This window comes from Pseudomonas sp. NPDC090592 (genome assembly GCF_044769185.1).
GTDB lineage: Bacteria > Pseudomonadota > Gammaproteobacteria > Pseudomonadales > Pseudomonadaceae > Aquipseudomonas.
Map to the genome: position 1 here is coordinate 52346 of NZ_JBIVXJ010000009.1, position 46008 is coordinate 98353.

General features: G+C 61.8%; 60 protein-coding genes and 1 tRNA gene. 39 read left to right on the top strand and 22 right to left on the bottom strand.

The annotated features are described in order from the left end of the window. Nucleotides 1–10: 10 nt before the first annotated feature. Nucleotides 11–187: a hypothetical protein gene (locus ACIQUI_RS10000; protein WP_403197713.1), complete on the bottom strand. Its 177-nt coding sequence runs from the start codon at nucleotides 185–187 to the stop codon at nucleotides 11–13. Between the two features lie 42 nt (nucleotides 188–229). Here ACIQUI_RS10000 and ACIQUI_RS10005 point away from each other — a divergent pair, with 42 nt between their 5' ends. The 10 genes from ACIQUI_RS10005 (at nucleotide 230) to ACIQUI_RS10050 (ending at nucleotide 6091) form a co-directional block, all read left to right on the top strand. Then, complete coding sequence (locus ACIQUI_RS10005; protein WP_403197715.1) at nucleotides 230–469, top strand: hypothetical protein; 240 nt, start codon at nucleotides 230–232, stop codon at nucleotides 467–469. Beyond that, nucleotides 466–699: a DUF551 domain-containing protein gene (locus ACIQUI_RS10010; RefSeq protein WP_403197718.1), complete on the top strand. Its 234-nt coding sequence runs from the start codon at nucleotides 466–468 to the stop codon at nucleotides 697–699. The genes ACIQUI_RS10005 and ACIQUI_RS10010 overlap by 4 nt, the downstream gene beginning before the upstream one ends. A 20-nt stretch (nucleotides 700–719) precedes the next feature. Beyond that, complete coding sequence (locus tag ACIQUI_RS10015) at nucleotides 720–1139, top strand: hypothetical protein (RefSeq protein ID WP_403197721.1); 420 nt, start codon at nucleotides 720–722, stop codon at nucleotides 1137–1139. Continuing rightward, nucleotides 1136–1327 (top strand): hypothetical protein, encoded by a 192-nt coding sequence (locus ACIQUI_RS10020; RefSeq protein ID WP_403197725.1) that lies wholly within the window; start codon nucleotides 1136–1138, stop codon nucleotides 1325–1327. Before ACIQUI_RS10015 ends, ACIQUI_RS10020 begins: the two co-directional genes overlap by 4 nt. Nucleotides 1328–1658: 331 nt before the next feature. Then, the gene (locus tag ACIQUI_RS10025) at nucleotides 1659–2789 is read left to right on the top strand and encodes a hypothetical protein (protein WP_403197727.1); all 1131 of its coding nucleotides are present in this window, start codon (nucleotides 1659–1661) and stop codon (nucleotides 2787–2789) included. Between the two features lie 10 nt (nucleotides 2790–2799). Continuing rightward, complete coding sequence (locus ACIQUI_RS10030; protein WP_403197729.1) at nucleotides 2800–3561, top strand: ERF family protein; 762 nt, start codon at nucleotides 2800–2802, stop codon at nucleotides 3559–3561. Next, nucleotides 3558–4325 carry a lambda exonuclease family protein gene (locus ACIQUI_RS10035; protein WP_403197731.1) on the top strand — a complete coding sequence of 256 codons (768 nt, stop codon included), beginning with the start codon at nucleotides 3558–3560 and terminating at the stop codon, nucleotides 4323–4325. Before ACIQUI_RS10030 ends, ACIQUI_RS10035 begins: the two co-directional genes overlap by 4 nt. Further along, complete coding sequence (locus tag ACIQUI_RS10040; protein ID WP_403197733.1) at nucleotides 4322–4834, top strand: hypothetical protein; 513 nt, start codon at nucleotides 4322–4324, stop codon at nucleotides 4832–4834. Before ACIQUI_RS10035 ends, ACIQUI_RS10040 begins: the two co-directional genes overlap by 4 nt. Nucleotides 4835–5083: 249 nt before the next feature. Beyond that, nucleotides 5084–5446 carry a hypothetical protein gene (locus tag ACIQUI_RS10045; RefSeq protein ID WP_403197735.1) on the top strand — a complete coding sequence of 121 codons (363 nt, stop codon included), beginning with the start codon at nucleotides 5084–5086 and terminating at the stop codon, nucleotides 5444–5446. Nucleotides 5447–5506: 60 nt separating this feature from the next. Then, nucleotides 5507–6091, top strand: a complete 585-nt coding sequence (locus ACIQUI_RS10050; protein ID WP_403197738.1) for a hypothetical protein — start codon at nucleotides 5507–5509, stop codon at nucleotides 6089–6091. Between the two features lie 25 nt (nucleotides 6092–6116). On the opposite strand, the gene ACIQUI_RS10055 is transcribed toward ACIQUI_RS10050, so the two are convergent. Next, nucleotides 6117–6377 carry a hypothetical protein gene (locus tag ACIQUI_RS10055; protein WP_403197741.1) on the bottom strand — a complete coding sequence of 87 codons (261 nt, stop codon included), beginning with the start codon at nucleotides 6375–6377 and terminating at the stop codon, nucleotides 6117–6119. A 132-nt stretch (nucleotides 6378–6509) separates the two neighbouring features. Here ACIQUI_RS10055 and ACIQUI_RS10060 point away from each other — a divergent pair, with 132 nt between their 5' ends. Genes ACIQUI_RS10060 through ACIQUI_RS10080 form a run of 5 tightly spaced genes read left to right on the top strand, consistent with a single transcriptional unit; the run spans nucleotide 6510 to nucleotide 9678 of the window. Further along, nucleotides 6510–7271 (top strand): GIY-YIG nuclease family protein, encoded by a 762-nt coding sequence (locus ACIQUI_RS10060; RefSeq protein WP_403197744.1) that lies wholly within the window; start codon nucleotides 6510–6512, stop codon nucleotides 7269–7271. A gap of 53 nt (nucleotides 7272–7324) precedes the next feature. Next, complete coding sequence (locus ACIQUI_RS10065; protein WP_403197747.1) at nucleotides 7325–7591, top strand: hypothetical protein; 267 nt, start codon at nucleotides 7325–7327, stop codon at nucleotides 7589–7591. Beyond that, nucleotides 7588–8313 carry a hypothetical protein gene (locus ACIQUI_RS10070; protein WP_403197750.1) on the top strand — a complete coding sequence of 242 codons (726 nt, stop codon included), beginning with the start codon at nucleotides 7588–7590 and terminating at the stop codon, nucleotides 8311–8313. The genes ACIQUI_RS10065 and ACIQUI_RS10070 overlap by 4 nt, the downstream gene beginning before the upstream one ends. A 17-nt stretch (nucleotides 8314–8330) precedes the next feature. Next, nucleotides 8331–9149 (top strand): hypothetical protein, encoded by an 819-nt coding sequence (locus tag ACIQUI_RS10075; RefSeq protein WP_403197752.1) that lies wholly within the window; start codon nucleotides 8331–8333, stop codon nucleotides 9147–9149. Continuing rightward, nucleotides 9142–9678 (top strand): NUMOD4 motif-containing HNH endonuclease, encoded by a 537-nt coding sequence (locus tag ACIQUI_RS10080; protein WP_403197754.1) that lies wholly within the window; start codon nucleotides 9142–9144, stop codon nucleotides 9676–9678. The genes ACIQUI_RS10075 and ACIQUI_RS10080 overlap by 8 nt, the downstream gene beginning before the upstream one ends. 20 nt (nucleotides 9679–9698) lie before the next feature. On the opposite strand, the gene ACIQUI_RS10085 is transcribed toward ACIQUI_RS10080, so the two are convergent. Beyond that, nucleotides 9699–9980: a hypothetical protein gene (locus tag ACIQUI_RS10085; RefSeq protein WP_403197756.1), complete on the bottom strand. Its 282-nt coding sequence runs from the start codon at nucleotides 9978–9980 to the stop codon at nucleotides 9699–9701. A gap of 118 nt (nucleotides 9981–10098) precedes the next feature. Here ACIQUI_RS10085 and ACIQUI_RS10090 point away from each other — a divergent pair, with 118 nt between their 5' ends. Genes ACIQUI_RS10090 through ACIQUI_RS10140 form a run of 11 tightly spaced genes read left to right on the top strand, consistent with a single transcriptional unit; the run spans nucleotide 10099 to nucleotide 15038 of the window. Further along, the gene (locus ACIQUI_RS10090; RefSeq protein WP_403197757.1) at nucleotides 10099–10392 is read left to right on the top strand and encodes a hypothetical protein; all 294 of its coding nucleotides are present in this window, start codon (nucleotides 10099–10101) and stop codon (nucleotides 10390–10392) included. Beyond that, complete coding sequence (locus ACIQUI_RS10095; RefSeq protein WP_403197759.1) at nucleotides 10389–10658, top strand: hypothetical protein; 270 nt, start codon at nucleotides 10389–10391, stop codon at nucleotides 10656–10658. The genes ACIQUI_RS10090 and ACIQUI_RS10095 overlap by 4 nt, the downstream gene beginning before the upstream one ends. After that, a complete protein-coding gene (locus ACIQUI_RS10100; RefSeq protein WP_403197761.1) occupies nucleotides 10655–11035 on the top strand; it encodes a hypothetical protein in 381 nt (126 codons plus the stop codon). Before ACIQUI_RS10095 ends, ACIQUI_RS10100 begins: the two co-directional genes overlap by 4 nt. Then, a complete protein-coding gene (locus tag ACIQUI_RS10105) occupies nucleotides 11032–11334 on the top strand; it encodes a hypothetical protein (protein ID WP_403197763.1) in 303 nt (100 codons plus the stop codon). Before ACIQUI_RS10100 ends, ACIQUI_RS10105 begins: the two co-directional genes overlap by 4 nt. Beyond that, nucleotides 11331–11729 (top strand): DUF2591 domain-containing protein, encoded by a 399-nt coding sequence (locus tag ACIQUI_RS10110; protein ID WP_403197766.1) that lies wholly within the window; start codon nucleotides 11331–11333, stop codon nucleotides 11727–11729. Before ACIQUI_RS10105 ends, ACIQUI_RS10110 begins: the two co-directional genes overlap by 4 nt. Then, nucleotides 11726–12100 (top strand): hypothetical protein, encoded by a 375-nt coding sequence (locus ACIQUI_RS10115; protein WP_403197768.1) that lies wholly within the window; start codon nucleotides 11726–11728, stop codon nucleotides 12098–12100. The genes ACIQUI_RS10110 and ACIQUI_RS10115 overlap by 4 nt, the downstream gene beginning before the upstream one ends. 43 nt (nucleotides 12101–12143) lie before the next feature. Beyond that, nucleotides 12144–12917 (top strand): DNA-methyltransferase, encoded by a 774-nt coding sequence (locus ACIQUI_RS10120; RefSeq protein ID WP_403197771.1) that lies wholly within the window; start codon nucleotides 12144–12146, stop codon nucleotides 12915–12917. A gap of 55 nt (nucleotides 12918–12972) precedes the next feature. Next, complete coding sequence (locus ACIQUI_RS10125; protein ID WP_403197774.1) at nucleotides 12973–13350, top strand: hypothetical protein; 378 nt, start codon at nucleotides 12973–12975, stop codon at nucleotides 13348–13350. A 37-nt stretch (nucleotides 13351–13387) separates the two neighbouring features. Further along, nucleotides 13388–13564 (top strand): hypothetical protein, encoded by a 177-nt coding sequence (locus ACIQUI_RS10130; RefSeq protein ID WP_403197776.1) that lies wholly within the window; start codon nucleotides 13388–13390, stop codon nucleotides 13562–13564. A 20-nt stretch (nucleotides 13565–13584) separates the two neighbouring features. Next, nucleotides 13585–13989 carry a helix-turn-helix transcriptional regulator gene (locus ACIQUI_RS10135; protein ID WP_403197778.1) on the top strand — a complete coding sequence of 135 codons (405 nt, stop codon included), beginning with the start codon at nucleotides 13585–13587 and terminating at the stop codon, nucleotides 13987–13989. Continuing rightward, nucleotides 13875–15038, top strand: a complete 1164-nt coding sequence (locus ACIQUI_RS10140; protein ID WP_403198093.1) for a tyrosine-type recombinase/integrase — start codon at nucleotides 13875–13877, stop codon at nucleotides 15036–15038. Before ACIQUI_RS10135 ends, ACIQUI_RS10140 begins: the two co-directional genes overlap by 115 nt. 79 nt (nucleotides 15039–15117) lie before the next feature. Here ACIQUI_RS10140 and ACIQUI_RS10145 read toward each other — a convergent pair. The 9 genes from ACIQUI_RS10145 to thrS all read right to left on the bottom strand — a co-directional run bounded on the left by ACIQUI_RS10145 (nucleotide 15118) and on the right by thrS (nucleotide 22596). Further along, nucleotides 15118–15194 (bottom strand) — tRNA-Pro (locus tag ACIQUI_RS10145). Nucleotides 15195–15299: 105 nt separating this feature from the next. Next, nucleotides 15300–15656, bottom strand: a complete 357-nt coding sequence (locus ACIQUI_RS10150) for a MerR family transcriptional regulator (RefSeq protein WP_003250681.1) — start codon at nucleotides 15654–15656, stop codon at nucleotides 15300–15302. After that, nucleotides 15637–15939 carry an integration host factor subunit alpha gene (gene ihfA, locus ACIQUI_RS10155; protein ID WP_003250679.1) on the bottom strand — a complete coding sequence of 101 codons (303 nt, stop codon included), beginning with the start codon at nucleotides 15937–15939 and terminating at the stop codon, nucleotides 15637–15639. The genes ACIQUI_RS10150 and ihfA overlap by 20 nt, the downstream gene beginning before the upstream one ends. Nucleotides 15940–15943: 4 nt before the next feature. Next, a complete protein-coding gene (gene pheT / locus ACIQUI_RS10160) occupies nucleotides 15944–18325 on the bottom strand; it encodes a phenylalanine--tRNA ligase subunit beta (protein WP_403197780.1) in 2382 nt (793 codons plus the stop codon). Nucleotides 18326–18356: 31 nt separating this feature from the next. Beyond that, on the bottom strand, nucleotides 18357–19373 hold the full coding sequence (gene pheS / locus ACIQUI_RS10165) for a phenylalanine--tRNA ligase subunit alpha (protein ID WP_016487883.1): 1017 nt from the start codon (nucleotides 19371–19373) through the stop codon (nucleotides 18357–18359). A gap of 109 nt (nucleotides 19374–19482) precedes the next feature. Continuing rightward, a complete protein-coding gene (gene rplT, locus ACIQUI_RS10170) occupies nucleotides 19483–19839 on the bottom strand; it encodes a 50S ribosomal protein L20 (protein ID WP_003250671.1) in 357 nt (118 codons plus the stop codon). A 27-nt stretch (nucleotides 19840–19866) separates the two neighbouring features. After that, nucleotides 19867–20061, bottom strand: coding sequence for a 50S ribosomal protein L35 (gene rpmI / locus ACIQUI_RS10175; protein ID WP_003250667.1), 195 nt, complete (start codon nucleotides 20059–20061; stop codon nucleotides 19867–19869). A 61-nt stretch (nucleotides 20062–20122) separates the two neighbouring features. Beyond that, the gene (gene infC, locus ACIQUI_RS10180) at nucleotides 20123–20674 is read right to left on the bottom strand and encodes a translation initiation factor IF-3 (protein ID WP_012052879.1); all 552 of its coding nucleotides are present in this window, start codon (nucleotides 20672–20674) and stop codon (nucleotides 20123–20125) included. Next, nucleotides 20674–22596 (bottom strand): threonine--tRNA ligase, encoded by a 1923-nt coding sequence (thrS, locus tag ACIQUI_RS10185; protein ID WP_403197783.1) that lies wholly within the window; start codon nucleotides 22594–22596, stop codon nucleotides 20674–20676. Before thrS ends, infC begins: the two co-directional genes overlap by 1 nt. 339 nt (nucleotides 22597–22935) lie before the next feature. Between thrS and ACIQUI_RS10190 the strand changes: the two genes are divergently transcribed. Together ACIQUI_RS10190 and ACIQUI_RS10195 are read left to right on the top strand one after the other, a co-directional pair. Next, a complete protein-coding gene (locus ACIQUI_RS10190) occupies nucleotides 22936–23241 on the top strand; it encodes a hypothetical protein (RefSeq protein ID WP_085619064.1) in 306 nt (101 codons plus the stop codon). Nucleotides 23242–23403: 162 nt separating this feature from the next. Beyond that, nucleotides 23404–23616: a cold-shock protein gene (locus ACIQUI_RS10195; protein WP_012273095.1), complete on the top strand. Its 213-nt coding sequence runs from the start codon at nucleotides 23404–23406 to the stop codon at nucleotides 23614–23616. Nucleotides 23617–23807: 191 nt separating this feature from the next. On the opposite strand, the gene ACIQUI_RS10200 is transcribed toward ACIQUI_RS10195, so the two are convergent. Continuing rightward, the gene (locus ACIQUI_RS10200; RefSeq protein ID WP_403197786.1) at nucleotides 23808–24128 is read right to left on the bottom strand and encodes an I78 family peptidase inhibitor; all 321 of its coding nucleotides are present in this window, start codon (nucleotides 24126–24128) and stop codon (nucleotides 23808–23810) included. A gap of 260 nt (nucleotides 24129–24388) precedes the next feature. Here ACIQUI_RS10200 and ACIQUI_RS10205 point away from each other — a divergent pair, with 260 nt between their 5' ends. Then, on the top strand, nucleotides 24389–24601 hold the full coding sequence (locus tag ACIQUI_RS10205; RefSeq protein ID WP_391129070.1) for a hypothetical protein: 213 nt from the start codon (nucleotides 24389–24391) through the stop codon (nucleotides 24599–24601). Here ACIQUI_RS10205 and ACIQUI_RS10210 read toward each other — a convergent pair. The 7 genes from ACIQUI_RS10210 to ACIQUI_RS10240 all read right to left on the bottom strand — a co-directional run bounded on the left by ACIQUI_RS10210 (nucleotide 24573) and on the right by ACIQUI_RS10240 (nucleotide 31632). Further along, a complete protein-coding gene (locus tag ACIQUI_RS10210; protein ID WP_403197788.1) occupies nucleotides 24573–25574 on the bottom strand; it encodes a nucleoside hydrolase in 1002 nt (333 codons plus the stop codon). The genes ACIQUI_RS10205 and ACIQUI_RS10210 overlap by 29 nt on opposite strands. Before the next feature lie 188 nt (nucleotides 25575–25762). Further along, on the bottom strand, nucleotides 25763–26161 hold the full coding sequence (gene rbsD, locus ACIQUI_RS10215; RefSeq protein WP_403197790.1) for a D-ribose pyranase: 399 nt from the start codon (nucleotides 26159–26161) through the stop codon (nucleotides 25763–25765). Next, complete coding sequence (gene rbsK / locus ACIQUI_RS10220) at nucleotides 26158–27066, bottom strand: ribokinase (RefSeq protein ID WP_403197793.1); 909 nt, start codon at nucleotides 27064–27066, stop codon at nucleotides 26158–26160. The genes rbsD and rbsK overlap by 4 nt, the downstream gene beginning before the upstream one ends. Before the next feature lie 15 nt (nucleotides 27067–27081). Further along, nucleotides 27082–28104: a LacI family DNA-binding transcriptional regulator gene (locus tag ACIQUI_RS10225; RefSeq protein ID WP_403197795.1), complete on the bottom strand. Its 1023-nt coding sequence runs from the start codon at nucleotides 28102–28104 to the stop codon at nucleotides 27082–27084. A gap of 4 nt (nucleotides 28105–28108) precedes the next feature. Further along, nucleotides 28109–29104 carry an ABC transporter permease gene (locus ACIQUI_RS10230; protein ID WP_403197797.1) on the bottom strand — a complete coding sequence of 332 codons (996 nt, stop codon included), beginning with the start codon at nucleotides 29102–29104 and terminating at the stop codon, nucleotides 28109–28111. Further along, a complete protein-coding gene (locus tag ACIQUI_RS10235) occupies nucleotides 29101–30654 on the bottom strand; it encodes a sugar ABC transporter ATP-binding protein (RefSeq protein WP_403197799.1) in 1554 nt (517 codons plus the stop codon). The genes ACIQUI_RS10230 and ACIQUI_RS10235 overlap by 4 nt, the downstream gene beginning before the upstream one ends. A 21-nt stretch (nucleotides 30655–30675) precedes the next feature. Beyond that, nucleotides 30676–31632 (bottom strand): sugar ABC transporter substrate-binding protein, encoded by a 957-nt coding sequence (locus ACIQUI_RS10240; RefSeq protein ID WP_403197801.1) that lies wholly within the window; start codon nucleotides 31630–31632, stop codon nucleotides 30676–30678. A 403-nt stretch (nucleotides 31633–32035) separates the two neighbouring features. On the opposite strand from ACIQUI_RS10240, the gene ACIQUI_RS10245 reads away from it, so the two are divergent. Continuing rightward, complete coding sequence (locus ACIQUI_RS10245; protein WP_403197803.1) at nucleotides 32036–33124, top strand: asparaginase; 1089 nt, start codon at nucleotides 32036–32038, stop codon at nucleotides 33122–33124. 179 nt (nucleotides 33125–33303) lie between these two features. Here the strand turns inward: ACIQUI_RS10245 and ACIQUI_RS10250 are convergent, their stop codons facing one another. Further along, nucleotides 33304–33900 carry a TetR/AcrR family transcriptional regulator gene (locus tag ACIQUI_RS10250; protein ID WP_403197805.1) on the bottom strand — a complete coding sequence of 199 codons (597 nt, stop codon included), beginning with the start codon at nucleotides 33898–33900 and terminating at the stop codon, nucleotides 33304–33306. A gap of 240 nt (nucleotides 33901–34140) precedes the next feature. On the opposite strand from ACIQUI_RS10250, the gene ACIQUI_RS10255 reads away from it, so the two are divergent. Then, nucleotides 34141–35358, top strand: a complete 1218-nt coding sequence (locus ACIQUI_RS10255; RefSeq protein ID WP_403197807.1) for a multidrug effflux MFS transporter — start codon at nucleotides 34141–34143, stop codon at nucleotides 35356–35358. A 30-nt stretch (nucleotides 35359–35388) separates the two neighbouring features. On the opposite strand, the gene ACIQUI_RS10260 is transcribed toward ACIQUI_RS10255, so the two are convergent. After that, nucleotides 35389–35691, bottom strand: a complete 303-nt coding sequence (locus ACIQUI_RS10260; protein WP_403197809.1) for a DUF1330 domain-containing protein — start codon at nucleotides 35689–35691, stop codon at nucleotides 35389–35391. Nucleotides 35692–35769: 78 nt separating this feature from the next. On the opposite strand from ACIQUI_RS10260, the gene ribBA reads away from it, so the two are divergent. From ribBA to ACIQUI_RS10300, 8 genes are all read left to right on the top strand, one after another. Then, nucleotides 35770–36891 (top strand): bifunctional 3,4-dihydroxy-2-butanone-4-phosphate synthase/GTP cyclohydrolase II, encoded by a 1122-nt coding sequence (gene ribBA / locus ACIQUI_RS10265; protein ID WP_403197811.1) that lies wholly within the window; start codon nucleotides 35770–35772, stop codon nucleotides 36889–36891. Between the two features lie 355 nt (nucleotides 36892–37246). Next, a complete protein-coding gene (locus ACIQUI_RS10270; RefSeq protein WP_403197814.1) occupies nucleotides 37247–38272 on the top strand; it encodes an ABC transporter substrate-binding protein in 1026 nt (341 codons plus the stop codon). Next, nucleotides 38269–39186 (top strand): ABC transporter permease, encoded by a 918-nt coding sequence (locus ACIQUI_RS10275; protein WP_400719358.1) that lies wholly within the window; start codon nucleotides 38269–38271, stop codon nucleotides 39184–39186. The genes ACIQUI_RS10270 and ACIQUI_RS10275 overlap by 4 nt, the downstream gene beginning before the upstream one ends. Nucleotides 39187–39192: 6 nt before the next feature. Beyond that, nucleotides 39193–40002: an ABC transporter permease gene (locus ACIQUI_RS10280; protein ID WP_132841412.1), complete on the top strand. Its 810-nt coding sequence runs from the start codon at nucleotides 39193–39195 to the stop codon at nucleotides 40000–40002. A 17-nt stretch (nucleotides 40003–40019) separates the two neighbouring features. Then, complete coding sequence (locus tag ACIQUI_RS10285; RefSeq protein WP_403197819.1) at nucleotides 40020–41168, top strand: ABC transporter ATP-binding protein; 1149 nt, start codon at nucleotides 40020–40022, stop codon at nucleotides 41166–41168. A gap of 227 nt (nucleotides 41169–41395) precedes the next feature. Continuing rightward, entirely contained in the window at nucleotides 41396–42703 is a 1308-nt protein-coding gene (locus ACIQUI_RS10290) for a substrate-binding domain-containing protein (protein ID WP_403197822.1), read from the top strand. Nucleotides 42704–43028: 325 nt separating this feature from the next. After that, nucleotides 43029–44090 (top strand): TerC family protein, encoded by a 1062-nt coding sequence (locus ACIQUI_RS10295; protein ID WP_403197824.1) that lies wholly within the window; start codon nucleotides 43029–43031, stop codon nucleotides 44088–44090. Nucleotides 44091–44231: 141 nt separating this feature from the next. Beyond that, entirely contained in the window at nucleotides 44232–45584 is a 1353-nt protein-coding gene (locus ACIQUI_RS10300; protein WP_403197827.1) for an SPFH domain-containing protein, read from the top strand. Nucleotides 45585–46008 lie beyond the last annotated feature (424 nt).

The following is a 46008-nucleotide window of genomic DNA, read 5'->3' on the forward strand; positions in this document are numbered from 1 at the left end:
TGCAGTGAGCCTAAAGCAGGCCCGATGTTCCTTTATTGGGGTTCATCGGAAAGCGCTTGGAATCGTCCGGATCAAATGTCGTTACCGGCCATGCGCTTCCCGATGCATCCCGCATCCCGCATCCCCTTCCCTTCACTTCGACCGCATTGGCAGGCGCCAGGCCACCTTTCACGGTGGGTTTGGTCACCCGCGCCTGGCTCCTGGCCAATGCGGTCCCGAGGATTTACCCATGTGCGATTGCAGGCAGAAATTCGAGCAGGCAGCAGTTGAGCGGTACCCGGAAATCACCGGTGCCAAAGCGACCTTGCAGGGCTACATGCTCATCCCAGCCGGGCGCCAGTATGCGGAGTGCGAGGTTGTCGGAACCCGCACTACTGCCAAGGGCAAAGAGGTCAAGGCCAAGGCCACCATCAACGTGCTTGGCAGCTACTGCATGTTCTGCGGCGAGAAGCATCCGGAGGCAGCATGAGCGGCTGGATCAAGTGCAGCGACAGGCTGCCAGAAGTCGGCACCCGGGTTCTTGCTTGGAATGAACAGTACGGAGCCCGTGAGTCGCTGTACCGCGAGCACGGCAAAGGTTCAATTGCCCAAATCCATGGCTATCCACCGTATTTCTCGTGGGAAGAGCCACAAAGCAGCTGGGCTTCGAGCTGGAAGCCAACGCACTGGCAGCCCCTCCCTTCCCCACCCACCGAGTAACCCACCACCTGGAGGCGACCATGGGCGCACTTCGAGCAGCACAATGGCGGCACGACAACGCTGAGCCAGCCGATGAGTCGGCCTATCAGGAAGCGGCGCAGCACTGGATCGAGAGCAACGCAGAAAGCCTGGTCGGCGGCTGCGACGTTCTGATCCCGCAGCGCTTCGGTGGTCCGATCGGCGTCCGCCAAGACCAGTTCATGGCCAAGCTGGCAGAGCACCTTCGCGCCCTGCAGGAGGCTGAGCAGGACGACATCAACGCCCTGGCCCTTCTCCTTCTCCAGGCGCAGGCCGGCGGACCAGTGAAAAGCATGGTCCCCGACATCCTCGGCCCAAGCGATCACGTCGGCGGCAAGCTTTTCGAGATCGCCGAGTCGATGCTTGAAGAGTACGCCGAGCAAGGCGTTCGGTACGACTCTGACATGGCGAATGAGCCATGAGCCCACACGTCCTGATCGACCAGCAGCTGGATGCTATGGCCCACCCCGGCACTCCTACCAGCTACTCGATGATCATCTCTCGTCAACTGACGGAAATGCTGGGCGACGGGCGCATCACCATCGAAGAGTTCAACCACTACTGCGGGCGCCTCAACAAGATCGTTGATGGGCGCAAGGAGGTCGCGTGACCACGCCAATCGTGAAGACGCTCATTGACGAGCAGGTCGAGGAAGTTCAGGCCGCCCAGGTGCGCGGCACTCTCCGTTTTCCCGTGGGCATGCGCGTCGCGGACCTTCCATACCCGATCAAGGCGGACTGGCTGAAGCGTCGGCCTATTGTTCGGCCGAGACCGTGCCCATGACCAGCTACCGGCGCGCCCGGCGTTTCGCCACCTGGCGTGGCAGATTCATCGCCCTCACCTTCTGCACCGGCTGGCTCCTCCTGAGCGCTCTTGCAGGCAGCATCACCCAGTAACCACCAATGTCAGCGCCCACCGCATGGATGGCGCGGGAGAATCGCATGTCCGTAGAAAAAGAACTGATCGTTGCTCCGCCGCAGGAAACAGCCCTGGCGGTGTACAGCGCAGAAAAGGGTCTTGAGCCTTGGCTGCAGCAGATCCGCGTGAAGATCGACGAGTTCCTGGCCGTGGTGCCGGACCTGAAAACGGTCAAAGGCCGCAAGGAAATCGCTTCCATGGCATACGAGGTTGCGCGCACCAAAACGGCAATCGAAAACAAGGGCAAGGAGCTCTCAGCCGAACAGAAGAAGGTTCCGGGTCGCATCGACGCAGAGCGCAAGCGTGTTTGGGACATTCTTGAGTCGTGGCAGAAGGAGGTGCGCAAACCTCTGGATGACTGGCAGGCCGCCGAAGACGCCCGGGTAGACCGGCACAACGACGCGATTGCCCACATGAAGGCCCTCGCCACCGAGCTTGGCGCGCTTGATGCCGAGCAGCTGCAGACTCGCATCACCGAGCTATCCGCCTTCGTTCTGGGCGAGGCCTGGGAGGAATTCGAGGCTGAGGCCGCCCGAGCCAAAGAGTCTTCGATGAGCGCCATCCAGGCAGCGATCACAGCCCGCCAGAAGTACGACGCCGAGCAAGCCGAACTTGCCCGCCTGCGCCGAGAGGCAGATGAGCGCGCCGAGCAGGATCGTATCCGGGCCGCACAGGAAGCTGCCGTGGAGCTTGAGCGCCAGCGTATAGCTCAGGCGCAGCAGGCCGAGCGTGAAGCCGCCGCCAAGCGAGAGCAGGACCTGAAGGACCAGGCCGCCGCCCAAGAGCGCGAAGCCGAGAACCAGCGCCTGCAGCTCAAATTGCAGGCCGAGCAAGCTGAGCGAGCCAGGCAGCAAGCCGAGGCCGACCGCATTGCCACCGAGCAGCGAATGGCGCGGGAGCGCCAGGACGCCGAGCGCCGGCAAGAGGAAGCGGCCGAGCAGGCACGCCAAGACGAGCGCCGCCGTGCTGAAGCCGCTGCCGCCGAGATCCTGCGCCAGCAAGAGGCTCGCGAGGCAGACAAGGCGTACCGGGCCAGCATCAACCGAGCCGCCCTGGAAGCCTTCATTGCCGAGGGCATGCCTGAGGCCTGCGCCAAGCAAGCGGTCACCCTGATCGCTCAGCGCAAGATCCCCAACATCGCTATCACCTACTGAGGCACAGACCATGACCAGCGCAATCATTGTGCCGGAACAGCGCCGCCAGGCAGTGGCTGCGCCCGCCCCCGTCGACAATAGCATCATGGCGGTCATCAGCCGGGCTGCCGCTGATCCAACCTGCGACATCGAGAAGATGGAGCGCCTCCTGGCCATGCACGAACGCATGCAGGCCAAGACAGCTGAGGCAGCATTCAACGCCGGCATGGCCCAGATGCAGTGCGAGATCCCTACCGTGTTCGAGGCCGCGGTAAACCTGCACACCGGTAATGCTTACGCAACCCTCGACGACATCACCCGGGTGGTCAAGCCGATCATGCAGCGGCACGGGTTCGCGATCACCTTCAAGGTGGAGAACCAGGACAAGTCGATCAGCGTCACCGGCATCCTGATGCACCGCGACGGCCACCGCGAGCAGACAACCATGACACTTCCGGCCGACATCGGCAAAGGCCGGAACGATGTTCAGGCGGTGGGTTCGTCCACCACTTACGGCAAGCGCTACGTGATGTGCGCCTTGCTGAATATCACCACCGGCGACGTCCGGGACGATGACGCGCAGTCGTCGGATGGCTCCGATACGGCGGAAATGCGGGCCCAGGCGCTAGACGACATCCTCGCCCAGGTTGAAGCGGCCGCCACGCCCGAAGAGCTCAAGGATGTATGGCAGGCATCCGTTAAGGTCATGCAGGCGAGCGGTGACAAAGCCGGATACGACACAGTGAAGATCGCCGTGACCAAGCGAAAAACAGTACTGGAGACCACCCCATGATTATCGTCAATTGCACCCAGGGCTCGCCAGAGTGGCTGCAGGCCCGCGCCGGCGTAATCACCGCCAGCATGTTCAGCACCGCCCGCTCCAAGGTGAACGGATTGACCGCTCAGCAGCGCACCTACGTCGAGGCCATCCGGGCTGGTCACAGTGAGGCCAAGGCACGCGATTTGGCAGCCTACAAAGCTCCGCCCAAGGCTGAGGTTGTGCAGCGAGCACTGGATGGAGAAAAGGTTGGCGAGCCATCGAATGCCGCCCTCACCTACGCCTTCGAGCTGGCCGTCGAGCGCATCGGCGGCGCCCCGCTCGATGGCGGGTTCGAGACTTGGCAGATGCGCCGCGGCCACGAGCTGGAGCCGGAAGCCCGGATGGAGCATGAAATCCAGACCGGCCTGATCGTCACGCAGGTCGGCTTGGTCAAAACCGACGACGGCTCCTTCGGCGCCAGCGCGGATGGCTTCATCGGCGAAGACGGCGGTAGCGAGTACAAGTGCTTCCTGGCCCCGGACAAGCTCCGCGCGTTCCACATCGACAACGACGCCAGCGACGTCATCGATCAGGTGCAGGGCTGCATGTGGATCACCGGCCGCAAGTGGTGGCACATCGGGATGTACTGCCCTCTCCTCAAGCCGGTAGGCCGCCAGCTCTGGTGGCGTGAGTTCAAGCGCGATGACGACTACATCGAACAGCTTGAGCAGGACCTGTGGGAATTCAAGCTGCTGGCCGACGGCTTCGAAAAGCAGCTGAGGAGCAAAGCCGCATGAACCCATCAATCGACCTAGAGGCCGCAAAAGCGGCCTTCCTTGCCTCTGGGGGTCAGATCGTCGTGCTGGAAGGCTTCCAATATGTTCCCTTCCGGCAGCGCCATCACCCTGAGCCGAAGCCAAAGCGAGTCAAGCCAGCTTCACCCGCAAAGGAACACCCTCAGCAAACCCGCGCCAAGGCTCGCACCGCGCAAGTCTCCGAACTTGCCAAGACCATGACCTGTGGTGAGGTGGCGGAACTCCTGGGTGAAACCAAGACCGCTCTGTGGGGCGTAGCAGCGAGGGGAGGATTCAAATTTTTCTCCCCACCAAAGCCGCCTGAGCCAGTGAAGATGAAGGCCGAACCATCACAAGAGGATCGCGATATGGCGGCCAAGATCATCGCTCTGCGAGACTCAGGAATGTCCCGTTGGGGTGTGACTCTGGAGTTGGGAATCGGTAACTGCAGGTTCGCGCGCATCCTTGCCGCGTTCGACATTAACTTCCCGCTCCAGCGGAATCGAGGGTAGGCCATGATCGCCACCATCTCCCAGCCCGCGCCCGCCGTTAAGTACGCGGCGGCCATGGCCAAATCCACTGGTCAGCCTTGGGGTGTATACCGAGGAAACAATCGCCTACTCGTGGTCATGCCGTCCGGCTCGACGAAGAAAACGCCCATTGAGGTGTGCCATCCATGAGGCGCATCCAGAAACTCACGCAGCAGCGTCGCCGCCAGCTGCATTTACACATCCCGCCCAGCGGATTGAAGGAGGTGCCGTATGGCGATGTCTCAGCAGGCGCGCGACGAGAAGCGCCGCACCAAAGCCGCCAGACTGCAGGAAGAAGACCTGCGCTTGAAGGTTCGACCAGGGACTAAGCAGGCCCTGACCGAGATCAAGGCCTGGGCTGATGTCGAGGAAAACGGCGAGGCCATGACCCTGCTGATCCACCGCATCCATGAATTAGGGCCTGAAGCGGCCCGGCACTTCCTGAGTGCGCCGCGCCACGAAATCAAACTTTCCAGTTCTGTGGTGCGCAAGCTCGACCAGTTCAGGCTGAGCCGCGAGCTGCGCGCGCCGGGCTTGGAACTCGGCGACGACCCGGACGATACCGGCCTGATCCTGCTCGCAGAACGGGCCTAACCCAACTATTCCACCATGCCGCATCCGGCCACGGAGGGCGGCGCATGTACGGAGAAAGCCATGATCGAAGCCACCGAGAAGCAGCTCAACCTGCTCTGGCACACCCTGGGCCTAAATCCAGGCTGCCGAACTGGCGGCAGAAACCACTTCCTCACCAGCCCAGGCTATGACGACGCCAACAACCTGGATGTACTGGTAGAGGCAGGCCTGATGACGCGCGGCAAGGCGCCAGCGTTCTGTGATGCTAATGACGTGGTGTACCGGGCAACGCCTGAAGGGAAGCAGTTTGCGCTGGCCAAGCTTCCCCCGCCGCCGCCTCCGCGAAAGTACACCAAGTTCGATGCCTATCTCGACGAGTGCGAATGCTATGACGGCTTCGCCCACTTCCTCGGGATCAACCAGCCCCAGATCCAGCAGCGCGGCACCTGGGGCGAATACGAATACCGGATGGTCCGCTACCCACGCGGAAGTGCCTACTGCGAGCATCGCCGGCCTACCCGCTTCGCGCACTGGTCTCCGTACGAGACTGTTGAGGTCGCAGGCGAGTGGGCTCGTACCATGAAAGCGGCCAAGGCCAGCTACAAGGAAGCGCTTCGACTCAAGCTGGCTGAGCGCCGCGCTGAAAAGATTAGACGTGCGGCCTGACCCGCGCTGCCCGCCAGCGCCTCCTCTAAGACAGTTTGACCATCACCTGCAACGAAACTGCAATCGCGGCGGAAGCTGCTGCAAGGCTGTTCCATCTGGCTTGAAGACGCATTGTTTTGATGAGATCAGCACCGTCGACGACTATTCCATCCCAGTAGCTATCGTCCGGTTTTCCTTTAAGGCTCTCGGGCGGATCGACTTTCACGACAGCAGCAACCAGCCAACAGACCGCCGAAACGGCCCCAGTTGCGATCGATCCGTAATCCGCAAGCATCCCCCAATTCATAGCGATCTCCATTGTCGAGACGCCAGCAATACCCCAGTTCACCGAATCACGCCACCCCGCGCTGCCCGCCAGCGCCTTCCCCGCCTGAATAAAGCGCCTCTCCAGCAGAGGCGGAACCTGTAAGGAGCTCCCATGCTCAAGTTCTACTACCAGATCAAAGGGCGCCGTCCGGCCACAAGCGCATGCGGAGAGTCGGAGTGGGCCTGGCCACCAGTGTTCAGTGGAATGGTCGAGGCAATCGACCGAAAGGCAGCGAAAGTCGCGGTCGAAGATCAATACGAACGCAAGTTCCCCTCGCGAGTGCTGCGCAAGGACATGGACGCGCACGAGTATCTACTGCATATCCAGCCTATCGACGACCGCGACACCTATCTGCTCGGTCGCTTCGAAAACAGGCCATGCAAAGAGTGCGGCACCGTCTTCAAATTGATCGACAAATACAACGACCCGCACACGGAAACCAAAAGCCACGACTACTGCACCGAGACGTGCCAGGCGGCGGCCAAGTTCCGCGACCTTTCGGAGTTCCGTCTGGCTAGCGAGGGTCGGTCGCCGCCCGTGATCTACCAGGTACGACAAAAGTCCACCGGCCGCGTCTACGTAGGCCAGACCACGCAGCCGTTCACACTGCGATGGTGGCAACACCTCAGCAACCCAACCAGCTGCAAGTTCCACGCAGCACTTGGCGGCTCTGATATCACCGACTGGGAATTCTCAGTAATCGAAGTGATCGCCTACCCGGCAGATTGCGCCAATCGAGCAGCCTACATAACCCAGCGGGAAAGCCACTGGATAGAGACGCTGTCGGCGGTCGAGACGGGGTTCAACACCGTTCGCCCGACCGGCGCATCCGATCACAACCAAGTACTGCTGCCTCTCGCTGATCTGGCCTGAGCGCCAGCGCCTTCCCCTATTCAACGATAACGCCTCCCCGGCGAGGATCGCCCATGCCTGCACAATACCGATCGATCAACATCTACAGGCACACCTTCGCCGCCAAATGCCCAAGCGACGGCGAGATGATCGTCTACAGCCTTGAGATACGAAGCCCGAAGATGATCCTCGTAGAGCACATCAAAACGGCGACTGCCTTGATCAAAGAAGGCTTTCAGGAGCAGATTGCCGACGCTCTCATCGATCGGTTCTGCTGTGAGGTGGAGGTCAAGGCGGTGCACCAAGGGGTATCAATTGAATCCCTGAGGCTTATCGAATGATCCATTACCACGGCACTCCAATCGGCGGCAGTCGGCAGGATGCAGCACGACTGCTGGCCGGCCGGCATGCCTTGGTGCCATTCCCGCGGCAGGACGACATGGGCATCGTTGCCGAGGCCTGCCAGTCCTTCGTCTTCGACAACGGCGCATTCACCGTGTGGAAGAACGGCGGTCAGGTCGACGTGGAAGGCTATACCCGCTGGGTGGATAACTGGCACCGGCACCCTGGCTTCGACTGGGCGCTGATCCCTGACGTGATCGACGGGGACGAAGACGCCAACGACCGACTGCTCGAACAATGGCCTGGCCACCTTCCCGGCGTGCCGGTCTGGCACATGCACGAGTCGATCGAGCGGCTGCAACGACTGGCCAACTGCTGGCGAATGGTCGCCCTGGGCAGTTCAGGACAGTGGCGCTCGCCGGGCACCGCCGCTTGGTGGAAGCGCATGGGCGCCGCAATGGACGCCATATGCGATGACCAGGGCCGGCCAGTTTGCCGCCTGCATGGCCTGCGGATGCTTGACCCGGCGATCTTCCAAAGCCTACCGCTGGCATCGGCTGACAGCACGAATGCCGCGGTGAACGGCGGCAGCATCAGCCGCTTCGGCATGTACACCCCGCCGTCGGCCGGCCAGCGCGCTAGCGTGATCGCCGACCGAATTGAAGCACACACCAGCTCCCCTATTTGGCAGCGCGAGAGTCAGACAGAACTGGCCTTGTGACCGACAGAGGTATCCCCATGCCCACAGAAAACCGATCCAGTAACACCGAGATGGTCAGCGTGCCCTTCCAGCGCGAAGACAGGTATGTCGTCGTCAAGCGCAGCGACCTCGCGCTACTCTCGCCAGTCGATTCCGACCTCGCGCACTCGTATCTGGAAGGCGTGCAGTCGCTCATGGCTGACTGGAACTGCCCGGCGCGGGAGTGCCTGGTGATTGAAAGCGACTGGCCGGAGTTCGCGCCAGCTTGGGCATCTATCGAAGCGCGCGTAGCAGGCCAGCCAGCACCGAAGCACCACCCCGAGCCAATAGCGTGGATGGTTGGTACTGCCATCTGGTGGACCAAAGAAGAGGCAGAGCGGGATTCAGCGGCGACTGGGCTGCCGATTGTTGGCCTGGGGCCGATTACCGGCGTAGCGTCCGATCAGCGCCAGGGCGAACCGGTAGCGTGGCGAGGGATCAATGACCTGGACGAAGTCGTCACCGAATGGATTGACGGGGTTCCCCCGGAGAGCATGGTCGACCTCTGTGGGAACCGGGCCAGTTTCGCGAAGATTGAGAGGGCCTACACCCACGCCGATCCTGGCGAGGTTGAGAGGCTGCGTAAGTTGTCACGAAAGCTGGCTCAAGGATCTAAAGATCAGCTCAGCATCATTGAATCCCTGCGCGCGCAGCTGGCCGAGCGGGATGCGCTACTGCGCGAGGTGCTCGAGTTCATCGACGACGGCGTGGGCCGCAGTGATGCCGAGTGGGCGGTGATCCAGAAGGCGAGGACTGCCCTATCCGCCAGCGCAGAGCCGAGCGCGCCGGCTCCACGGCCTGGAGGCTCCCATGGCTGAATTGGAGAAATGGCTTCCAATACCCGGGCACGACAACTTCGAAGTCAGCAGTCTTGGTCGTTTTCGGACCATTCCTCGGCATGACGCCCGCGGCCAGTGGAGGCCTCAGCGATATTTGACTCAGAAACCGGACAAGGACGGATATCTGATCGTGGCAATTGATAGCGGCGGTCATCGCGCTCATCGACTGGTCGCATTAGCTTTTCTCGGCCCATCTGATCTGCCGCTTGTTAACCATATCAACGGCATCAAAGATGACAATCGTCCGGAAAATCTCGAGTGGTGCACCATTGCAGAGAATGTTAGGCATGCCATCGATACCGGCCTGATTGTTTATGGCGTTGGCCTGCAAAGCCGAACTAACAAGGGCTGGGTCCAGGCGGAGCGCTGTGGTTTCGGCCTCATGCTGCGCGGGCAGCGAGACCTGATTGCCATTGGCATGAACCCTTCGGTTGTCACTTCCTGCTTGAAGGGCCGCCGGAGAACCCACAAGGGTTTCACCTTCTCCCGCGTAAACACCCAGCTGTAACCCCTCTCCCCTCTATTCACTCAGGGAGAGCCCAGGCGCTGACCCGCTACCCAGTCGTTGGCACGTTGGAGCGCCCAGGCCATAGCGACGGTCATCGTCTGCCCTGTGCAGTCCGGGTAGTTTTCTTCAAGAAGCATCAGCCCCTTCTGGCCATAAATGCCGAAGAAGAGCTGGGTGACGTTCTCTTTGGAGGTGCGCACCTGAATGTTGATGAGGGTGCCGCAGGACAGGCGCTCATCGTAGTTGCGAAAGTGCAACTCCGGATTGGCCCAATCCCAGTAAACCTTACCGCGATTACGCATGGCTGGGCCTAGTAGTGATGAATTGTCATCTCAGACTACAGCAACCCAGCGCAATTGCTATCTATTTCCTGACTACTGAATCAATTCACTGCCGCGATATGGCGGCCAAGGAACCTGCATGCCTGCAAAACAGCATCCGCTCGATGTGCAGAGCGTTGGCGAAGACACCTACATCGTGATGAGCAAAGGGCATCACGACCTCGATGAATTCATGGCCGCAGCCATCAAGCGCTATCCGGGATGGGCACTTGGCGGCCCTGTCCATGTGTGGATCAAGACAACACCGGGGCATGGCACCTACGACCGCATGTACAACATGGTGCCCGAAGGCACTCGGGGATGCTGGCCGGCGACCTATTGCCATGAATACGGCGAAGGCTTCGAGCGCTACAGCGGCGAGGTGCAGCCATGACCCGCCTCGCCCTCTGCCTCCTGCTGCTGGCCACCGGCGCCAGCGCAGATCCACGCGAAACCCGGCCACTGCCTTACAGCGCAGATGTCTACCACGACGACCAACGTGGAGTGACCTGCTGGAAGATCTCGAACGGACTGAGCTGCATCCCCGACAGCCAGCTGCAGGCCGGCAACGAGCGCCAGCTCTCCCCGCACGAAACTCAACCCGAACCTACACCCGCACTGGCGCCTGGGCGCTGGGCTGAAGAGAGGTATTCGATGTGAGCGAAATTGTTGAAGTCAGAGCCAGGGAATTGACCGGGCACGCGCTCGACTACTGCACCCTGGTGGCGAACGGTAAGCAGGCTCGGATGACTGAATCCGGGGTTCGACTGGCAATTGGCGGAAGCGTTTTCAAGCGCTTTAGCCCCTCATCGGACAGCCGATTGGCCAGCGAGCAAGTACTCACCCATAGGGTGCGCTTCGATGAGCTGCTTCCCGGATATGCGTTCTCGGCAAGAGTCGGTGACGTGGTCTGCGGAGGCGAAACAATCGACATAGCCGCCTGCCGCGCAATCGTTGTTGCATCGCTTGGTGAGGCATTCGCTTTGCCTCGCCATGTGGCGCCTGGGCGCTGGATTGATGAGAGGTATCAGCTGTGACAGACAAGATGCGCGAGCAGTTCGAGGCTGCGTATGTCGAGGAAATGGCTTTGCGTTGTGGCGAGGACATTCGCCAGCGCGCCAAAGCCAATCTCGAATGGCGACAGGAGAACGGAGATTACCGCGATCCTATGGTGCGCCTTGCCTATTGGGCCTGGCAGGCCAGCCGTGAGGCTGTGGTGGTGGCCCTGCCAAAGACTGATGAGATCGAGTCACGTGATGGTTATCGCGAGGCAGTGCTATGGCCTGGCGAGGTTGTCGAGGCCATCGAGGCTCAGGGCCTGAAGGTGGCGCCGTGACCGACCTGATCGAAGTGAAGACGGCCGACCTGGCCGGCGAGGCGCTGGGCTGGGCGGTTGGCAAAGCAGAAGGCCTGGACCTGTTCATGGCCCCGCCGGAATACGGCAACCCGTGGCGGGTGTTCGCCCGGTATCAGGGCCAGGCCACCGAGCACACCAAGCGCTACAGCCCGTGGGAGGACTGGGCGGTGGGCGGGCCACTGATTGAAAAGCACGAACTGACTGTCGAACCCAGCGCATGGGACTGGCAGCACCGGTGTGTGCTCTGGCGCGTCCAGCAGGAAGATGAAACCCGATACTTCGAACATGTGAGCCCGCTCACAGCAGCTATGCGAGCCGCTGCCCACGCCAAGCTCGGCGATACCATCCAGGTGCCTAAGGAGCTGATGCAATGACCGAAGTTCACCGTTACAAAGCTGTCAAGATGCTTTCCGAAGCGGGCAACCGCATCAACTACGACCCGCACGGCCCGGATGTCGTGATGGCTGAGGCCTACGACAAGCTCAAGGCCGAGAACGAGGCTCTGAGCAAGGAGGCCGAGCGCAGCAAAAGCATGCTGCTGGATGCCTGTGTGTCCATCGGCAGCATTGGCGAAGCTCTCGGCCTGGATATGGACGCCGACGCAGACATGATGATCGGCACCGCCCGCGACCTTGTGGCTGGCATGAACCGCATCATTCAGGAATGCCCGTTGGGCTCGCCGGGCTTCGCCATTGCCACCGAGGTGATGGGCGAACTGGGCGTGACGCAGGATGCTCAGGAATGATCGCCCTCGACTACATGGCCTACCTGATCTACAGGGGGCCTCGATGAGCGAAGTCAGCCTGTACCACGGCGAGTGCCTGGAGGTGATGAGGTCGATCCCAGACGCCAGCGTCGACCTAGTGCTGGCTGACCTCCCCTATGGCACAACGCAGTGCGCTTGGGATGTGGTGATCCCCTTCGCCCCCCTATGGGAGCAGTACTTGAGAATCGCAAAGCCCGAGGCGGCCATTGTGCTGTGTGCGGCCCAGCCCTTCAGCTCGCTGGTGGTCGCCAGCAACCCACGAGACTACCGTTACGAGTGGATCTGGGAGAAAGGCAACGCCACCGGCTTCCTCAACGCCAAGAAGCAACCGCTCCGCGCGCATGAGAGCGCCCAGGTCTTCTACCGGCGCCAGCCGGTGTACAACCCGCAAATGACGACCGGGCACGAGCGGCGCACGGCGAAGCGGAAGACGGTTAACTCGGAGTGCTACGGCAAGGCCCTGTCGCTTACCGAGTACGATTCGACAGACCGATACCCGCGCTCGGTGCAGTTCTTCTCGAGCGACAAGCAGACAGCCAACTTCCACCCCACCCAGAAGCCGGTCAGCTGGATGCGATTCCTGATCGCCACCTACACCAACCCCGGCCAAGTGGTTCTCGACAACACCATGGGCAGCGGCACGACCGGCGTTGCCTGCATCCAACTGGGCCGGCGCTTCATCGGCATCGAGCAGGACGAAGTGCACTTCGGTACCGCGCAGCAGCGCATCGCCGAGGCCATCACCATCCGCGACACCCCGGCTGCGCAGATCGACCTGTTCGAAGCTCGAGCCTAATCCCTCCCCCTACAACTCAAGCCCGCCAACATGCGCGGGAATGGAGAGCTACGCCATGACGAAACACAAACACACGCCCGGCCCATGGGAAGTCCTGAACGAAACCGAGGTTTTCACTGGCCTCGGCGCCGACAGTGGCGATGGCGTGAAGGCGCTTCCCTCTGACGGCTGGATGATTGCCGATTGCGGCGACTGTGTGACTTTCACCGAGATCGGCCCGGCAGAACTCAGTCGGGATCTGCGCCGGGCCAATGCCAAGCTGATCGCCGCGGCGCCGGCTCTGCTGGCGGACCTGGCCGAGGCAGCCGCCCAGCTTCGCAAGTACGAAAACCTGCACCGCGCCAAGGGCACAACCGACAGCCTGGCCAAGGCCGAGGTCAACGCCGAACTGGCTTCGCGCTTCGAGCAGACCATAGCCCAGGCAACTGCCTGACACCAACCTGCCGCCACCGGCGGCGTGGAGACCATCCATGAACCTGATCGACTGCTACGTCACGAAGATCCTCGGCGAGCCGTACCGCAAGTTCGGCCACTGGTGGGTCGACGTCGAATACGACAGCTGGGGCCGCACCAGCAGAACCCAGCTCATGTTTCGCACCGAGGAAGCCGCCCGGGCGGCTCAGGTCGGGCACCACTTCACGGCCTGATCTGGCCGCAGGAGAACTACATGGCAAACGCCAGCGCGGCACCGGCCGCACGCATTCTGCCGCGCATCATCCGCGCCGGCGAAGCTCCGCATTACCTCGGCATGTGCCGATCCGAATTCAACAAAACAGTCAGGCCGCATGTGAGCGAGTTCCCTATAGGGGAGCGCGGCATTGGGTTTGACCGAGAAGAGCTGGATGCCTGGGTAAACGACTACATCCAGGCAATGGCAATTGCGAAAGAAGGCGCTCAGGGACGACAATCACCCGGCAGCGAGCGCCCATCAGGAGATAAGGGATGGCGCGAAAGACAATCACAGGCCTTTCCCAAAGGAACGGCATCTGGCACATCGACAAGAAGATCAACGGAGAGAGACTTTACGAAAGCACTGGAGTTGGTGACCGGGCGGAAGCAGAAAAATACTTGATTCACCGCTTGGAGCAGATCCGCCAACGCAAGGTTTACGGCGTTCGACAAGTGCGAACGTTCCGCGAGGCGGCTACCAGGTACCTGCTCGAGCACAAGGATCAGCCGTCGATCAAGCTGACGGCTTTGTGCTTGAAACAGTTAGACCCATACCTGGGCGACCTACCGCTGACGCACATCGACGACCAGGCGCTTGCCCCTTTCATTCGGGACCGGCAAACGGACGAAGATCTGCCGAATGGGAAAGTGAGGAAGGCAGTGAGCAACAGGACGGTGAACATCGCCATCGAGCGGGTGATTCGCGTGCTGTCGCTGTCTTGCCGGAAGTGGCGGGATGAAGAGCGTAGGCCCTGGCTCGACAGCATTCCGCTGTTAACCAAGTTGGAGGAGAAGAGATCCAGTCGAAAGCCCTACCCCATGTCGTGGGATGAGCAGTCGATTCTCTTTGGCGAGTTGCCGGACCACCTGCAGCGAATGGCCCTGTTCAAGGTGAACACTGGCTGCCGCGAACAGGAGGTCTGCAAACTGAGGTGGGATTGGGAGATTTCGGTACCCGAGCTGGGTACCAGCGTATTTCTGATCCCTGCCGACTTCGGTGGCCGGCATGAGAATTCAGGCGTTAAGAACCGGGACGAACGCTTGGTGGTGCTGAACAGCGTGGCCAAGTCGATTATTGATGGGCAGCGCGGGGTCAGTAGGGAGTGGGTATTCCCCTACAACGGCACCGGGATGCACAGGATGAACGACTCGGCCTGGAAAAAAGCGAGGGTGCGCGCGGCAAAGCTCTGGCAGGAGCAACACTTAAGGCCGGCACACCCTGGGTTCGCTTCCATCAGGGTTCACGACTTGAAGCACACTTTCGGCAGGCGCCTGAAAGCAGCGGGTGTAACAGAGGAGGATCGAAAGTCGCTACTTGGCCACAAGAACGGAAGTGTGACCAGTCACTATTCTGGCGCGGAGTTGGGTCAGTTGATAGAGGCGGCAAACAAAGTTTCAGCGACGGACTCGCGTGGGCCGGTGCTGACGATTCTGAAGAGGAGGCAGGCATAAAAACCTGAGAAGTCACGCAAAAGTCACGCAAAGGAAAAAGGCCACCCCTTTCGGAAATGGCCTAAGTCCTTGGAGTATTTGGTCGGGACGGAGTGATTCGAACACTCGACCCCTTGCACCCCATGCAAGTGCGCTACCGGGCTGCGCTACGCCCCGACTACATTCTCATAACCTCTGAGAACGATGAAGAATCTACCCTAACCTTTTGATAAATGGAAGCTTTTTCTCAAAAAAATTTCCACTCATCAGAAAAGCCCAGGCTCACTTCTTCAACACCACCAATACATCCTCCAATTCAACAATCATCTGCCGAATCAGCTGCTTGTACTGGCTGGATTCATCTTTAGCCTCATCACTGGAAAGCCGCAACCGCGCCCCGCCAATGGTGAACCCCTGGTCATACAGCAGCGCACGAATCTGGCGAATCATCAGCACATCCTGCCGCTGGTAATATCGCCGGTTCCCCCGCCGCTTCACAGGGTTAAGCTGGTCGAATTCCTGCTCCCAATACCGCAGCACGTGTGGCTTCACGGCACACAATTCGCTCACTTCACCGATGGTGAAGTAGCGCTTGCCCGGTATGGGGGGCAGTTCGTCGTTATGGCTTGGTTCCAGCATAGGCCTCAACCCGGGCCTTCAACTTCTGCCCTGGACGAAAGGTGACGACGCGCCGTGCAGTGATCGGGATCTCTTCCCCAGTCTTGGGGTTGCGGCCCGGCCGCTGGCGTTTGTCGCGGAGGTCGAAGTTGCCGAAACCGGACAGCTTCACCTGCTCGTTCTCTTCAAGTGCGTGCCGAATTTCTTCGAAAAACAGCTCGACCAGCTCTTTGGCCTCACGCTTGTTAAGCCCCAGCTCCTCGTACAGCCTTTCGGCCATCTCAGCTTTCGTCAGAGCACCCATGCCGTTATTTCCTTAACGTGGTGTTCAACCTTTGTTCGAGCGAGGTGAGGATGTTTTGCAGGGTAGTGTTCACCTCATCGTCGTTAAGAGTGCGCGATGGATGCTGCCAGGTCAAGCCGACGGCAAGGCTTTTTCTATCAGGATCAATGCCTTTACCTTGGTAGACATCAAACAGCCTGAGGTCTGTGAGCCATTCGCCTGCATTGTCACGAATTAATTCAAGCACCGCGCTGGCAGCCACGTCACGGCCGGCGATCAACGCCAGGTCGCGGCGGGTTTCCGGGAACTTGGACAGTTCGCTGAATTTCGGCAGGCGGCCTTCGACCACGTCGCCCAGCACCAGCTCGAACAGGAACACCGGGCGGTCCAGGCCCAGGGCTTTGGCCAGCTCCGGGTGGATGGCGCCAAGGTAGCCGACCAGTTTGCCGTCGCGTTCGATGGCGGCGGTTTGGCCTGGGTGCAGGGCGGGGTGTTTGCCGGCGCTGAAGGTGAAGTCGCTCAGGGCACCGGAGTAACCCAGCAAGGCTTCCACGTCGGCTTTAACGTCGAAGAAGTCGACGCCGTCGCGGCCGTTGGCCCAACCTTCTGGCAGGCGGCTGCCGGTGATGACGCCGGCAATCATTGGCTGCTGCTGCAGGTCGCCGAGTTGGCCGACGAAGCGCAGGCCGCTTTCGAACAGGCGCACGCGGTCTTGCTGGCGGTTCAGGTTGTGTTGCAGTGCCTTGACCAGGCCCGGCCACAGGGACGCGCGCATGGCGGCCATGTCGCTGGAGATGGGGTTGGCCAGCAGCAGTGGCTCTACGCCCGGGCTGAACAGTTCGAACAGTTTCGGGTCGATGAAGCTGTAGGTGATGGCTTCCTGGTAGCCGCGGGCAACCAGCAGGCGGCGCAGGGTTGGCAGGTCACCGCGGGTTTCCGGCTTGCCCTGTGGGGCCAGGCGCGCTTGCGGGTAACGTACCGGCAGGTTGTTGTAGCCGTACAGGCGGGCCAGCTCTTCGATCAGGTCCACTTCCAGGCTGATGTCGAAGCGGTGGCTTGGGACGTTGACGGTCCACTGCCCTTCCCCACTCTTGGTCGTGGTCAGTTCCAGGGCGTTGAGCAGTTGCTCGACCTGGGCTGGGTCCATTTGCATGCCGAGCATCTGGGTGATGCGTTCGTCGCGCAGGATGACCGGGGCCACTTGTGGCAGGTGCTGTTCGCTGACGGCTTCGACTACCGGGCCGGCTTCGCCGCCGACGATGTCCAGCACCAGCTGGGTGGCGCGCTCGATGGCTTCGCGGGCCAGCTGCGAATCGACGCCACGCTCGTAGCGGTGCGAGGCATCGGTGTGCAGGCCGTAGGAACGGGCTTTACCGGCGACGGAAATCGGCTCGAAGAAGGCGCTTTCCAGGAACAGGTCGCGGGTTTTCTCGGTGTTTACACCGCTGTGCTCGCCACCCATGACGCCGGCGATGGCCAGGGCGCGGGTGTGGTCAGCGATGACCAGGGTGTCGGCGCGCAGGGCAACTTCCTGGCCGTCGAGCAGGACGAGTTTTTCGCCCTCTTCAGCCATGCGTACGCGGATGCCGCCGTTGATTTCTGCCAGGTCGAAGGCGTGCATCGGCTGGCCGAGTTCGAGCATCACGTAGTTGGTGATGTCGACGGCGGCGTCGATGCTGCGTACGTCGCTGCGGCGCAGGCGCTCGACCATCCACAGGGGGGTCGGCTTGCTGAGGTCGACGTTACGGATAACGCGGCCCAGGTAGCGTGGGCAGGCGGCCGGTGCGCTGACTTGCACCGGGCGCACTTCGTCGTGGGCCGGCGCTACGGCTGGCACCACCGGGCGGGTGACCGGGGTGTCGTACAGGGCGCTGACGTCGCGGGCCAGGCCGGCGATGGACAGGCAGTCACCGCGGTTCGGCGTAAGGCCGATTTCGATGCTGGCGTCGTCCAGGTTCAGATAGGTACGAATGTTTTCGCCAACCGGGGCGTCGGCTGCCAGTTCCAGCAGGCCGTCGTTCTCTTCGCTGATTTCCAGCTCGGCTGCCGAGCACAGCATGCCGAAGGACTCGACGCCACGCAGCTTGGCCTTTTTGATCTTGAAGTCGCCAGACAGCTCGGCACCGATCATGGCAAATGGCACTTTGATGCCTGGGCGGGCGTTAGGCGCGCCGCACACGACCTGGAAGGTTTCCTGGCCATTGGTGACCTGGCACACGCGCAGCTTGTCGGCGTCCGGGTGTTGTTCGGTGGCGAGGATTTCGCCCACGACGATGCCGCTGAACTGGCCGGCAGCGGGGGTAACGCTGTCGACTTCGAGGCCGGCCATGGACAGGCGGGCGACCAGTTCGTCACGGGAGACTTGCGGGTTTACCCAACCGCGCAGCCACTGTTCACTGAATTTCATGCTGTTCTCCTGAAAGTTGCGTCGATTGGGCCTAGCGGAATTGCGCCAGGAACCGCAGGTCGTTGTCGAAGAACAGACGCAAATCGTTGACGCCATAGCGCAGCATGGCCAGGCGCTCGGCGCCCATGCCGAAAGCGAAGCCCTGGAACTCTTCAGGGTCGATGCCAGACATGCGCAGCACGCTTGGGTGCACCATGCCGCAACCCATCACTTCCAGCCAGCCGGTTTGCTTGCACACGCGGCAGCCGTTGCCGGAACACATCACGCACTGGATGTCGACTTCGGCGGACGGCTCGGTGAAGGGGAAGAACGATGGACGGAAACGTACCGCCAGTTCTTTTTCGAAGAATACGCGCAGGAATTCTTCGATGGTGCCCTTGAGGTCGGCGAAGTTGATATCGCGATCGATCAGCAGGCCTTCGACCTGGTGGAACATCGGCGAGTGGGTGATATCCGAGTCGCAGCGATATACGCGGCCTGGGCAGACAATGCGGATGGGCGGCTGGGTGGACTCCATGGTCCGCACCTGCACCGGCGAGGTGTGGGTACGCAGCAGCATGTTGGCATTGAAGTAGAAGGTGTCGTGCATCGCCCGGGCCGGGTGGTGGCCGGGGATGTTGAGCGCTTCGAAGTTGTGGTAGTCGTCTTCAACCTCTGGGCCTTCGGCAATGCCGTAGCCGATGTGGGTGAAGAACTGCTCGATGCGCTCGAGTGTACGGGTGATCGGGTGCAGGCCACCGGTGGCCTGGCCGCGGCCTGGCAGGGTGACGTCAATGCATTCGGCTGCCAGGCGAGCGCTGAGCTCGGCTTCTTCAAAGGCGGCCTTGCGGGCATTGAGCACAACGGTGACGCGCTCTTTGGCGTCGTTGATCAGCGCGCCGACTTTCGGCCGCTCTTCGGCTGGCAGGTTGCCCAGGGTCTTCATCACCTGGGTCAGCTCGCCCTTCTTGCCGAGATAATTAACCCGGATCTGTTCCAGGGCGTTGATGTCTTCAGCGCGTTCCACGGCCTCTAGGGCTTGGGAGACCAGCGCATCCAGGTTTTCCATGTACAGACTCCAGATACGAAAATAGGGGAAGAGCTTTGAAGGCTCTTCCCCTATCGATGACGTTCAATGCCCGACGGCGCCAGCGCCGCCGGGTGATTGTCGCGGGTACTTAAGCCAGAACGGCTTTAGCTTTCTCGACAATCGCAGCAAACGCCGCTTTTTCGTTCACTGCCAGATCGGCCAGAACCTTACGGTCGATTTCGATCGAAGCCTTTTTCAGGCCAGCAATCAGACGGCTGTAGGACAGACCGTTGGTGCGGGCACCGGCGTTGATACGAGCGATCCACAGTGCGCGGAACTGACGCTTCTTCTGGCGACGGTCGCGGTAGGCGTATTGGCCTGCCTTGATGACCGCTTGCTTGGCTACGCGGAATACGCGCGAGCGTGCACCGTAGTAACCTTTAGCCAGTTTCAGAATTTTTTTGTGACGCTTACGAGCGATAACGCCGCGCTTAACACGAGCCATGAGTAACTTCCTCTATCTTAACCAGAATTAACGAACGCGCAGCATGCGCTCGACTTTTGCCACGTCGGACGGGTGCAGCAAGCTGGCACCGCGCAGTTGACGTTTACGCTTGGTCGACATTTTGGTCAGGATGTGGCTCTTGAAAGCGTGCTTGTGCTTGAAGCCCGAAGCTGTCTTCAGGAAGCGCTTCGCAGCACCGCTCTTGGTTTTCATTTTTGGCATGTTGAACTCCGCATTCGAAAAAAATTACACAATAATCATCAGGCCTGCCGTGCCCGGGAGATTACTTCTTCTTTTTGGGGGCGATGACCATCATAAGCTGGCGTCCTTCCATCTTCGGATGCTGCTCAACGGTGCCGTATTCGGCGAGGTCGGCTTCGACCCGCTTCAACAGCTCCATGCCCAGCTCCTGGTGGGCCATCTCACGGCCGCGGAATCTCAGAGAGATCTTGGCCTTGTCCCCATCGGTAAGGAAACGTACCAGGTTGCGTAGTTTTACCTGGTAATCCCCATCCTCCGTCCCTGGACGAAACTTGATTTCTTTGATCTGGATCTGCTTCTGGTTTTTCTTGGCTTCGTTGGCCTGCTTCTTCTTTTCGAAGAGGTGCTTGCCGTAGTCCATGACCTTGCAGACCGGTGGTACCGCGTCTGCAGAGATTTCTACCAGGTCCAGCTTCGCTTCATCAGCGATACGCAGCGCTTCATCAATCGAGACGATGCCAACCTGCTCGCCGTCTGCGCCAATTAACCGAACCTCGCGGGCCGAGATATTCTCGTTGATCGGGGCCTTCGGTACAGCACGCTTATCGTTTCTCATTTCACGCTTAATAGTCATTACTCCGATTCTTGGCGACCACGCCGGGAAACCGCTTGTGTCAGAAGCTCAGCGAATTGGGCGACGGGCATGGAGCCCAGGTCTGCGCCTTCGCGAGTACGCACTGCGACGGTTTGCGTTTCGACTTCGCGGTCCCCTATAACCAAAAGGTACGGGACCTTGAGCAAAGTATGCTCGCGGATTTTAAAGCCGATCTTCTCATTTCTCAAGTCCGACTTGGCACGGAAACCGCTACCGTTCAGAGATTTCTCAACCTCAAGGGCGAAATCGGCCTGTTTGTCGGTGATGTTCATGATCACGGCCTGGGTAGGTGCCAGCCAGGCCGGGAACACGCCAGCGTAGTGCTCGATCAGCATGCCGATGAAGCGCTCGAACGAACCGAGGATGGCGCGGTGCAGCATGACCGGGCGAATTCGGCTGTTATCTTCGGCGATATAGCTGGCATCCAGGCGCTCTGGCAGGTTCGGGTCGTACTGCAGGGTACCGCACTGCCAGTTACGGCCGAGGCAGTCGCGCAGGGTGAACTCGATTTTCGGGCCGTAGAAGGCGCCCTCGCCTGGCTGGTATTCCCACTCCAGGCCGGATTCGTTCAAGGCGTCGGCCAGTGCGCTTTCGGCACGGTCCCATAGCTCTTCGGAGCCCACACGCTTGGCTGGACGGGTCGACAGCTTCATGGCGATGTCGGTAAAGCCGAAGTCCTTGTACACATCCAGGGTCAGCTTGATGAAGTCGGCGGCTTCTTTCTTCACCTGTTCTTCGGTGCAGAAGATGTGCGCGTCGTCTTGCACAAAGCCACGCACGCGCATGATGCCGTGCAGGGCGCCGGACGGCTCGTTACGGTGGCAGGCACCGAACTCGGCCAGGCGCAGCGGCAGGTCGCGGTAGCTTTTCAGGCCCTGGTTGAACACCTGCACGTGGCACGGGCAGTTCATCGGTTTTACCGCGTAGTCACGGCTTTCCGACGAGGTGGTGAACATGTTCTCGGCGTAGTTGGACCAGTGGCCGGAACGCTCCCACAGGATACGGTCGACAACCTGCGGGGTCTTGATTTCCAGGTAGCCGTTGGCGCGCTGAACCTGGCGCATGTACTGCTCGAGCACCTGGTACACCGTCCAGCCGTTGGCATGCCAGAACACCATGCCCGGGGCTTCTTCCTGCAGGTGGAACAGGTCGAGCTGCTTGCCGATCTTGCGGTGGTCGCGTTTTTCGGCTTCTTCGATGCGCTGGATGTACGCAGCCAGCTGCTTCTTGTCGGCCCAGGCGGTGCCGTACACGCGTTGCAGCTGCTCGTTCTTGGCATCGCCGCGCCAGTAGGCACCGGACAGCTTGGTCAGCTTGAATGCCTTGAGGAAGCGGGTGTTCGGCACGTGCGGGCCGCGGCACATGTCAACGTATTCTTCGTGGTAGTACAGGCCCATGGCCTGCTCATCCGGCATGTCCTCGACCAGGCGCAGCTTGTAGTCTTCGCCACGGGCCTTGAACACGTCGATGACTTCGGCACGCGGGGTCACTTTCTTGACCACGTCGTAGTCTTTTTCGATCAGCTCCATCATGCGCTTTTCGATGGCGGCCATGTCTTCAGGGGTGAAGGGGCGCTCGTAGGCGATGTCGTAATAGAAGCCTTCGTCGATGACCGGGCCGATGACCATCTTGGCGGTCGGGTACAGCTGCTTCACGGCGTGGCCGACCAGGTGGGCGCACGAGTGACGGATGATCTCCAGTCCCTCTTCATCTTTAGGGGTGATGATCTGCAGGGTGGCGTCTTGGCTGATCAGGTCGCAAGCATCGACCAGTTTGCCATCGACCTTGCCGGCGACGGTGGCCTTGGCCAGGCCGGCGCCGATGGAAGCGGCAACGTCGGCTACGGATACGGCGTGATCAAACGAACGTTGACTGCCGTCGGGAAGAGTAATAACGGGCATGGCGCCTCCTCTCCTAGTGGTGACCCCTACCAAAGGTCACGTGGGTTGGGATGAGCCAGTACAAGATCCGGCCTGCCTTCCTGAATAAGGAAGCCTGCCTCACAGTGGCAGAAGCCTTTCGGCTTGCAAGGGACGAACCAGAGTGACTGGAAAGAAATAAAGATAGCTGCAGGCTGGAAGTTGTCAGCTGCAGGCCGGGCATGCTAGCACGCGGGTTGCACCCCAGGCAGAAATATTTGGTAATTGCAGCTTTCGGGTGAACTAACGCGGAAAAATTCCTATCAGACCTTGGGAAGCAACCTATTCTTGATGAGACCTTAACCCAAGGAGTAACCGGTTATGCGAGTTCCGTCTCTTCTGGCCCTGGCGGCCGCTGGGGCCCTGCTGCTGCCGATGGCGGCGAATGCTGGCAACTTCCCACCAGGCAAGGAAGCTGGCTATATGGCTCAGTGCACGCAGGTGGCCAGCGGCCAGGGCGTTGACGCGGCCACCGCAAAAAAACACTGCGACTGTGGTGCCCAGGCGATCAAAAAGAATTTTACCGACGCAGAGATTGCTGACCTGGACAGCAAGGATGGCGTAGACGCCAAGCTGATGCAAAAGGCCCAAACGGTTGTGAAACAGGCCTGCGCGCCGAAGAGCTGAACCCTTGAAGCTGGGGCTGATCAGCTTTTTTTGCGCTGGATCAACATCCGGTAGAGGTAAAAGGGGCTACATCCGCAGAATTAGACTATGATGTCACCTGTGCCAGACTGCTCAGGCGTCTATGGCACTTCGAAAAATATCAAGTTTCTGGAGATTCATCCCATGTCCAATCGCCAAACCGGCACCGTCAAATGGTTCAATGATGAGAAAGGCTTCGGCTTCATCACCCCACAAGGCGGCGGCGACGACCTGTTCGTTCACTTCAAAGCCATCGAATCCGACGGCTTCAAGAGCCTGAAAGAAGGTCAGACTGTTTCCTTCGTCGCCGAGCGCGGCCAGAAGGGCATGCAGGCTGCTCAGGTTCGTCCGGAGTAATTCGGAAGCTGCGAAAAAACCCGCCCTTGTGGCGGGTTTTTTTATGGGCGCTTGCCTGGCAGCACAAGCTTGCTCTTTGTAGGAGCGGCCTTGTGTCGCGATGGGCCGCAGCTAAAAAACAGGGGCCGCTTTGCGGCCCATCGCGACACAAGGCCGCTCCTACAGGGACCGCATTAACACCTGGAACTGCATCAACCGCAGTTGACGCGGGTTACCTTGCCCTGCTCGTCCACGTTCAGGTTCAGGCGGTCGGAGCGGTACTCCAGGGTTACCACATCGTGCGGCTTGAGAATGCGTGCCGTCTGCGAGCCACTGCCCTTGCGCGCTTGCTCCAGCAGTTCGGCACTGCCCTGCTTGCCAATGGCGAAATCGGCACCGCTGGCTTCGCAGCGGCCATCATTGCCGGCCGACGCCGCGGGCGCGTTGCCGCCATCAGAGCTACCACCAGTGCTGCAACCAGCCAGGACAGCAGCCACCGCCAGGGTTGCCAGGTAAGCACGGGTACGGAACATGAAGCCTCCTAAATCGATCTGGGAACTGTCTGTTCCGACAGCTCCACCAAGAATTCGTTGCAAAACCGAGCAAGTCTGCCTGAACCAAGTGCCCTGAGCGAACGGCAATCGTGACCGAATTTTACCGGTCGGCCGACGAGGCGCTTGGTTTGCGCTGCAAAGTCATGATTTACTTTAGGAAGTGAAGGCATAGTGCCTCCCCCCGAATACCAGGATCCGGTATTCGCCCCTCCGCCCCGGGCCCCAAGCGAGAGCCTTTCATGAGCAACCACAGCATCGATGCCGATATCAAGGTCAAATGGGCCGAGGGCCAGAGCGCGTACAGCCCTGGCACACCGGAGGAGTTGCTGTTGATCGCCATCGACCTGCTGGTGCGCGACAACGGTGCCGAAGCAGCACGCAGCTTCATCGACCAGGTGTTCGAGCGCTACGCGCCGCACGCGGCTATTCCAATCGCGCCAAACGGGCGCTGAGCAGGTCGAACAGGCCTTGGGCATCGCCCTGCTCCACCCACATCACGTTGGCGGGCTGCTTGAGCACGCCGTACCAGTCAGCGAGGGTCTGGCCGAAGGTCGGGCCTTCGCGGCTGTCGATGCTCATGTGGATGCGCCGGCCGCTGAACAGCTCGGGCTTTAGCAGATAGGCAATGACGCTGGCGTCATGTACGGGGCCACCGGGCATGCCGTACAGGTCCATGTCGTGGGTGATGTAGGCGTTGAGGATACCCACCACCCGTTTGCTGGCCTGGTTGTTCACGGCTGCCAGCTGTTTCAGGCGGGCATCGCTGGTCAGCAGCTTGTGCGTGACATCCAGTGGCAGGTAGGTGAGTTGCACGCCACTGGCCAGCACTACCTGTGCGGCATGCGGGTCGGCGTAGAGGTTGAATTCCGCGGCCGGGGTGATGTTGCCGCCGTTGAAATGGGCGCCGCCCATGACCACCACTTCCTTGATGCCTTTGGCGATGTCCGGGCGCTGAACCAGCGCCAGGGCCAGGTTGGTCTGCGGGCCGAGCATGGCAACAGTGATGCTGTGGGGTTTGGCGGCGCCCAGGGTGTCGACCAGGTATTGCACGGCATTGCCTTGGGCCAAGGGCTTTTTCGGTTCGTGTACTTGTACGCCGGTCAGGCCTTCTTCGCCGTGGACGTCGGCGGCGTAGATGGGCGAGCGCACCAGTGGGCGGCCGGCGCCGGCATAGACAGGAATGTCTTCGCGGCGGGCCCATTCACGGGCCAGCCGGGCGTTGCGGGAGGTTTTATCCAGGCGCACGTTGCCGGCCACGGTGGTGATGGCGCGGATGTTGAGTTCGTCGGGCGAGGCCATGGCCAGGAACAGCGCGACCACGTCGTCGGCACCGGGGTCGGTGTCTATGATCAGGTCGATCGGGGCGGCCTGGAGAGTGGTGGCGGTGGCCATGAGGGCAAGTCCTTGTAGCAGGGGTTTGAGCATGGTGTGGCACTCCTTGTTGCCAGTACATGATTCGCAAACACACCGCGCTCCCTGTAGGAACGGCCTTGTGTCGCGATGGGGCGCGAAGCGGCCCCAGGATTTCAGCTTCGCCGCATGAATTGCCGGGGCCGCTTCGCGCCCCATCGCGACACAAGGCCGCTCCTACAAAAAGTACCGTGTTTCGACTGTTAGAAGGTAACGCCAGAGATCAGCGCAATGTTGCTATAGGGCTGGCACTCACCGGTACGCACCACCGCCCGGGCACTGCGTGACAGCACCTTGAAATCTTCATGGCTTAGCCACTCACGCTTGCCCAGCTTGCCCTTCAACCGTTCGATCTCGACCAGTGCCGGCGGTACCACTTTCTGCATTTCTTCAGCCAGCACGTGCCGCTCTACCTGCAATTCGCTCAGCACTGCGCGCAACACACTGGCGAAGTCCGGCAGGCCTGATGTAACGGCCAGGTCGATCAGCTCCACACCCGGCGGCACCGGCAGGCCGGCATCACCGATCACCAGGATGTCGCCGTGCCCCATGCCAGCGATGGTTCGCGACAGGGCGACGTTCAGCAGCGGGGTTTTCTTCATGGTGCAAGCTCCGCCAGGTAGGGAATCGATGGCTGGGCGCCAGCCCGGGTCACCGACAATGCTGCCGCACGTTGGCCGAAGGCGATGGCCTCACCCTCCCCCAGCCCCCGCACCAGGCCTGCGGCAAAGCCCCCGATGAAGGTGTCGCCTGCCGCGGTGGTATCCACCGGCTGCACCTGCGGCGCCGGGAAGTGCTGGTGGCCTTGGTCGGTCACCAGCAAGGCCCCTTGCGCCCCCAGGGTGATGATCACTTTGCCTGCCCCCAGTCGCAGCAAGTGTTCGCCTGCGCGCCGGGCACTGTCCTGGTCGGTCACGGGCATGCCGGTGAGGGTTTCGGCCTCGCTTTCGTTGGGCGTGAGGTAATCGATATGGGCGAACCAGTCTGCCGGCATGGGGCCGGTGGCAGGTGCCGGGTTGAGGATGACTTGCTTGCCCAGCTCGCGTGCCCTGGCCAGGGTCCAGGCCACGGTGTCGGCTGGCACTTCCAGCTGACAGATGACCACCTCGGCCGCCTGCAAAAGCGCGTCGAAGCGCTGCACCGACTGCGGCGTCAGCAGGCCGTTGCCGCCAGGAATGATGACGATGCAGTTCTGGCTGGCAGCGTCCACGGTAATCAGCGCAACGCCACTGGACACTCCAGGGCAGGTGCTGACGCCCTGGCAATCGATGCCCTCGACGTACAACGCCCGGTGCAGTTGCCGGCCGTAATCATCGTCACCCACATTCCCGATCATCGCCACGCTGCCACCCAGCCGCGCCACAGCCACGGCCTGGTTGGCACCCTTGCCGCCCGGCACGGTGAAAAAATGCTCGCCGGGAAGGGTTTCGCCGGCCCGGGGCAGGCGCTGGGCGCGGGCCACCAGGTCCATGTTCAGGCTACCCACTACCACGACCTTGGCACTCATGACATTTCCTTAGCGTTAGCGGTAATCGTTGAACAGATCCGGGCGCGGCCCGGTGGACTCGCGCAATACGATGCGCGGGGCAACGATGCGTTGCTCAGCCACGCCCTGGCGGGGTGTGACGATGCGCGCCAGCAACAGCGACGCGGCGTTTTCGCCCAGCTCGCGGATGGACTGGCCCACGGTGGTCAGCGGCGGGTACACGTAGCGGCTGAGTTCGATGTCGTCGAAGCCGATGACCGAAAGCTCGCCAGGCACGTTGATATTGCGCTCGGCCGCAGCGCGCAGCACGCCAAAACCGATCATGTCGTTGCCGGCAAAAATCGCCGTGGGCCGCTTGCCCTCCAGCAGCTGCGCCGCCGCTGCATGGCCGCCGGGGCTGGTGAAATCGCAATGCAGCACGCGGTTACCCTGCACCTGCGCCCCGGCCTCGGCCATGGCCCGGCGGAAACCGCTCAGGCGCAACTGGGTAACCCCGGTTTCGACGGGGCCGCCGATGTAGGCGATGTCCCGGTGCCCCTGCTCCAGCAGATGCCGGGTAGCCAGATAGGCGCCCTGCTCGTGGTCGATGCGCACCAGGTCGGCATCGACACCTTCCAGCTCGCGGTCGACGATGACCATCGGTGTGCGCACGCTAGCCAGGCTTTGCAGCAGGTCGCTGTCCTGGCCCACCGAGGCCACCACCAGGCCGTCGACGCGCTTTTCCAGCAGCACGCGCAGGTAGTTGCGCTGCTTCTGCGGGTTGTCGTCGGAGTTGCACAGGATCACGCAGTAGCCGTTGCGCTCGCAGGCGTCTTCGATGCCCCGCGCCAGCTCGGCAAAGTACGGGTTGACGCTGTTGGGCACCAGCAAGCCGATGGTGGCCGTGCTGCGTGCCTTGAGTGAGCGCGCCACGGCGCTGGGCACGTAGTCCAGTTCGAGGATGGCGGCTTCAACCTTCACCCGCACCTGCTCGCTGACCGGTCGGGTCTTGTTCAATACATGGGACACGGTGGTGTAGGAAATACCCGCCAGTGCCGCGACGTCTTTGATGGTTGCCATGTCTTCAGTTCCGCCGGCCTGCACGCCGGCTACGGTAGGTGTCGAGCACCACGGCGATGACGATCACCGCCCCGGTGATGATGCGTTTGGTGGGTTCACTGGCACCGATCTGCGCCAGCCCGGCGGCCAGCACCGAAATGATCAGGACGCCAAAGAACGTGCTGATGACCGAGCCGCGCCCGCCCATCAGGCTGGTGCCGCCGATCACCACGGCGGCGATCACCTGCAGCTCCAGGCCGGAGCCGGCATTGGGGTCGGCCGCCTCAAGGCGCGAAATCTGGAACAGTGCGGCCAGGCCGGCAAGCAGGCCCATCAGGGCGAACACCAGCACCTTGTAGGGGCGCGGGTCGATACCGGCCAGGCGCACGGCTTCCTCGTTGGTGCCAATGCCGATCAGGTAGCGGCCGAACACGGTACGGGTCAGCACCAGTTGGGCCAGCACGATCACCAGCAAGGCAATGATGAACGCGGGTGATATGCCAAAGGCGACCGGGTTGGAGAACCAGGCATAGGCATCGCCGATGTAGGCGGTGCGCGAGTCGGTGAACTGGTACGCCAAGCCCCGGGCCATTTCCAGCACGCCAAGCGAGACGATGAAGGACGGAATGCGCCAGGCCACGGTGACACCACCGGTAATGCTGCCGGCCAGCGCAGCCACGGCCATGCCCAGCAACGCCGAGGGCAGCACGCCCCAGCCCCAGCCCAGAATCGCCACGCTCACCGTGGAGGCAGCCAGGGCCAGTACCGAGCCTACCGAAAGGTCGATGCCGCCGATGATCAGCACAAAGGTCATGCCCACCGCCAGTACCATCAGGTCGGGGATCTGATTGGCCAGGGTACTGAAGGTGCTGTACGACCAGAAGTGGCTACTAAGGAACGAGAACAGCACGATCATCGCCAGCAAGGCACCGGCCAGGCCCAGGTAAGTGCCCAGGCCAAAATAGGTGCCACTGCGGCGCACGGGGGCGGCGCCTTGGCTGTCGAGCGGAGTGGTTTTCATGCATCCATCCTGGGGGCTGCATCGTGCAGCAGTGCGTCACGTTTCTGATAACCGGCAAAGGCGGCGGCCAGCAGCTGGTCCTGGCTCCAATGGTCGCGGTCGAAGGTGTCGATCAGGCGGCCGGCAGACAGCACGGCGATGCGGTCGCAAATCAGCATCAGCTCACGCAGGTCGCTGGACACCACCACCAGGGCCTTGCCCTGGCGCGCCAGTTCGGCCAGCAGGCCGTAGATGTCGAACTTGGCGCCGACGTCGATGCCACGGGTAGGCTCATCGAACAACAGCACCTGGCAATCGCGCTCCAGCCAACGGCCGATCACCACCTTCTGCTGGTTACCGCCAGACAGCTCGCCCACCACTTGCTGCGCGCCGGCACTGCGAATACGCATGGCCTGGATCTGGCGTTCGGCCAGGGCCTTTTCTGCCTCGCCGTCCAGCACGCCGGCACGCGATACCGCGCCCAGGTTGCCCAGGGCAATATTGGCGCTGATCGACTGCGACAGCAGCAGGCCCTCGCCTTTGCGGTCCTCGGTAATCAGTGCGATACCCGCCCGTACCGCGGCCTTCGGCGAATCGATGGTGACCGACTGCAGGGGCTGGCCCAGCGCAATGCTGCCGCTGTCGGCGCGGTCGGCACCGTAGATCAGCCTCAGCAGCTCGGTACGGCCGGCGCCGATCAGGCCGGAGATGCCAAAGATCTCCCCTGCCCTGACGTCGAATGACACCTCACGCACCTTGTCGGCACGGCTGAGCCTGTCTACCTTGAGCAGTGGCGCACCGATCTGCCGGCGGCCCAAGTCGATATGCTCGCCCAGCTCGCGGCCGACCATCAGGTTGACCAGCTCGGCGCTGCTGTAGCGCTGGATAGGCTCGTCGCACACCCGTTTACCGTCGCGCAGCACGACGATGCGCTGGGCCACACGCTGCAACTCTTCAAGGCGGTGCGAGATGTAGACAATGGCCACGCCGCGCTCGCGCAGGCGCTCGATCTGGGTGAACAGCAGCTCCACCTCGCGCGCGGTGAGCATGGCGGTGGGCTCGTCAAAGATCAGCACATGGCAGTCGCCGATCAGGTTGCGGGCGATCTCGACCATCTGCTGATGGCCGATGCCCAGTTCGCCGACCGGGGTGTCCGGGTCGATGGCATCGAGCCCGACCTGGGCCATGGCGGCCGTGGCCAACTGGCGCAGGCGTTTGTGGCTGATCCAGCCGAAGCGGCTGGGCAGGTTGTCGAGAAACAGGTTTTCCGCCACGGTCAGCGTGGGCAGCAGGTTGAGCTCCTGCATGACCATGCGCACACCCAGGCGCTCGGCCTCGCTGCGGCTGCCGGGCGCGTAAGCCTGGCCGCGGTAGGTCATGTGCCCGGTGGTGGGGGTTTCCAGGCCACTCATGAGCTTGGACAGGGTGCTCTTGCCCGCGCCGTTTTCACCGGTAAGGGCCAGCACTTCGCCGGCCCGCAGGTTCAGGCTGACTTCGCCAAGCACGGGCTGGGCGTAGGTCTTGCCCAACCCGTTGGCGGCGAGTACCACTTCATTGGCCGCTGCAGCCATGGCCGCTTCTCCTGCCAGCAATCAGGGCTTGGTGATGAGTTCGACCGGGGTCTGGATGACGTTGTCGGCATCCACGTCCGGCTTCTCGCCCTTGACCATTTTCAGCGCGGCCTGGATGCCGTACACCGCCTGCTGGCTGGCTGCCTGGTCGAGGGTGGCGAGCACACGGCCATCCTTGAGCATGGGTTTGATGGCATTGATGTTGTCGTAACCCACCACTTGCACTTGGCCGACCTTGCCAGCGGCGCGTACGGCCGACACTGCGCCCAGGGCCATGCTGTCGTTGCCGGCCAGCAGGGCTTTCAGGTCGGGGTATTCGTTGAGCATGGAGGCGGCGACGGCGTTGCCTTTGTCGATTTCCCAGTTGCCGCTTTGCACCGAAACGATGTTCATCTGTGCGGCGTCCATGGCGTCCTTGAAACCGGCCGTGCGTTGCTGGGCATTGGTGGTGGTCGGCACGCCTTCGATGATGCCTACCTGGTCACCGGCCTTGAGTTTCTGGCTGGCCAGGTAGTCGCCAACCAGGCGCGCGCCCTTGCGGTTGTCGGGGCCGACGAAGGGCACGCTGATGCCTTTGCTCTTGAGCAGTTCAGGGTCCAGGCGGTTGTCGATGTTGATCACCACCACGCCTTGGTCCATGGCCTTCTTCACTGCCGACACAAGCGCCTTGGAGTCGGCCGGGGCGATCACCAGGGCCTTGGCACCGGAATTGACCATCTGCTCGACGATGCGGATCTGCTCGCCGGTGTCGGTTTCGTTCTTGATGCCGTTGGCGATCAGGTCGAATTCATTGGCGTGGGCTTTCTGGTAGTCCTTGGCGCCGTCTTCCATGGTGCGGAAGAACTCGTTGGCCAGCGATTTCATGACCAGGGCGACCTTGGGCTTGTCTTCGGCATGGGCGGCAGACAATGGCAGGGCGAGCGAGAGGGAGGAAAAGACAGCGAGGGCCAGCAGACGACCGGGGAACGGCAGTTTCATGGACGATGACTCCGAATCTTGTTTTTTTATCGGATAGCAAACGTTTGCGGTACCTAACTATGGAAACAGGACCGGGGTTTGTCAAATCCGTTTTGCGGTCGGAGGCAAAAAGACTACTGGTGCTGATTATCCAGAATTTTTCCGAAAAACCGAACACCTTTTCCTATGCTTGTTCGGATTCACGGATGGAATACTGGCCCCTGTAGGAGCGGCCTTGTGTCGCGATGGGCTGCGCAGCAGCCCCGGCAATGTGTGCTAAGGCTCCAATTTTGGGGGCGCTACGCACCCCTTTCGCGACACAAGGCCGCTCCTACAAGAGCAACGCGCACAGGCTTGGTATGAAAGATGCCTTCCAGCCTGTGCGACTCAGAAATCATCTCACTAGGAAGAGAGAACAATAACGATGAATGCCGCACTGAAAACCTTCGCCCCCAGCGCACTCGCCCTGCTGCTGATCCTGCCCGCCACCGCCTCGGCCAAAGAAGCCGAAACCCAGCAGAAGCTGGCCAACGTGGTCATCCTTGCCACCGGCGGCACCATTGCCGGCGCCGGCGCCAGCGCCGCCAACAGTGCCACCTACCAGGCCGCCAAACTGGGCGTCGACAAGCTGATTGCCGGCGTGCCGGAACTGGCCGACATTGCCAACGTACGCGGCGAGCAGGTGATGCAGATCGCTTCGGAAAGTATCAGCAACGAAGACCTGCTGAAGCTGGGCAAGCGTGTCGCCGAGCTGGCCGAGAGCAAGGACGTCGACGGTATCGTCATCACCCACGGCACCGACACCCTGGAAGAAACCGCCTACTTCCTCAACCTGGTAGAAAAGACCGACAAGCCGATCGTGGTCGTCGGTTCGATGCGCCCGGGTACCGCCATGTCTGCCGACGGCATGCTCAACCTGTACAACGCCGTGGCCGTGGCCAGCGACAAGCAGTCGCGTGGCAAGGGCGTGCTGGTGACCATGAACGACGAGATCCAGTCGGGTCGTGACGTGAGCAAGTCGGTCAACATCAAGACCGAAGCCTTCAAGAGCGCCTGGGGCCCGATGGGCATGGTGGTGGAAGGCAAGTCCTACTGGTTCCGCCTGCCGGCCAAGCGCCACACGGTCAACTCCGAGTTCGACATCAAGCAGATCAGCAGCCTGCCGCAGGTGGACATTGCCTATGGCTATGGCAACGTGACCGATACCGCCTACAAGGCACTGGCGCAGAACGGCGCCAAGGCGCTGATCCATGCCGGTACCGGCAACGGCTCGGTGTCGTCGCGGGTGGTGCCGGCGCTGCAGGAGCTGCGCAAGAACGGTGTGCAGATCATTCGCTCGTCGCACGTCAACCAGGGTGGTTTCGTGCTGCGCAACGCCGAACAGCCGGATGACAAGAACGACTGGGTCGTAGCCCATGACCTGAACCCGCAAAAAGCGCGGATTCTGGCGATGGTTGCGATGACCAGGACCCAGGACAGCAAAGAGTTGCAGCGGATCTTCTGGGAGTATTAAGCCCTGATAGGGTGTGCCGGCGCATACATCGGCGTCGGCCACCTCACGAGGCAGATCGAGGCTCGACCTGAATTCATCTGCCATTCTGGCGGCAGACAGTACGTGCAGTGCCGAGGGTTCGACGGACGGCCACCGACGTACACAGCTAACGTCCGCTCAACGGCTAGACGCAGAGGGCGTCAGCGGTTGAGTGACAGCGAGTCTTCAAGCACTTTCAGTAACGCGGCAGTTCGCCGTTCATAGGCGGCGGGGCCGGCGTACATCAGCTCCACATACAGGCTGTCGATGATGCCCAGATAGGCATCGGCATACAGCGCCATGCGATCGGCCCCGGCTGCCCGGCCGTGGCGAGCTCGCAGGGCCTGGCAGAAACCCTCACGAATGCCGTCCAGGTATTGTTCAAAGCCCGATGTGACAATCGGCTTGATGCTCGCTGGGGGCAGGAACGCGGTGCGCAGCACCAAGCGCAGCTGGGCCGAACTGCAATAACGTTCGGCCAGGTGCAAGGCTAACCAGTGCCCGGGCGCAAGGCCGTCGTCGGCTTCCTGCGCGAATGCGTGCTCGACAAAGGCCGTTTCCTGCACCAGTGCTCGCTGGTAAACCTCGACGAACAAAGCATCCTTGTTAGCGAAGTGCGCATACAGGGAGGCCTTGCGCATACCGGCCAGCTGGGCGATTTCGTTCAGCGACGAAGCGTCGTAGCCGTGCTCGGCAAGATGGCCGACAGCGGCATCGCACACACGCACCGCAGAAGGGGAAAGTTCTTTCAACTGCATCGCTCCGTCAGGGCGCGGCGGGCCGCGCGCGTCTTGGGGAGGGGATTGTGGTGATCGAAATTGCACGGGTCAATGCTTCTCAAGGCAATTAGACAGCCCCATGGAGAGCCCCTGTGGGACTGCGCACCACCGTTGAAATTAAGCGCGACTGGTTTTGTGAAGGATTTGACCTTGCCTGGCTCGGCGCATAATATTCGACAACCTACCGGCCGGTAGGTGAAAAATCAGCCAGAGAAAACCATGCAAGCAGATCCCTCTCCCCCGCTACCTTTGCGCTTCGCCCTGGGCCTTGGCCTGGTAGGCGCCCTTGGCCCGTCCGCCGTCGACATGTACCTGTCGAGCCTGCCGGAAATCGCCAACCACTATCAGGCCAGCTTTACCCAGGTGCAGTTGACACTCACCTTCTTCCTGCTGGCCATGGGCGCCGGCCAGTTGGTATTCGGCCCCATCGTCGACGCCTACGGCCGACGCAAGCCGCTGATGGCCGGCCTGTTACTGTTCATCCTCTGCTCGCTCGGCGCCGCAGCCGCCCCCAGCCTCGACAGCTTGATCGCGCTGCGCTTCTTCCAGGGCCTGGGCAGCGCACTGACCCTGGTGGTGATCATGAGCATGGTCCGCGATGTAAGCCAGGGCGTCGAAGCCACCAAATTGTTTGCCCTGCTGATGACCATCGAAGGCGTGGCCCCCATTCTGGCGCCGGCTCTGGGCGGTATGATCGACACCCATTTCGGCTGGCGTGCAGTGATGCTGGTACTCGCCGGCATGGGCTTGGCGGTGCTGGCCAACAGCCTGCTCAACCTGCCGGAAACCCTGCCACCGGGCAAACGCGAACCCCTGCGCCTGGGCCACGCCTGCCGCACCTACCTTGCCCTTCTGGGCGACCGCCGCTTCCTGCGCCCGACCCTGGCGGTGGCGGCGGTGTTCTTCTTCCTGTTTGCCTACATTGGCGGCGCCACGCTGGTGTACCAGGCCCACTACGGTTTGAGCGCCCAAGCCTTCGGCCTGCTGTTCGGCGCCACCGGCGTATCTATCCTGATCGGCGCCATGGCCGCCAGCCGCCTGATCAGCCGCCTGGGCCTGAAGCCGCTGACACGCCTGGGCGTGCTGTGCATGGCCGGTGGCGCCTGTACCAGCCTGCTCGGTGCCCTCACCGGCCTGGGCCTGCCAGGTGTGGCCGGCGGCATGGTGGTCGCGCTGTTCGGCCTGGGTATTGCCGAATCAACGCTGATGTCGTTGGTGATGGCTTCGCAGCAAAAGTCGCTGGGCTCCACCGCGGCCATGCTGGGTGCCATTCAGTTGTCGGTGTCTGCCAGTGCTGCACCGCTGGCCGCCATGGTACTCAACCACGGCCCCACCGCCTGGGCCGCGTTGCTAGCCCTGTGCACTCTGGTGGTGTGCCTGCTGACCGCCCAAAGCCTGCGCGATACCCCTGCCAGCTTTTCCCTTGCCGGGCATTGATGCCTAGGCATTGAGGGTCAATTCGCCTGACTATTGGGCCAACGGCTCGAACCCTTCCACAATGATCACCTCGGCCATCGCCACCCCCTGGCGATGGCTGCACGCCTCCTGGTACAGCGCGGACCGGTAGCACGCCACCGCCTGCTCGTACGAATCGAACTCGATCACCACGCTACGCTGAGGGGTAGGCCGCCCTTCCATCGCCTCGCTGCGCCCGCCACGGGCCAGGAAGCGGCCGCCGAACGCCTTGAAGGCAGCCGGGGCGCGCTGTGTGTACTGCTGGTATTGCTCGGGGTCGGTCACGTCCACGTGGGCGATCCAATAGGCCTTCATGCGCTGCTCTCCTGTTTCGGCGATATTTGTGTATGATGGTATACCATAAAAAACATCCCACCACAGTGAGCGTGCACCATGGCTTTCAACACCATCGAGGAACTTCTCGAGGACTACCGGCAAGGCAAGATGGTCCTGCTGGTGGATGACGAGGACCGGGAAAACGAAGGCGACCTGCTGATTGCCGCCGAGCGTTGCGATGCCCAGGCCATCAACTTCATGGCCCGCGAAGCGCGTGGCCTGATCTGCCTGACCCTGACCGACGAACACTGCCAGCGCCTGGGCCTGGAGCAAATGGTGCCGGCCAACGGCAGTGTATTCAGCACGGCGTTTACCGTGTCGATCGAGGCCGCCACAGGCGTGACCACCGGCATTTCTGCCGCCGACCGGGCACGCACCGTGGCCGCTGCCATGGCCGCCAACGCGCGCCCCGAAGACCTGGTACAACCTGGCCACATCTTCCCCCTGCGCGCCCGTGAAGGCGGCGTGCTGACCCGGGCCGGCCACACCGAAGCCGGCTGCGACCTGGCCCGCCTGGCCGGTTTCAGCCCGGCCTCAGTGATTGTCGAAGTGCTTAACGACGATGGCACCATGGCCCGCCGCCCGGACCTTGAGGTATTCGCTGCCCAGCATGGCATCAAGATCGGCACCATCGCCGACCTGATTCATTACCGCCTGAGCACCGAGCAGACCATCAAGCGCATCGGCGAGCGTGAACTGCCGACCGTGCATGGCACCTTCCGCCTGGTCACCTATGAAGACCGTATTGAAGGTGGCGTGCACATGGCCATGGTCATGGGCGACATCCGCCGCGAGCAGCCCACCCTGGTGCGGGTGCATGTGATCGACCCGCTACGTGACCTGGTGGGTGCCGAATACGCCGGCCCGGCCAACTGGACGTTGTGGGCGGCATTGCAGAAGGTGGCCGAGGAAGGGGCAGGCGTGGTGGTGATCCTGGCCAACCATGAATCCTCCCAAGCCTTGCTGGAGCGCGTACCACAGCTGACCCAGCCGGTGCGGCCTTATCAGCGTGGGCAGTCGAAGGTGTACTCCGAAGTGGGCACCGGGGCGCAGATTCTGCAAGACCTGGGCGTGGGCAAGCTGCGCCATCTGGGGCCACCGCTGAAGTATGCGGGGCTGGCGGGGTATGAGCTGGAGGTGGTGCAGAGCATTCCCTTCGAGCCCGGGATGGCAGGTTGACGCAGCCCCCCTGTAGGAGCGGCCTTGTGTCGCGACAGGGCCGCAAAGCGGCCCCAACAATTCCAGTGTCGACGCTGAAATCCCGGGGCCGCTTCGCGGCCCATCGCGACACAAGGCCGCTCCTACAAAGGTTCGCGGCAGCGTGCAGAGGACGGAGTGATGGCCGGTCGCCTCATGCCTCTTGCGAAAAGTTTGGAATACCATAATATGATATCCCGTAGACCTTAAATCTGCAGGCCGGCACCTACAATTACAAACGGCCACCCAGACACTTTGTTTTAGCTGCTCCCCGAATACTGTTGGCGGGCGCACCAAAAGCCCCGCCTCGAATAACAAAAGCAACGAGGGCGTAACCATGCTGTTGAGCAAACGTGTAACCGCAGTGCTGTCCGCCAGCCTGCTGACCCTGGCATGTCAGGCCGCACAGGCCGCTGACAGCCTGAATTTCGTCAGCTGGGGCGGTACCACCCAGGACGCCCAGAAAGAAGCGTGGGCAGTCCCCTTCACCAAAGCCACCGAGATCAAAGTCGTCCAGGACGGCCCCACCGACTACGGCAAGCTCAAGGCCATGGTCGAAAGCGGCAACGTGCAATGGGACGTGGTCGATGTCGAAGCCGACTTTGCCCTGCGCGCCGCCAGCGAAGGCCTGCTCGAACCCCTCGACTTCAACCAGATCAAACGCGACAAGATCGACCCACGTTTCGTTTCCGACCATGGCGTCGGCTCGTTCTTCTTCTCCTTCGTACTGGGCTACAACGAAGGCAAGCTTGGTGCCAACAAGCCGGTGGACTGGAGCGCGCTGTTCGACACCAAGACCTACCCCGGCAAACGCGCCCTGTACAAATGGCCGAGCCCCGGCGTGCTGGAACTGGCCTTGCTGGCCGACGGCGTCACGCCCGACAAGCTCTACCCGCTGGACCTGGACCGCGCCTTCAAGAAGCTCGATACCATCAAGAAAGACATCGTCTGGTGGGGCGGTGGCGCCCAGTCGCAACAGCTGCTGGCTTCGGGTGAAGCGTCGCTCGGCCAGTTCTGGAACGGCCGCGTCTACGCCCTGCAACAAGATGGCGCGCCAGTGGGCGTGAGCTGGAAGCAGAACCTGGTCATGGCCGACTTCCTGGTCATCCCCAAAGGCGCGAAGAACAAGGACGCGGCCATGAAGTTCCTGGCCAACGCCAGCAGCGCCGAAGGCCAGGCCGAGTTCGCCAACAAGACCGCCTACGCGCCAGTGAACGTCGACAGCGTGGCCAAGCTCGACAAAGACCTGGCACCGAACCTGCCGACCGCCTACGCGCAGGACCAGGTTACCCTGGACTTTGCCTACTGGGCGAAGAACGGCCAGGCCATCGCTGCCCGCTGGAATGAGTGGTTGGTCAAATGAAAGTCGCCATCAACGCCCTGCATAACGCGCAAGGTGCCCCCACGGGCGCCGGCGCCCCGGGTACGGCCCCACGCCGCGTCAGCCTGAGCCAGCGCTGGAAAGGCAGCCGCAACCTGCTGCCGGCCCTGCTGTTCCTTGGCCTGTTCTTCTTCGCCCCACTGGTTGGCCTGTTGCTGCGCGGGGTGCTGGAGCCAACGCCGGGGCTGGGTAACTACGAGCAGTTGTTCGCCAACTCGGCCTACGCCCGGGTGCTGTTCAACACCTTCTCGGTGGCCGGTGTGGTCACCCTGATCAGCGTGCTGCTGGGCTTCCCGCTGGCCTGGGCGATCACCCTGGTGCCCAAGGGCTGGGGCCGCTGGCTGCTGAACATCGTGCTGCTGTCGATGTGGACCAGCCTGCTGGCGCGCACCTACTCGTGGCTGGTGCTGCTGCAAAGCTCGGGGGTGATCAACAAGGCGTTGATGGCCATGGGTATCATCGATACCCCGCTGGAAATGGTGCACAACCTAACCGGCGTGGTGATCGGCATGAGCTACATCATGATCCCGTTCATCGTGCTGCCGCTGCAGGCGACCATGCATGCCATCGATCCGATGGTGCTGCAAGCCGGTTCCATCTGCGGCGCCAGCCCGTGGACCAACTTCTGGAAGGTGTTCCTGCCACTGTGCCGGTCGGGGCTGTTCTCCGGGGCGCTGATGGTGTTCGTGATGTCGCTCGGTTACTACGTCACCCCGGCACTGCTGGGCGGGGCGCAGAACATGATGCTGCCCGAATTCATCATCCAGCAGGTGCAGTCGTTCCTCAACTGGGGCCTGGCCAGCGCCGCCGCGGCACTGCTGGTGGTCATCACCCTGGTGCTTTTCTACCTGTACCTGAAGCTGCAGCCGGAATCCCCGGTTGGCAACGCGAGGTAAACCGCCATGCTCCTGTCTCCCAATGCCATGGGTCGCCCGCTGCGTACGGGCCTGTACCTGACCACCGGGGTCATCGCGGCCTTCCTGCTGCTGCCGGTGGTGTTCATCGTGCTGTTGTCGTTCGGCTCGTCGCAGTGGCTGGTCTTCCCGCCGCCTGGCTGGACCTTCAAGTGGTACGGCCAGTTCTTCTCCAACCCGGAGTGGATGGATGCCGCACTGGCCAGTTTGAAGGTAGCCGTGCTGACCACCGTCGCTGCCGTGCTGCTGGGCCTGCCCAGTGCATTTGCGCTGGTGCGTGGCCGCTTCCCGGGCCGCGAACTGCTGTACGGGCTGTTCACCATGCCGATGATCGTGCCGCTGGTGATCATTGCCGTGGCGGTGTATGCGCTGTTCCTCAAGCTTGGCTATACCGGCACGCTGTTCGCCTTTGTGGTCAGCCACGTGATCGTCGCCCTGCCCTTCACCATCATCTCGATCATCAACTCGCTGAAGCTGTTCGACCAGTCGATCGAGGATGCCGCGGTAATCTGCGGTGCCTCGCGCCTGCAGGCCATCTTCAAGGTCACCTTCCCGGCCATTCGCCCGGGGATGATCGCCGGCGGCCTGTTCGCCTTCCTGGTGTCGTGGGATGAAGTGGTGCTGAGCGTGATGATGGCCAGCCCCGACCTGCAGACCCTGCCGGTGAAGATGTGGACCACCCTGCGCCAGGACCTCAGCCCGGTCATCGCCGTGGCCTCGACCCTGCTGATCGGCCTGTCGCTGTTTGTTATGTTCATTGCCGCCGCCTTGCGCCGGCGCACCGAAACAAACGCCTGAGCGCGGAGAAAACAACAATGAGTGCAGTGATCAAAGACAACGCGCCCGGCAAGACCCTGGTCAGCCTGCGCGGCCTGAACAAGCACTACGGCGACTTCACCGCCGTGGACAACCTCGACCTGGAAATCCAGGACGGCGAGTTCCTGACCTTCCTCGGCTCCAGCGGCTCGGGCAAGTCCACCACCCTGTCGATGCTGGCCGGCTTCGAGACGCCCAGCAGCGGCGAGATCCTGGTCGATGGCCAGTCGCTGGTGAACGTGCCGCCGCACAAGCGCGATATTGGCATGGTGTTCCAGCGGTACTCGCTGTTCCCGCACCTGAACGTGCGCGACAACATCGCCTTCCCGCTGGCCATTCGCAAGCTCAACGCTGCCGAGACCGCCAAGCGCGTCGACGCCATGCTCAAGCTGGTACAGCTGGAGAAGTTCGCCCACCGCAAGCCCTCGCAAATGTCCGGCGGCCAGCAGCAACGCGTGGCGATTGCCCGGGCGCTGGTGTACGAGCCACGCATCCTGCTGATGGACGAACCACTTGGCGCGCTGGACAAGAAACTGCGTGAAGACCTGCAGGACGAATTGCGCCAACTGCACCGCCGGCTGGGCATCACCATCGTCTACGTCACCCACGACCAGGAAGAAGCCATGCGCCTGTCCCAGCGCATCGCCATCTTCAGCCATGGCAAGATCGTCGGCCTGGGCACCGGTTACGACCTGTACCAGAACCCGCCGAATGCCTTTGTCGCTTCGTTTTTGGGCAACTCCAACTTCCTGCGTATCAAGGCCAGCAGCAATGGCGCGGGCAGCTTCGAAGGCCAGCCGGTGGCCATTCGCCTGACCCCGGGTCTTGCCGCCGCGCAGGATGCACTGATCATGGTGCGCCCGGAAAAAGCCCTGGCCCTGACCGCCGAACAGGCCGCGCGCGAGCCGCTGCCAGCAGGCTGGAACGAAGTCAGCGCCAAGGTTGGCGAAGTGCTGTTCCTGGGCGAGAGCCAGACCTGCCATGTGGTGACCGCTGGTGGTACTGAACTGACGGTGAAGGCACTGTCGGCTGCGGGCATGCCTATGCAGCCGGGCGACAGCGTGAAGGTGCGCTGGGCGGTGGCGGATGCCTGCATCTATACCGAGTGGGCCGAGAGTGACCTGAGCAAGTCGGCCGGGGCGCATTGAGATCGCCGGGGGCCGCTGTGCGGCCCATCGCAGCGGTTCGTCGCCACGACAAGCCAGCTCCCACAGGGATCGTGCCAATCCTGGAGGTTGCGCTGAACCTGTGGGAGCTGGCTTGCCTGCGATGGGCTGCGCAGCAGCCCCAGCAACCACTGCCCTACTGACTGTCACATTATCATCACGCCACTGTCGTAATCTGCCGGCCAACTCTATGCCATAGGCCACCCGGCATGCCTCGCCTGCTTGTCTTGCTGCTCACCTTGCTACCACTGGCGACCCTGGCCGAGCCCGCTCACCTGCGCGTGCAAGGCTCCAACACCATCGGCGCGGCCTTGCTGCCGGCGCTTGTCCAGGGGCAACTGCGCGCGCAGCACGCCACCGCCATTACCCAGCAGCCTGGCAACGTTGCCAACGAAACCGTGATTACCGCACAGGACGCGAATGGCCAGCCGGTGCGCATCGATATCGCCGCCCACGGCTCCAGTACCGGCTTCGCCGCCCTTGGCCGTGGCGACGCCGACCTGGCCGCCGCCTCACGCCCGATCAGCGACAGCGAAATACGCCAGCTGCGAGCCTTGGGTGACCTGCGTGCGCCCAGCGCCGAACAAGTCATCGGCCTGGATGGCGTCGCGGTTATCGTTCACCCCGACAACCCGCTACCACAACTCTCCACTGGGCAACTGGCACAGGTTTTCTCCGGGCAGATCCAGCGCTGGGAGCAATTGGGTGTTGCCGGGGGTGCCATCCACCTGTATGCCCGTGACGACCGTTCCGGCACCTACGAAACCTTCAAGGCATTGGTACTGGAGCCCCAGAACGGCGAGCTGTCGAGCGAGGCCCGGCGCTTCGAGTCCAGTGACCAACTGGCTTTGCGCGTGGCCAGCGACCGCCAGGCCATCGGTTTCAGCAGCCTGGCAGCCGTTCACGGTGCCAAGGTGCTGGCGGTGGCCGAAGGCGACGCGCCAGCCATGTTGCCAGAGCGTGCGCTGGTGGCCAGTGAGGACTACCCGCTGTCGCGGCGCCTTTATGTGTACCTGCCAGCCAACCCCAAGCCGCAGGCCAAGGCGCTGGCCGACTTCGCCCAAAGCCCGGCCGGCCAGGCAATCGTTGCCCAGCAGGGTTTTGTGTCGCAGCAGATCAACGCCCAGCCGGTTTCGCTCCAGGCCGACATGCCGCCGCGCTACCGTACCCTGGCCCAGCAAGCGCAGCGGTTGAGCGTGAACTTCCGCTTCCAGGAAGGCAGCGCCAGCCTCGACAACAAGGCCCTGCGCGATGTGCAGCGGGTGGTCGAATACCTGCGCCAGGCCGGCAAGTTGCAGCGCAAGGCGGTGCTGGTAGGCTTCGGCGACCCCAAGGAAACACCTGGGCGAGCCGCGCTGCTATCGCGCCTGCGGGCCCAGGCAGTGCGCCGCGAGCTGGCGCGCGATGGCGTGGAGGTACTGGAGGTGACCGGGATGGGCGATGAATTGCCGGTGGCCGGAAACGAGCTGGAGCAGGGGCGGCTGCGTAACCGCCGGGTAGAAGTGTGGGTGTATTGATCTACAAAAGGTCCCACTGCCCTGTGTAGGAGCGGCCTTGTGTCGCGATGGGCTGCAAAGCAGCCCCGGCAATGCTGTGGCAACTCGAAAATCCTGGGGGCGCTTCGCACCCCTTTCGCGACGCAAGGCCGCTCCTACAGTTGACCGCGTTACCAAATCGCTCGACGAGGTCGCCCTGGCAAAGAAATGTAACAGCTCCCCACTCGGTATCCCCTGCAAACGGGTCTAGGCTCAAGTTCATGTGATACCGGGCCCCTCTGACGGCTGCCAAGCCGTGATGTCGGATCACTGTTGCCATGCAACGTCGACATTCAAGGAGGGGCTCATGACAGCTCTGCAAGCATTCCTCACCACCCCTGTACTCGGTACCAGCGCCTGGTTGTGGCTGGTGTTCATGGCCATCGTCATCGGTTTGCTGGTGCTCGACCTGGGCGTGCTGCATCGCCACGACCGGGAAATCGAAATGCGAGAAAGCCTGCTGCTGTATTCAGGCTACTTCAGCGTCGGCGTGCTGTTCGGCGTGGGGGTCTGGTATCAGCTGGGTGCGCAGTCGGCGCTGGAGTTCTACACCGGTTTCCTGGTCGAGCAGTCGCTGTCGATGGACAACGTGTTCGTCATGGCGATGATCTTCAGCTACTTCGCCATCCCCCGCCGCTACCAGCACCGCGTGCTGTTCTGGGGCATCCTGGGGGTGGTCATCCTGCGGGCGATCATGATTGGCGTGGGCGCCGCGCTGGTGCAGAACTTTGCCTGGGTGCTGTACCTCTTCGGCGCCTTCCTGCTGTTTACCGGGGTGAAGATGGCGCTGTCGAAGGAAGACAGCCACCCGGACCTTGCCAACAACCCGGTCATCAAGTTCGTGCGCCGGCACATGCGCGTCACCGACCAGATCCACGGCTCGCACTTTTTCATACGCCAAACCCCGCCCGGGCACAGCAAGGCACTGCGCTATGCCACCCCGTTGTTTTTGGCACTGGTGCTGATCGAACTGGCCGACCTGGTGTTCGCCGTCGACAGCGTGCCGGCGATCTTCGCCATTACCCAGGACCCGTTCATTGTCTACACCTCCAACATCTTCGCCATTCTTGGGCTGCGCTCGCTGTACTTTGCACTGTCAGCGCTGATGCACCGGTTCGTTTACCTGAAGTACGCGCTGGCGTTGGTGTTGATCTTTATTGGCTGCAAGATTTTCTACCACGGGATGGTAGGAAAGGTGCCGGCGTTGCTGTCGCTGGGGGTAACGTTCGGGTTGCTGCTGGGTGGGGTGGTGGTTTCGTTGGTGAAGACCAGAGGACAGAAAGTGGCGGCCGAGTCTGAGCAACCGAATCCTGTTTCGAATGCGGCCATCGCACGAGAAAAAGACGAAGACCCGCAACTGCGGGTCTGAGTTGCTGTGATGCAGCCTAACGAGGCTGGTTTTTTCCTAATCAATCCAACGATTTTTCCTACACAAGGTATGCGTGTGGCCTGATTGTGAGCACAGGGACAGCTTCGCCAGCATGGTGACTTTCCGCACAAGGAGTGCTCCATGCAAAAGCTGTCTGTTCCTGACCTTTCCCAATTTCGTATCAACCGCAAGCTGGTTGCAGTCGTTGGCATCCCGATCCTGGCCGCTGGCTTACTCGCAGCAATGTTCAATGAAGTGTTTTTCTACAACGAAGCGGGTCAGATGACCCACGTACGCACGATCTTTGGCGAAGAGAAAGTGGTCGAAGACGTTGGCTACGCCACAAAATGGTTCGGCCGCAGTACAGCCTGGCGCCGTACCATCGGCGTCCAATCTTCCTTGCGCATGGACAATCCGGAAGACGTTCGCGGCGGGCATCCGTCCATTACACTGGACAATCTGCCCATCGTGTTTCTGGGCAATGTCGATGCGAAGGCAGAATTCAGTACTCAGTTTCGCCTGCCTTCAGGTGAAGCCTTTTTGAAAATTGCCCAAGAGTACCGCACGCCAGACAACTTCCTGCAACGTGCATTGTTGCCGGCGGTAAAGGAAACACTGCAAGCCACGGCCTCACTGATGAGTGCCGACGATTACTATGCGGGTAACCGTAGCCACTTCGGTGCCGAGTTCGAGAATCAGCTGCGCAACGGCCTGTACTTGACCAGCCGCAAGGAGATCCGCGTTCAACGCGAAAATCACCCGGCCCAAACCGCGATTCTGCAGGCCGGCACCGAACAGGGTAGCTTCGGCGACAACAGCGCTACCCGTTTCGTCATCGAAAAGAAGCTCGACAAAGATGGTCGGGAGTTGCGCAAGCAACAGCAATTCCGCCTGTTTGGCGTCGAAGTAGTCGACGCGCGTGTCACTCATATCGACCCTAACCCGCAGTATCAGCAACGTATGGTCCGCGTACAACAGGCGCTGGCCGAACTGGCCGTGGCCCGGCAAAACCGGCTCAAGGAAGAAGAAGAGAAGGAACTTGTCTCAGCCCGTGGCGCCAAGGACGTCGAGGCCAAACGTCAGGAAAGCCTGCGCCAGCAAATCGAACGTACCACCGAAGCCGAGACAGAGAAACAGCTTGCACTGATCAACGCAGAACGTGAGAAGCGCCGCGCCGAGATCGACAAACAGACGGCCGAACTGCTTCGGGACAAGGCCCGTGTCACGGCAGAAGCGACCAAGATCACGGCCGATGCCGAAGCCTACGCCCGTGAGGCCACGCTCAAGGCGGATGGCGCCCTGCAAACCAAGCTGGATGCGATGGTGAAGATCAACCGGGCCTGGGCAGAGGCTGCTGCAAGGGCGCCAGTGCCGAGCGTAATGATGGGGAGCCCCGAATCAGGCATTGGGCGGCAGGATGAAATGAGCAAGCTCATGAGTGTACTGGCTACGAAGGCCGCCAAAGATCTGGTGATTGACCTGAAGACTCAGTAAGCCTTCGCTGGCCTCTTCGCGGCTGAAGCCGCTCCCACAGGGATCGCATCAGGGCTGACAGGTGTTGGCCGCAAGATATGCAGCGCCTGTGAGACCGAGCGCCGCCCGCGCGGCGCATCGCGAGCAAGCTCGCTCCTACATCTGTTTCGGGCCAATCATTCCTATGGGATTTGCGCGCGAACGCTTTGGCGCATGGCTCGATATCGCGTCGAACGAACAAGGCGGTCGCGCGCGCATGGCACAGGCGTTACTGGCCCGAAATAAATGTAGGAGCGAGCTTGCTCGCGATGCGCCGCGCGGGCGGCGCTCGATCTCACAGGCGCTGACGATGCCGTGGCGAGCACCTGGCAACCCTTATGCCATTGCAATAAACCATAGAATCTCCCACAGGTACTGCACTGGCTTCGGGTTCACCTTGAACCTG

What these genes read in the sequence shown, in the direction of transcription:
- ACIQUI_RS10005 (WP_403197715.1), top strand. Translation starts at nt 230, where the DNA reads ATGTGCGATTGCAGGCAGAAATTCGAGCAGGCAGCAGTTGAGCGGTAC.
- ACIQUI_RS10010 (WP_403197718.1), top strand. Translation starts at nt 466, where the DNA reads ATGAGCGGCTGGATCAAGTGCAGCGACAGGCTGCCAGAAGTCGGCACC.
- ACIQUI_RS10015 (WP_403197721.1), top strand. Translation starts at nt 720, where the DNA reads ATGGGCGCACTTCGAGCAGCACAATGGCGGCACGACAACGCTGAGCCA.
- ACIQUI_RS10020 (WP_403197725.1), top strand. Translation starts at nt 1,136, where the DNA reads ATGAGCCCACACGTCCTGATCGACCAGCAGCTGGATGCTATGGCCCAC.
- ACIQUI_RS10025 (WP_403197727.1), top strand. Translation starts at nt 1,659, where the DNA reads ATGTCCGTAGAAAAAGAACTGATCGTTGCTCCGCCGCAGGAAACAGCC.
- ACIQUI_RS10030 (WP_403197729.1), top strand. Translation starts at nt 2,800, where the DNA reads ATGACCAGCGCAATCATTGTGCCGGAACAGCGCCGCCAGGCAGTGGCT.
- ACIQUI_RS10035 (WP_403197731.1), top strand. Translation starts at nt 3,558, where the DNA reads ATGATTATCGTCAATTGCACCCAGGGCTCGCCAGAGTGGCTGCAGGCC.
- ACIQUI_RS10040 (WP_403197733.1), top strand. Translation starts at nt 4,322, where the DNA reads ATGAACCCATCAATCGACCTAGAGGCCGCAAAAGCGGCCTTCCTTGCC.
- ACIQUI_RS10045 (WP_403197735.1), top strand. Translation starts at nt 5,084, where the DNA reads ATGGCGATGTCTCAGCAGGCGCGCGACGAGAAGCGCCGCACCAAAGCC.
- ACIQUI_RS10050 (WP_403197738.1), top strand. Translation starts at nt 5,507, where the DNA reads ATGATCGAAGCCACCGAGAAGCAGCTCAACCTGCTCTGGCACACCCTG.
- ACIQUI_RS10055 (WP_403197741.1), bottom strand. Translation starts at nt 6,377, where the DNA reads ATGAATTGGGGGATGCTTGCGGATTACGGATCGATCGCAACTGGGGCC.
- ACIQUI_RS10060 (WP_403197744.1), top strand. Translation starts at nt 6,510, where the DNA reads ATGCTCAAGTTCTACTACCAGATCAAAGGGCGCCGTCCGGCCACAAGC.
- ACIQUI_RS10065 (WP_403197747.1), top strand. Translation starts at nt 7,325, where the DNA reads ATGCCTGCACAATACCGATCGATCAACATCTACAGGCACACCTTCGCC.
- ACIQUI_RS10070 (WP_403197750.1), top strand. Translation starts at nt 7,588, where the DNA reads ATGATCCATTACCACGGCACTCCAATCGGCGGCAGTCGGCAGGATGCA.
- ACIQUI_RS10075 (WP_403197752.1), top strand. Translation starts at nt 8,331, where the DNA reads ATGCCCACAGAAAACCGATCCAGTAACACCGAGATGGTCAGCGTGCCC.
- ACIQUI_RS10080 (WP_403197754.1), top strand. Translation starts at nt 9,142, where the DNA reads ATGGCTGAATTGGAGAAATGGCTTCCAATACCCGGGCACGACAACTTC.
- ACIQUI_RS10085 (WP_403197756.1), bottom strand. Translation starts at nt 9,980, where the DNA reads ATGCGTAATCGCGGTAAGGTTTACTGGGATTGGGCCAATCCGGAGTTG.
- ACIQUI_RS10090 (WP_403197757.1), top strand. Translation starts at nt 10,099, where the DNA reads ATGCCTGCAAAACAGCATCCGCTCGATGTGCAGAGCGTTGGCGAAGAC.
- ACIQUI_RS10095 (WP_403197759.1), top strand. Translation starts at nt 10,389, where the DNA reads ATGACCCGCCTCGCCCTCTGCCTCCTGCTGCTGGCCACCGGCGCCAGC.
- ACIQUI_RS10115 (WP_403197768.1), top strand. Translation starts at nt 11,726, where the DNA reads ATGACCGAAGTTCACCGTTACAAAGCTGTCAAGATGCTTTCCGAAGCG.
- ACIQUI_RS10120 (WP_403197771.1), top strand. Translation starts at nt 12,144, where the DNA reads ATGAGCGAAGTCAGCCTGTACCACGGCGAGTGCCTGGAGGTGATGAGG.
- ACIQUI_RS10125 (WP_403197774.1), top strand. Translation starts at nt 12,973, where the DNA reads ATGACGAAACACAAACACACGCCCGGCCCATGGGAAGTCCTGAACGAA.
- ACIQUI_RS10130 (WP_403197776.1), top strand. Translation starts at nt 13,388, where the DNA reads ATGAACCTGATCGACTGCTACGTCACGAAGATCCTCGGCGAGCCGTAC.
- ACIQUI_RS10135 (WP_403197778.1), top strand. Translation starts at nt 13,585, where the DNA reads ATGGCAAACGCCAGCGCGGCACCGGCCGCACGCATTCTGCCGCGCATC.
- ACIQUI_RS10150 (WP_003250681.1), bottom strand. Translation starts at nt 15,656, where the DNA reads ATGCTGGAACCAAGCCATAACGACGAACTGCCCCCCATACCGGGCAAG.
- ihfA (WP_003250679.1), bottom strand. Translation starts at nt 15,939, where the DNA reads ATGGGTGCTCTGACGAAAGCTGAGATGGCCGAAAGGCTGTACGAGGAG.
- pheT (WP_403197780.1), bottom strand. Translation starts at nt 18,325, where the DNA reads ATGAAATTCAGTGAACAGTGGCTGCGCGGTTGGGTAAACCCGCAAGTC.
- pheS (WP_016487883.1), bottom strand. Translation starts at nt 19,373, where the DNA reads ATGGAAAACCTGGATGCGCTGGTCTCCCAAGCCCTAGAGGCCGTGGAA.
- rplT (WP_003250671.1), bottom strand. Translation starts at nt 19,839, where the DNA reads ATGGCTCGTGTTAAGCGCGGCGTTATCGCTCGTAAGCGTCACAAAAAA.
- rpmI (WP_003250667.1), bottom strand. Translation starts at nt 20,061, where the DNA reads ATGCCAAAAATGAAAACCAAGAGCGGTGCTGCGAAGCGCTTCCTGAAG.
- infC (WP_012052879.1), bottom strand. Translation starts at nt 20,674, where the DNA reads ATGACTATTAAGCGTGAAATGAGAAACGATAAGCGTGCTGTACCGAAG.
- thrS (WP_403197783.1), bottom strand. Translation starts at nt 22,596, where the DNA reads ATGCCCGTTATTACTCTTCCCGACGGCAGTCAACGTTCGTTTGATCAC.
- ACIQUI_RS10190 (WP_085619064.1), top strand. Translation starts at nt 22,936, where the DNA reads ATGCGAGTTCCGTCTCTTCTGGCCCTGGCGGCCGCTGGGGCCCTGCTG.
- ACIQUI_RS10195 (WP_012273095.1), top strand. Translation starts at nt 23,404, where the DNA reads ATGTCCAATCGCCAAACCGGCACCGTCAAATGGTTCAATGATGAGAAA.
- ACIQUI_RS10200 (WP_403197786.1), bottom strand. Translation starts at nt 24,128, where the DNA reads ATGTTCCGTACCCGTGCTTACCTGGCAACCCTGGCGGTGGCTGCTGTC.
- ACIQUI_RS10205 (WP_391129070.1), top strand. Translation starts at nt 24,389, where the DNA reads ATGAGCAACCACAGCATCGATGCCGATATCAAGGTCAAATGGGCCGAG.
- ACIQUI_RS10210 (WP_403197788.1), bottom strand. Translation starts at nt 25,574, where the DNA reads ATGCTCAAACCCCTGCTACAAGGACTTGCCCTCATGGCCACCGCCACC.
- rbsD (WP_403197790.1), bottom strand. Translation starts at nt 26,161, where the DNA reads ATGAAGAAAACCCCGCTGCTGAACGTCGCCCTGTCGCGAACCATCGCT.
- rbsK (WP_403197793.1), bottom strand. Translation starts at nt 27,066, where the DNA reads ATGAGTGCCAAGGTCGTGGTAGTGGGTAGCCTGAACATGGACCTGGTG.
- ACIQUI_RS10225 (WP_403197795.1), bottom strand. Translation starts at nt 28,104, where the DNA reads ATGGCAACCATCAAAGACGTCGCGGCACTGGCGGGTATTTCCTACACC.
- ACIQUI_RS10230 (WP_403197797.1), bottom strand. Translation starts at nt 29,104, where the DNA reads ATGAAAACCACTCCGCTCGACAGCCAAGGCGCCGCCCCCGTGCGCCGC.
- ACIQUI_RS10235 (WP_403197799.1), bottom strand. Translation starts at nt 30,654, where the DNA reads ATGGCTGCAGCGGCCAATGAAGTGGTACTCGCCGCCAACGGGTTGGGC.
- ACIQUI_RS10240 (WP_403197801.1), bottom strand. Translation starts at nt 31,632, where the DNA reads ATGAAACTGCCGTTCCCCGGTCGTCTGCTGGCCCTCGCTGTCTTTTCC.
- ACIQUI_RS10245 (WP_403197803.1), top strand. Translation starts at nt 32,036, where the DNA reads ATGAATGCCGCACTGAAAACCTTCGCCCCCAGCGCACTCGCCCTGCTG.
- ACIQUI_RS10250 (WP_403197805.1), bottom strand. Translation starts at nt 33,900, where the DNA reads ATGCAGTTGAAAGAACTTTCCCCTTCTGCGGTGCGTGTGTGCGATGCC.
- ACIQUI_RS10255 (WP_403197807.1), top strand. Translation starts at nt 34,141, where the DNA reads ATGCAAGCAGATCCCTCTCCCCCGCTACCTTTGCGCTTCGCCCTGGGC.
- ACIQUI_RS10260 (WP_403197809.1), bottom strand. Translation starts at nt 35,691, where the DNA reads ATGAAGGCCTATTGGATCGCCCACGTGGACGTGACCGACCCCGAGCAA.
- ribBA (WP_403197811.1), top strand. Translation starts at nt 35,770, where the DNA reads ATGGCTTTCAACACCATCGAGGAACTTCTCGAGGACTACCGGCAAGGC.
- ACIQUI_RS10270 (WP_403197814.1), top strand. Translation starts at nt 37,247, where the DNA reads ATGCTGTTGAGCAAACGTGTAACCGCAGTGCTGTCCGCCAGCCTGCTG.
- ACIQUI_RS10275 (WP_400719358.1), top strand. Translation starts at nt 38,269, where the DNA reads ATGAAAGTCGCCATCAACGCCCTGCATAACGCGCAAGGTGCCCCCACG.
- ACIQUI_RS10280 (WP_132841412.1), top strand. Translation starts at nt 39,193, where the DNA reads ATGCTCCTGTCTCCCAATGCCATGGGTCGCCCGCTGCGTACGGGCCTG.
- ACIQUI_RS10285 (WP_403197819.1), top strand. Translation starts at nt 40,020, where the DNA reads ATGAGTGCAGTGATCAAAGACAACGCGCCCGGCAAGACCCTGGTCAGC.
- ACIQUI_RS10290 (WP_403197822.1), top strand. Translation starts at nt 41,396, where the DNA reads ATGCCTCGCCTGCTTGTCTTGCTGCTCACCTTGCTACCACTGGCGACC.
- ACIQUI_RS10295 (WP_403197824.1), top strand. Translation starts at nt 43,029, where the DNA reads ATGACAGCTCTGCAAGCATTCCTCACCACCCCTGTACTCGGTACCAGC.
- ACIQUI_RS10300 (WP_403197827.1), top strand. Translation starts at nt 44,232, where the DNA reads ATGCAAAAGCTGTCTGTTCCTGACCTTTCCCAATTTCGTATCAACCGC.